Below are 57488 nucleotides of genomic sequence, written 5' to 3'. Positions count from 1 at the left end.
CAAACCCTGAACTGGCTCAAGCAGAGCGACGATGGCTTGGCTGTCGTGACCCCAGCCGGGATGCGTATCCTGTGCGTCGATAACTATGAATTGCGCTTAAGACTGGCGCTTCTGGATTACATTGAAGTGTTGCGGCCAGCATGGGTCCAGAATGCGGTCTTCGGCAGGTCGCGAGTGTTGAATTTCGCCGGGAAGAGCATCGCGCAGGTGTTCACAGAAGCTGGTCTCGCCTATGGACTGGATGACGACGTGGTCGAGTTTTGGGACACCATGGGAGCGCTGGCTCGCGGTCAAAGGTCGGCAGACGCCATGAAGACCGGCAGAGTCGGCGAACGCCTCACGCTGATGCATGAGCATCAACGCACCGGACGCATGCCCAAATGGGTGGCCATCTTACGCTAATTACATGTTTTAGTTATCTTTTGACTTTCATACATAAGGCCACCTCGTCAGCCCCCCCCTCCCCCCCTGCCCCCTCCCCCCACCAGTTGCGAACCGTGCCGCAAACCTGATACATGCCACACCGCGAGGAATCGTTCGGGCGGCATACGCCGCCACCCTCGCCCACACCTTCCGGCGGCCACCCTGGCCGTCGCCGCGCGGCGTCCGCCGCGCCTCTCCCAAGGAGCACACCACCTATGTGCGGCATCATCGGATACGCCGGTCATCGTCCCGCCGTTCCCCTCATCATAGAAGGCCTGCGCCGCCTCGAATACCGGGGCTACGACTCGGCGGGGGTCGCCTTCGTCCAGAACCGCGAGCTCATCACCGTGCGCGCCGAGGGCAAGCTGTCCGCCCTTGACGAAAAGCTGGCCTCCTGCCCCAACACCGTGGCCACCACGGGCATGGGCCACACCCGCTGGGCCACCCACGGCATTCCCGTGGAACGCAACGCCCACCCGCACAAGTCCAACGACGGCGGCCTCGCCATCGTGCACAACGGCATCATCGAGAACTACGCGGAACTGAAGGCCGACCTCGTGGCCAAGGGCTACGTCTTCCATTCCGAAACCGACACCGAGGTGCTGGCCAACCTCATTTCCGAGGGCCGCAAGCACAGCGCCACCATGCTCGACGCCTTCGCCTGGGCGCTGCGCCAGGCCCACGGGGCCTACGCCGTGGCCCTGACCACGCCGGAAGAGCCGGAAGTGCTCTACGCCGCGCGCCTGTCCGCCCCGCTGATCCTGGGCGTGGGCACCGGCGAGAACTTCGTGGCCTCCGACATCCCCGCCTTCCTGCCCTACACCCGCGACGTGGTGTTCCTGGAGGACGGCGAACTGGTGCGCATCGACGCCAACTCGTGGAAGGTCATGCGCATCGCCGACCTGTCGGCGGTGGACAAGGCCGTCAACCACATCCAGTGGGACATGCAGGCGGCCCAGAAGGGCGGCTACAAGCACTTCATGCTCAAGGAAATCTTCGAGCAGCCCAAGGTCATCACCGACTGCCTGGCCGGGCGCGTGGACTGGGGCCGCATGGAGGTGACCCTGCCGGAACTGGCCGCGCTGCCGGTGCCCAAGCGGTTGCACATCGTGGCCTGCGGCACCTCGTACCACGCGGGCATGTGGGGCAAGCACCTGCTGGAAAGCTGGGCCCGCGTGCCGGTGAACGTGGAAATCGCCTCCGAGTTCCGCTACCGCGACATCATCCTGGACCCGGCGGACATGGTGCTGGTCATCAGCCAGTCCGGGGAAACGGCGGACACCCTGGCCGCCCTGCGCATCGCGCGGGAGCATGGCGTGAAGGTGGCGGGCCTGTGCAACGTGGTGGGCTCGTCCATCGCGCGCGAGGCGGACGCGGTCATCTACACCCAGGCCGGGCCGGAAATCAGCGTGGCCTCCACCAAGGCCATGTGCAGCCAGATGGTGCTGCTGACCCTGATGGCCCTGCACTGGGGCCGCAACACCGGCGCGCTTTCCGACACCGTGCGCGCCAACGTGCTGCAAACCCTCAGGAAGCTGCCCGGCCAACTGGAAACCGTGCTGCCCGCCATGCGCGACGAGGCGCAGACGCTGGCCCGCACCTACTCCAAGGCCAAGAGCTTCTTCTACCTGGGGCGCGGCCACTGCTTCCCGCTGGCCCTGGAAGGCGCGCTGAAGCTGAAGGAAATCTCGTACATCCACGCCGAGGGCTACGCCTCGGGCGAGATGAAGCACGGCCCCATCGCGCTCATCGACCCGGACTTCCCCACCTTCGCCCTGGCGCTCAACGACGAGCTGTTCCCCAAGGTGAAGTCCAACATCGAGGAAGTGCAGGCCCGGCGCGGCAAGATCATCGCCCTGACCAACCCCGGCGTGGAACTGAAGGTGGACCATCCCTGGTCCATCCCCGACGCCTGGGGCCCCATGGCCGCCTTCCTGGTGCTGCCCGCCGTGCAGTTGTTCAGCTACGAGGCGGCCGACTACCTGGGCAAGGACGTGGACCAGCCGCGCAACCTCGCCAAGAGCGTGACCGTGGAATAACGGCGCGCCCTGCCCGCGCACGAAACGACAAAGGCCCCGCACCGGAGAAGGTGCGGGGCGTTTTTCATCATGCGCCGAACTGGCGGGCCTGCCGGGCTTACCGGGCCTACCGAACTGGCCCGCCGTCCTTGGGGGCCATCTCCGCCGCCACCTCGGCGTACATGGTCAGGGCCACCATGGCGAAGGTAAGCAGCAGCGGGCCGTACAACAGGCCCAGGATGCCGAACATGTTCAGGCCGCCCAGGATGGCCAGGAACAGGTAGACCATGGGAATGCCCGCGCCCTCCTTCATGAACCACGCCCGCAGCAGGCCGTCGGAACTGGAGACCAGCACCGCGCACCACCCCAGCAAAAACACCGCCCGCCACGTCTCGCCCGACAGGTACAGGTAGGCCGTGGCCGGCGCCCAGATCAGCGCGGTGCCCACCACGGGGATCATGGCCGCGAAGGACATGGCGAAGCCCCAGAACAGCGCGGGCAGGCCCACCAAAGCGAAGCCCACCGCGCCGATGACACCCTGGAACACGGCCACCAGCACCCCGCCCATGAACACCGAGCGGGCCACGCCGCGCAGGGCCGACAGCAGGCGGTCCTCCTGGGCGTGGGCCAGCGGCGAGACGCGCTTGACGAAGGCCATCATCTGCCGCCCGTCGCGCAGCAGAAAGTACAGGATGAACAGCATGAGCAGGAAATGGCCGAACAGGTACACCGCGTTGCCCACCCCGGCGGTGATGCCGTGCAGCACGGCCTCCCCGGCCTGCCGGGCCGCGCCCAGCAGGGTGCCGCGCAGACTGGCCGGGTCGAAGTCGATGAAGTCCGAGGCGTCGATGCCGAAGTCGGCCAGGGTCCGGGTGGCCCACACCGAAAGCTCGTGCAGCCGGGCCAGCCCCAGTTCCACCGGGGCGGGCAGGGAACCCGCCGCAGCGGCGGCGCCCGTGGCGGTACCGGCGGCTGCGGCTGCGTCGGGCGCGCCGTTGCCCGCGCCGTTACCGGACGCCGCGTAAAAGGCCATGGCCGCGCGGGCCAGGGCGCGGGCCTGGGGAATCAGCGCGGCCACGAACACGGCCAGCGGCGCGGCCACGCCCAGCAGCAGGGTGAGAATGGTGGACGCCGCCGCCAGGTCGGGCTGGCGCACCCGGCGGGCGATGCGTTCCTGCAACGGGGCGGCCAGCGCCGCCACCACGATGGCCACGGCCAGGGTATGGATGAACGGCCGGGCCAGCAGCCAGCCGATGCCCACGGCCACCACGGCCAGCAGGGCCAGCCAGACCCGCGTGGGCGCGGCGTGGCCAGGTGCTGACGGGACGCGGGGCTGCACGGGGGCGTCCCCCCCGACTGGAGTGATTGGGGTGACTGGGGCGCAGGTGGAGGGGCACCCCGCGCAGGGGGAAGGCCCGAAGGGGTCCGAAGCGCCCCGGAGGGCGTCACGCGGGCTGCCGGGGGAACCGTCGTCATCCGGACCGGCATGGCCATCGGATGCATCGGACGCGCCGGGGCAGCCGCCGCAGGGCGAGGTCAGCCGCGACGCGGCGCGGCGCAGAACCGGCCGGGCGGAACGGCGTTGGGAACGTACAGGGGTACTCATGGCGCGGTGCTAGCATGCGGTGTCCGCCGAAGCAACAGCGGCACGGCGACGTTGCGGTGTCTCATGCCGTACGGGGGGGGGGGACACGGGAAAGGCCGGCACCCCCTACAACTCCGCGCGCTCCAGCAGCCGCAACGGATGCACCACCACCACCTCGCGCCGGGTCACCCGCACCAGCCCTTCGTCCTGCATCTCGCGCAGAAAGTCGCTGACGGTCTGCTGGCACGAGCCGGTCATGGCGGCCATCTGCTCCTGGGTCAGGCGCACGGGAATCACGGCGGGCTCGTGCCAGGCAGCCTCGTCGCCCAGCACTTCGTAGGCCATGTACACCAGCAGCTTGGCCAGCCGGGTGCCCACGTCGCAGGTCATCAGGTTGCCCACCTGCTCGCCCAGATAGCGCACCCGGCCGCCCAGCGTGACGATGACCCTGCGCGCCGCGCCGAAGTGGCCGGACAGGAAGGTCTCGAACTCGTCCCGGCCCGCCTCGCGCAGCACGCACGGGGTCAGGGCCTGGGCATTGGCCTTGCGCGGCACCGAATCCAGCACTTCGGCCAGGCCGAACATCTCGCCCCGCCTGCGCAGAAAGAAGATGGGCTCCTTGCCCGAGGGCGCGATGCGGAAGATGCGCACGATGCCCTGCTCCACGTAGAAGCACGAATCGCCGGAGTCCTCCTCGAAGAACACCATGTCGTTCTTCGAAAGTTCCCTCCGGCGCGACAACGCCAGAAACGCCGCCCGCTCGTCCGGCAGGCCGGCGAAAAAATCCTCGGTCCAGAGATGCCAGTTGCGTTCCATGGGCCCCCCTGTCGGAGAACGTAGTGCTCCTGCGGCGTATGACAAGGGGGCACGCCGTTCCATTCACCGCCCGCGTACAGGGGACCCTGCTTTTCGGTGGCCACGAAGCCCGCGCCCTTGGCCGGGCCGGGACGGAAGGCGCGCCACAACATCCAGAACGCCGCGCCGAAGACCAGTACGGAAAAGTACATCTTCAGCTGTTCCGGGGTCATGCCCAGCGAGATGTACGCACCCGCGCCCGCGCCCAGAAAGCCGGTGGCCATCATGGGGAAGGCGATCTTCATGTTGGGGGTCTTCTTGGACAGGTGCACCATGGCCGCCATCAGGCCGATGACGGCCGAGGCAAGGCTGTTGGTGCCCAGGGCCACCTTGACCGGCAGGCCCAGCCACAGGGTGTACAGGGGCACGGAGAACAGGCTGATGAACGCCCCCACCATGCCGCCCAGGAACCCGGCCACCATGCCCACGCCGATGCCCAGCACCGGCACCACGTTGACGGTGCCCCAGCTGGGATGGCTCCAGGCCACGGTCCACGAGGGCGCAACCGATTCCTTGACCAGCGCCAGCAGCAGCACGGCGGTCAACGCCCACAGAAGCATGTTGCTGGGGGTGCGCTCGCCCAGCACCGCCCGGATGCCCGTCAGAAACGGGGAACAGACCATTTCGGCGTCTGCCGCTCCGTTTGCCGGGGCCGCGCCCGCCGCCACGCCCGTCTTGTTCGTATCCGCCATTCCCGCCTCCCTTGCTGGTTGAAGTGATTGCGTCGATCAAGTGTGCCCGCCGCCCGCGCGGCCACCGGTGAAGGCGGACGCGGGGCGCGCATCGTGAGCCACGGGAGTAGCGCGAAGGGGCCGCAGGGTTCTATCGCGGGGACGATAAACGGAGGAAACGTGACGGAAGAAGGCGAAAAAAGACGGAAGAACGGGTGACGGCAAGGGAAGGCTGACAAGCCGCGCGGGCCGGGGTATGAATGAAATATCCCCGTCCCTGCCGCACGGCCCGCCCCCGCGCATGGGGTGCGCAACGGGCACGCATACGGACGCGCGGCGCCGCACGGGGGGGAGGGTGCGCCGTGTTCGCCCTGCTGTTCCTGCAACGTCCCTGCGTGGGTTGCGGCTTCTGCTGCGCCAAGGCGCAGTGCCCGCCCGGCCGCGAGGCATACGGCCACCACCGCCGCTGCCCCGGCCTGTTCTGGGACGGGGCGCGCTACCGCTGCCGCCTGGTCATGACCGACGCGCAGGTCGCCGCCGTGCTGCAAGTGGGCGAAGGCTGCTGCCGTCCGCTGAACCGCTGGCGCAAGGATGTGCGGGAACGGGTGAAGCCGCTGTGACGGCGCTTCTGCGGCGCGCGCGGAAGCGACCTGCTCCGCGCACCGGCAGTGTCCCCGCCCTGCTCCGCGTGGTCGGCCTGCCGCCCGGCCCCGGCCATCTCACCCCGCCGCCCCCGTCCCCCGCCGATTCCCCCCAGTCCAAGCCCGCGCGCACGGCTTTGCTTCGGGCGCGGCCTGACGTATACCTTGTGCGCGGGTTGCCCGGCCCACACCCGGCCCGCGCCATCCCCTCACCTCCAACCGCCAACCGGAACCAGCATGTCGCTCACCCAACGCCTCGGCCTTCGCGGCGAGCCCCTGTGGCTCATGGACGGCTCGGCCTTCATCTTCCGGGGCTTCTACGCCTACCAGAGCATGCAGCGCTCCGACGGGTTTCCCACCAACGCGCTGTTCATCGTCACCCGCATCCTGCTGCGCATCCTGCGCGAGGAACGCCCGTCCAACTTCTGCTTCGTGCTGGACGGCAAGGGGCCGACCTTCCGGCACGAGCTGTTCCCGCCGTACAAGATGCAGCGCGCGGTGACGCCGGAACCGCTGGTGCAGCAACTGGACCCCATCAAGCGCATGGTAAGGGCACTTGGCCTCCCATTAGTCGTTTCCGACGGGTGCGAGGCCGACGACTGCATCGCCTCGCTGGCGGCGCGCCACCGCGCCGAGCGGCCCGTGGTCATCGTGGGCACGGACAAGGACCTCAAGCAGTGCCTGCACGACAACGTGGTGCTGTGGGACCCGGCGGCCAAGGAAGAAAAGCTGGTCACGCTCCGGGACTTCACGGCCGAGACGGGCCTGGAGCCCGCCCGCTGGCCGGACTTTCAGGCGGTCATCGGCGATTCGTCGGACAACATTCCCGGCATCCCCGGCGTGGGACCCAAGACGGCGGAAAAGATATTCAAGGACTTCGCCTCGCTGGAGGACATCCGCGACCGCGTGGGCGAGCTGCCCGAAAAGCTGCGCGCCAGGTTCGAACCGCACCTGGACACCATGTTCCTGTACCGTCGGCTGACCACGCTGACCACCGACGCCTGTCCGGAAGTGACCCTACCCGACTTGGCCGTGCACCCGCTGGACCCGGCCGAGGCCGGGGCCGTGCTGCGCGAGTTCGAGCTGCGCCAGCTGACCCGCGAACTGTCCGGCATGATCGAGAACGGCAGCGTCACCTCCGCCCCGCGCACCACCAGCCAGGTGCAGGCCAGCCTGTTCGGCGACGAGGGCCGCCGGGCCGACCCGGTGAACACCTGCAAGGATCCCGGCAAGCTGCCCGACTGCGAGGGCGTGGCCGCCGCCGTGGTGCCGCTGTTCGACAACGGCAACGTCATCGCCTACGCCGTGGCCGCCGGAGACTGCGAAAGCCGCTACTCCGGCCCGGTGGCCGCGCTGGCCCGCCATCTGTCCAAATCCGCCCAGGTCGCCGCGCCCGACGTGAAGCACCTGCTGCGCACCGACCCGGCGTGGGGCGACATCGACCCGGCCCGCTGGTTCGACCTGGGCCTGGCCGCCTACCTGCTGAACCCGGAAGAGCGCGACTACGGCTGGCCGCGCCTGGCCGCCCGCTGGGGCGACGAACTGGAGCGCTCGTCCGGCAACCCCGGCCTGCTGGCGCTGGAAATGGCGGGCGCCCTGTCCGGCCGTCTGGCCGGGGCGCAATTGTCGCGCCTGATGCGCACGTTGGAGATGCCGCTGATCCCCGTGCTGGCGGACATGGAGGCCACGGGCATCGCCGTGGACCTGAACGCCTTCGCCGCCTTCCTGCGCGAGGTGCAGGCCGAACTGGACCGCCTGACGCGCGACGTCTACAAGGCCGCCGGGGGCGAGTTCAACATCCGCTCCTCGCAGCAGCTGGCCGAACTGCTGTTCGGCACGCTGGGCCTGCCCACGGGCGGCAAGACCAAGGGCGGCCAGACCTCCACCGCGCAGGACGTGCTGGAAAAGCTGTCCGGACGCCACCCGGTGGTGGACGCCATCCTGGAGTTCCGCAAGCTGGAAAAGCTGCGCTCCACCTACCTCGAACCGCTGCCGCGTCTGGTGGACGCGGCCGGGCGCATCCACACCACCTTCAACCAGTTGGCCACGGCCACCGGGCGGCTGTCGTCCAGCAACCCGAATTTGCAGAACATTCCCGTGCGGGGCGACCTTGGCCGCCGCATGCGCACCTGCTTCACCGCCGCGCCGGGCCTGCGCCTGGTCTCGGCCGACTATTCGCAGGTGGAACTGCGCGTGCTGGCCCACATGTCGCAAGACCCCACGCTGCTGGCCGCCTTCCGCGAGGGGGCGGACATCCACAGCCGCACCGCCAGCCTGCTGTACGACGTGGCGCAGGACCAGGTGTCCACCGACCAGCGCCGTAACGCCAAGACCATCAACTTCGGGCTCATCTACGGCATGGGGCCGCAGAAGCTGGCGCAGGAACTGCGCATCCCGCTCACCGAGGCCAAGGCGTTCATCGAACGGTACTTCAGCAAGCTCCAGAAGCTGCGCGAATTCTACGACGCGGCCGAAGCATCCGCCCGCGAGCAGGGCTACGTGACCACCATGGCGGGCCGCCGCCGCCTGCTGCCGGAAATCCATTCCGAGAACACCCAGTTGAAGTCGCAGGCCCGCCGCCAGGCCATCAACACCCTGATCCAAGGCAGCGCCGCCGACATCATCAAGCTGGCCATGCTGGCCGCCCACGCCGACCCGGACCTGCGCGCCCTCAACGCCCGGCTCATCCTGCAAGTGCACGACGAACTGCTGCTGGAAGTTCCGGCGGACAACGCCTCCGCCGCAGGCCAACGCCTGGCCGCCATCATGTCCGGCGTGCGGCCTGGCGGCGTCGCGCTCGACGTGCCCCTCGCCGTGGATTGGGGGCAAGGGGAGAACTGGGGCGTTGCGCATTGACGAAATCTGTTGGAAGACATCGCGTGGGGGAGAGGCGGGAAACTTTTGAAAAAGTTTCCCGCCTCTCCCCCACACCCCCTCTCCACCCTTCCAAACTTTTCAAATGGGGCTGACGCCATGGCGCTTTTCCTCACTATCAAAAAGTTTGGGGGGATGGGGGTCCGGGGGAAGGAGACCCTTTGCCTCAGCCGTTAGGCGAGCGCACCGCGCGAGACTTACGGATGAGGACCGCAGAGCGCAAAGGGTCCCTTCCCCCGCAACGCTTTTCGTATTCCCATTGAAGGACCGCATGAAGACACTGATCCTGAAACGCGGGGAAGAGCGCCGCCTGCGCGTGGGGCACCTGTGGGTGTTCAGCAACGAGGTGGACGTGCAGCGCACGCCGCTCAAGGACTTTGCGCCGGGCGAGGCCGCGCTGGTCATGGACGGCGGGGGCCGCTGCCTGGGCACGGCCTACGTGAACCCGGCCTCGCTGATCTGCGCCCGGCTGGTGAGCCGCCGCGAGAACGACCCGCTGAACGCGGACCTGCTCAGGACGCGCATTGGCCGAGCCCTGGCCTTGCGGCAGGCGCTGTTCGACACGCCGCACTACCGGCTGTGCTTCGGCGAGGGCGACATGCTGCCCGGCCTGGTGGTGGACCGCTACGGCGACACGCTGGTGGCCCAGATCACCACGGCGGGCATGGACGCGCAGACGGACGCGGTGGTGGCGGCGCTGGTGGAGGCCATCGGTGACAGGGGGGCCACCGGGGTGCTGCTGCGCAACGACACGGCCTCGCGCGAACTGGAAGGGCTGGCGCGCGAGGTGCGCGTGGCCTACGGGTCCGTGCCCGACACCACGGAGATTTCCGAAAACGGCTGCGCCTTCACCGTGCCGCTCACCGCCGGACAGAAGACCGGGTGGTTCTACGACCAGCGGGACAACCGGGCCTTCGCCGCCCGCTTCGCCAAGGGGCAGAACGTGCTGGACGTGTTCTGCTACGTGGGCAGCTTCGGGGCCACGGCGGCGCGCGCGGGCGCGGCCTCGGTGACGCTGGTGGACGCCTCGCTTCCGGCCATCGAACTGGCGGTGGAGAACGTCAAGGCCAATGGCCGCGCGCACGGGATCAACGGCGTGGGCGGCGTGGACGACGCCGACGGCATCGAGGGCGACGCCTTCGAGGCCATGGCGGAACTGCGGCGCGAGGGCCGCAAGTTCGGCCTGGTGTGCCTGGACCCGCCCGCGTTCATCAAACGGAAGAAAGACGCCAAGCAGGGCCTGGCGGCCTACCAGCGGGCCAACGAACTGGCACTCGACCTGGTGGCCGATGGGGGTGTATTCGTCACCTGTTCCTGCTCGCAACACCTCGACAGGGAAGAACTGCGCCGCGTGCTCACCCATGCCGCGGCGAAACGCAAGATGCAGGCCCAGATCATCGCCCAGGGGCACCAGGGCGCGGACCATCCGGTGCATCCGGCCATGGCCGAGACCGACTACCTGAAATCCTTCACCGCGCGCATCTTCCGCGCCTGAACCGGAGACATTGCGGCATGCTCGACAAGCCCCGCCTGCTCACCCCCGGCCCCACCCCCATTCCCGAACGGGTGCGGCTGGCCATGGCCCAAGACATGATCCACCACCGCAAACCCGCCTTCAAGGCCATCATGGCGGCGGTGCAGCCCAAGCTGCGCACGCTGTTCGGCACGGCGCAGCCGGTGCTGCCCATGGCCTGTTCCGGCTCGGGCGTCATGACCGCCGCCGTGCACGGCCTGTTCAAGCCGGGCGAGAAGGTCATCGTGGTCGAGGGCGGCAAGTTCGGCCAGCGCTGGCGCGAGATCGCCGCCGTGCGCGGCCTTGACGTGGTGTCCGTGGTGGTGGACTGGGGCCGCCCGGTCACCCCGGCGGAAGTGGAAGCCGCCCTGAACGAACACCCCGACGCCGCGGGCGTGCTGGTGCAGTCGTCGGAAACCTCCACCGGCACCCTGCACCCGGTGCGCGAGATCGCCAGGCTCACCGCCACGCGCGACACCCTGCTGGTGGTGGACGGCATCTCCGCCGTGAGCATCTCGCCCTGCCCCATGGACCAATGGGGCATCGACTGCCTGCTCACCGGCTCGCAGAAGGGGCTGATGCTGCCGCCGGGCCTCGCGCTCATCGCGCTGTCCGAGCGGGCCTGGCGCAAGGCGGACACCGTGCCGCCCTCGTGCTTCTATTTCAATTTCCGGGGCGAACTGGCCAACCAAGAAAAACAGCAGACCCTGTTCACCACGCCGGTGAGCCTTGTCATCGGACTCAACGAAAGCCTGGACATGTTCCTGGAAGCCGGGCTGGACACCGTGTACCGCAAGCAGTGGGCGCTGACGCAGATGGCCCGGCGCGGGGTGACGGCCATGGGCCTTGAGCCGTTGGTGAAGGAAGGCTACACATGGGGCCTGACCAGCGTGCTGCTGCCCGAGGGCGTGCCCGCCACCGGCGTGCTGCGCGTGGCGGCGGAACGCTTCGGCGTGATCATGGCCGCCGGGCAGGACCACCTGAAGGAACGCATCATCCGCGTGGGCCACATGGGCTGGCTGGACTGGGCGGACCTGGCCGCCGGGCTGCATGCCCTGGCCGAGGGCTTCCGGGCCTGCGGCGGGTACATCGGCGCGCGCGACGTGCTGGAACAGGCGCTGGCCGCCTACCAGGCCGGGCTGGCGGTGACGCCGGGAACCGAAATCTAACCGCGAAGGATCAGGACATGGCCGACAACGAACGCACCGGCTGCGGCTGCGCGGCTGGCGGAGCCAAGGGTGAAGGCAAGGGCGGCGCGCAGGACGGCGCTCCCCAAATGCCTCAGGTGACCTTTTCCACCTTCATCCTGTCGCTGGCCTCGTCGGCGCTGGTGCAACTGGGCGAAGTGCCCGACCCCGACACCGGGCGCACCAGCGAAAACCTGCTGATGGCCAAGCACACCATCGACGTGCTGACCATGCTGCAAGAGAAGACGCGCGGCTGCGCCGACGCGGACGAGGCGCGCCTGCTGGAGGGCGTGCTGTACGAACTGCGCATGAAGTACGTGGTGCACAGGAAGTAACCGCCAGGTCACACAGTCCAAACAGATCAAACAGCGCAAGGACCACGGCATGACCATCATCCGCGCCGGGCTCGTGGGCGTTACCGGCTACACGGGCATGGAACTTACCCGCCTGCTGGCGGGCCATCCGGACATGCGCCTCGTGCGCGCCACCTCGCGCACCGAGGCGGGCCGCCCCCTGTCCGACATCTATCCCTTCCTGCGCGGGCTGCCCGGCGGCGATGTGGTCATGACCGCGCCCGACCCGGACGACCTGGCCGCCAACTGCGACGTGGCCTTCCTGGCCGTGCCCCACGGGGCGGCCATGGAAATGGGGGCCACCCTGCGCCAGCGCGGCCTGCGCGTGGTGGACCTTTCGGCGGATTTCCGCCTGCGCGACCCTGACGTGTACGAAGCCTGGTACAAGGTGCCGCACACCCGCCGGGCGGAACTGCCCCAGGCGGTGTACGGCCTGCCGGAACTGTACGGCGAGCAGGTGAAGAAGGCGGGCCTGGTGGCCAACCCCGGCTGCTACCCCACGGCCACCATCCTCGGGCTGTACGCGGCGCTCAGGCACGGACTGGTGGAAACCGGCGACATCGTCATCGACGCCAAGTCCGGCGCCACCGGCGCGGGCCGCAAGGCCGCCGTGGGCACCCTGTTCTGCGAGGTGTCCGACACCTTCCGGGCGTACAACATCGGCAAGCACCGCCACACCCCGGAAATCGAACAGGAACTGTCGGTCGTGGCGGGCGCGCCCATGACGGTTTCGTTCAACCCGCACCTGCTGCCCGTCAACCGGGGCATCCTGGCCACCATCTACGCGAAACTGGCAAAACCCGTCAGCCCGCAGGAGGTGCAGGCGGCCTTCGAACAGACCTGGAAGGGGTCGCGCTGGGTGCGCGTGCTGCCCGCCGGGCAGTTGCCGGAAACCCGCCACGTGCGCGGCACCATGTTCTGCGACGTGGGCGTGGTCACCGACCCGCGCACCAACCGCCTGGTCATCCTGTCCGCCATCGACAACCTGTGCCGGGGCGCCTCCGGCCAGGCCGTGGCCAACGCCAACCTGATGTTCGGCCTGCCCGTGGAAACCGGGCTGATGTTGGCCCCGCTCATGCCGTAGGGGCTGGCCCCCAAGCTGCACGGCGGCATGTCTCGTACACAACAGGAACCCACACACAACAGGGGCGCTCCGGCATGGAGCGCCCCCTGTGTTTCCTTCGCGTCGTGCACGCGGCGGCCCGCCTGCCGGTCCTCCCGGCGGCACGGGCGGTCAGGACACGCCCAGAACCTGGCCGGGGTCGATGCCCGCGTCGCGCGGGTCCAGGCAGGCCACCACCTTCACGGCGGTCTGGCCGGAAAGGTCCAGTCTGCGATGCGCGGCCGGGCGGCCCTTGGGGTCGCGCACCACGATCACTTCCGGCAGCAGCGGTTCGCGCGCGTTGGCCTTGCTGACCACGCCGCGCTGGCCGGTGTTCAGTTCCACCACGCTGCCCACGGGGTATATCCCGAGACACCGGATGAACCGCTCCACGAAGCCGGGGTGAAAATCCTGCCCGCGCAGCCGTACATCAGGCCCAGCGCCTTGTGCGGCAGCATGGCGGCCTTGTACACCCGGCGGCTGGTCAGGGCGTCGTACACGTCCACCACGGCCAGGATGCGGGCGATGATGCTGATCTCCTCGCCCTTGAGGCCGCGCGGATAGCCCAGGCCGTTGAACTTCTCGTGGTGCTCCAGCATGCCCGCCAGCACTTCGTCGTAGACCATGGGGTTGTCGCGCACCTGCTCCCACCCCAGTTCGGGGTGGCGCTTCATGACGCCGAATTCCGCAGGCGTCAGGCGGCGCGGACTGTTCAGGATGGCGTCGGGCACGCGGGCCTTGCCCAGGTCGTGGAACAGCCCGGCCAGGCCCACCCGGCTCAGGGTGATGTCGCCGAAGCCCAGGTGCCGCCCGAAGACCACGGCCAGCACGGCCACGTTGATGCAGTGGGTGTAGGTGTATTCGTCCACCGAGCGCAGCTTGGAAAGGCCCAGCAGCGCGTTGGCGTTGCGGGTGACGCTGGAAAGGATGCCCTCGACCATGGGCTGGGCGGACTGCACGTCCACGAAGCCGTCCTGGCGCATGGCCTCCATGGCCTTGCGCGCGAACCCCACGGATTCGTCGTACAGCGTGCGGGCCAGGGGCATTTCCTCGGCCAGCGGCACGGTGGGCGCCAGCGGGTCGTTGTCGTCCAGTTCGCGCGCCAGTTCGGCGGAAATGGCCTCTTCGTCGCTCAGGCCCTCGGTGCCGTCACCCCCCAGCGAGCGGCGCGTGTCCACGAAGACTTCCAGAAAGCCTTCGCGCTGGATGCGCAGCACGTCGCCTTCGGAGCCCACGAGCCCCACCTGGCTGTACAGGTACGGATTCTCGAGCCAGGACAGGCCCATGTCCACCACGTACATGCCGGGTTTGAGATCCCGCGTGGAGATCTTCTTGAGCACCGGTGCCTCCTCCCCTCCCCTGCGCGTCGCCGGTGCGGCGACCCTTTGCATCTACGTGTCTTCGCTGCAAAAAACAACTCCCCTTCCGGTTTCGCGCCATGGGGAAAGCGCCCGCACGGGGAACTCCGGCGGCACCCTCCGGCGCAATGCAGGACACCCCCACGGGACGGCGCTCCCTCCCCGCCGCTCTGGGGGTATCACCACCTTGTCCACTCCCCTCGCACCTGTCATACTGGAAAGCTCCACATCACACCGAACCACCGGACGGCGCGCCCGGTTCGCCGCCATCCGCACACCGCGCCCACGCGGGACGGAGCCCGCACCCATGCAGGCCCAGAATCCCCCACAGTCGCCCACCATCTTCATCGCCCGGCAGACCATCTTCGACGCCTCGGGCGCGTTGTGGGGGCATGAACTGCTGTTCCGCGACAGCCCCAGCGGCCCCGCGCGCATCGACGATCCCGACGCCGCCACCGCCTCGGTCATCGCCGACGGCTACGCCATCGCCAGCGAGACCATCCCCGGCGTCACCCCCTTCCTGATCAACTTTCCCGAAGGGCTGCTGCTGTCCGGCGCGGCGGAGGTGCTGCCCCCCGACCGGTGCATCCCCGAAATCCTCGAAACGGTGCAGCCCACGCCCGAACTGGTGGAAGCCCTGCATACCCTGAAGCGGGCGGGCTACCGGCTGGCCGTGGACGACTTCGTGGGGCAGGACCAGGCCGTGCCGCTGCTGGGGCTGGCGGACATCATCAAGGTGGACGTGCTGGGCGTGCCCCCGGCGGAACTGCCCGCGCTGACGGCCAACCTGCGCAAGCGCCACCACGCCGTGCTGCTGGCGGAAAAGGTGGAGAACGCGGCCATGTTCGGGCAGTGTCGCATGCTGGGGTACACCCTGTTCCAGGGCTACCACTTCGCCCGGCCGGTCATCGTGCCGGGGCGCACCCTGTCATCGGCCCAGACCTCGCGCCTGCACCTGATGCAGTCGCTGACCGGCGAGGCCGACCCGCACAAGCTGGTGCGCGCCGTCACCGTGGACCCCGGCCTGACCTACCGCCTGCTGCGCTACATCAACTCCGCGTGGTTCGCCCTGCTGAAGGAAGTGACCTCGGTCCAGCACGCCGCCTCGTTGCTGGGCTTCGAGACGTTGCGCAAGTGGCTGCTGGTGATCACCCTGGCCGACACGGCGGGCAGCGCCGCCCCGGCCGAGGTCATGCGCACGGCCGTGACCCGGGCGCGGTTCCTGGAACTGCTGTGCGGGCTTGTGCGCACCTGCACCCACGCGCCGGAATCCATGTTCCTGCTGGGCCTGCTGTCGCAACTGGACGCGCTGCTGGGCATCGCCATGCCCGTCCTGCTGGCCCACCTGCCCCTGGACGCGGACTTCCGCGCCGCCCTTTCCGGCGAGCCTTCGCCCATGAGCGACGAACTGAACCTGGCCCTGCTGCTGGAACGCGGCGCCTGGGACGAAGCCCTGCCGCTGATGGCGAAACTGGGCTTTTCGCCCATGGACGTGGCCCGCAGCAACATCGACGCGCAGGTGTGGACCAGCCGGATACTGAATTAGCGGGGCACCGGCAGACACACCGGACGGCCTGAACGGGAGAAAACGAGAGGGAACGCGGAAAGGGCACGCCGATGGCGTGCCCTTTTGCGCTGCAATGCTTTCCCCGACGTAGCGCGGCCCGAGCCGCCCAAGAGGCCCTACCCGTCGGCCATGCGCAGGTCGGTCACCCGCCTGGACTTGCCGAACGAACGCGGCAGCACGCCGGGGTCCACCACCTGCACGGCCACGCGGGCCATCAGCTTCTTGTGCAGACGGTCGCCCACCCCGCGCGCCAGGCCCGCGTCGGCGTCGGCGGTGGCGCCCTCCAGCCGTTCCACCTGCAACAGCATGGCGTCCCGGCCGTCGGTGCGGGTGAGCTGGATGTGGTACTCGGACCCCAGCACCGGGAATTCGTGCAGCACGTCGGCGATCTGGCCGGGGTAGATGTTCACCCCCCGGAAGATGATCATGTCGTCAGAGCGGCCCAGGATATGGTCGTGCCGGGGGATGCACCGCCCGCACGAACACTGGCCGGGCAGCATGCGCGTCAGGTCGCGGGTGCGGTAGCGGACCAGCGGCGAGGCCTCCTTGCGCAGCGAGGTGACCACCATCTCGCCCACCTCGCCGGGGGCCACGGGTTGCAGGGTGGCCGGGTCCAGGATTTCGATGACGAACAAATCCGCCCAGTAGTGCAGCCCTTCGCGCGCGTCGCATTCCAGCCCGGTGCCGGGGCCGTACATCTCGGTCATGCCCGCGATGTCGTAGCTGCCCGCAAGGCCCAGCTTCTGCTCGAAGGTGGCGCGCATGCGCGGGCTGTGCGTCTCCGCGCCAAAGATGACCTTGCGCAGCTTCACCTTGTCCAGCAGGCCGTTGCGCTCCACTTCCTCGGCCATCAGCAGGGCCATGGACGCCGTGGACCCCAGGCAGGTCACGCCCATGTCCACCAGCAACTGCAACTGCATCTCCAGGTTGCCCGGCCCCACCGGCACGGTGAGCGCGCCGAACTTCTCGGACCCCAGTTGGAACCCGGCCCCCGCCGTCCACAGGCCGTAGCCCACGGCGATCTGCACGCGGTCCTCGCGGGTAAGGCCCGCCAGTTCGTAGCAACGGGCCATTTGCAGGGCAAAAGTGTCCACGTCGTTCTGGGTGTAGGCCAGGATCTTGCGCTTGCCCGTGGTGCCCGACGAGGCGTGGATGCGCACCACGTCGCTCTCCGGCACGGACAGCAGTGGCAGGGGGTAGCCCTCGCGCAGGTCTTCCACGCTGGAGGTGGGCAGGCGCACGATGTCGTCCAGGGTGCGGATGTCGTCGGGGTGCACGCCCGCCGCGTCGAACTTGGCCTTGTAGGCCGGGCAGTTGGCGTAGGCGTGGCGCACGGTCCAGCGCAGGCCCTCGGTCTGCACGCGATGCAGGGTTTCGGGATCGAGATGGGGCAGGAAGCGGTGCTGCGACATGGAAGCGGACTCCTGGGGACGGCGGAATATGGGGGCGCGGCGCAACGACAGGGCGTGGCCGAGCGAAGCCGGACAGCGCGCCGGACGGTGTTCCGGGCAGTGTTCCGAACGGGCGCGCGGCTTGTGCGCGGGCGTAAAAGCCTGTATCTGAGGCCCACGCGACGCACCGGGCAGTCCCCCATCAAGGGGATCGGCAACCCGCCGGAAAGCCGCCGGTGAGTGCCGAAGGCCACGCCCCGCCGGGGCACGGCCGCCCGCGAAAGCCCGGCGCAATCGTTCCGGAAGGCGGCGTCGCGCAGCGCCCCGCACATTGTATACAATCCGGGGCGCACCAGAGAGCTACCACGAATCCTCGCGGGGGAAAACCCCGGCCCGGCCTGCCGCCGCGCGGCCCCCGCATCATCCCCTTGCCGCATCAGGAGGCCCACAGTGCGGATACTCATCGTCGGATCCGGCGGGCGCGAACACGCCCTGGCCTGGAAGCTGCGCCAGAGCCCCCTCGTCAAGGACATCTTCATCGCGCCCGGTAACGGCGGCACCGCCCTGGAAGGCGCCAACGTGTCCATTTCCGACGGCGACCTGCCCGCGCTGGTGCGCTTTGCGCTGGACGAAAAGATCGACCTCGTGGTGCCCGGCCCGGAACTGCCGCTGGTGCTGGGCATCAAGGACGCCATGGTGACGGCGGGCGTGCCCTGCTTCGGCCCCGACGCCTACGGCGCGCAGTTGGAAGGCAGCAAGTCCTTTGCGAAAGAGGTCATGCGCGCGGCGGGCGTGCCCACGGCGGCCTTCGGGGTGTTCGACGACGCCGATGCCGCCCGCGCCTACATCCGCGCCAACGGCGCGCCCGTGGTGGTCAAGGCCGACGGCCTGGCCGCTGGCAAGGGCGTCGTGGTGGCCCGCACCGTGGACGAAGCGCTGGAGGCCGTGGACGACATGATGGTCCGGCGCGCCTTTGGCGATGCGGGCGCGCGCGTGGTGGTGGAAAGCGCGCTGGCGGGCGAGGAGGCGTCCTTCCTGTGCCTGTGCGACGGCGAAACGGTCATCCCCCTGCCCTCGGCGCAGGACCACAAGGCCGTGTTCGACAACGACGAAGGCCCCAACACCGGCGGCATGGGCGCGTACAGCCCCGCGCCGGTGCTGCCCGAATCGCGCTACGAAGAGATGATCGACCTCGTGATCCGCCCCGTGCTGCGCGAACTGATCAGGCGCGGCCACCCCTTCACCGGGGTGCTCTACGCGGGCCTGATGATGACCGCCGAAGGCCCCATGGTGCTGGAATTTAACACCCGCTTCGGCGACCCGGAATGCCAGCCGCTGCTGATGCGCCTTGACGGCGACCTTGCCGCCATCATGCTGGCGGGCACCCAGGGCCGCCTGCACGAAACCACCCTGCCCCTGAAGCGCGAAACCGCGCTGGGCGTGGTCATGGCGGCCAGGGGCTACCCCGGCGATTACGCCAAGGGCATGGCCATTTCCGGCATCGAGGATGCCGAGGCGTTGGGCCCGGTCAAGGTGTTCCAGGCGGGCACCGAACGGCGCGACGGCGCCACTCTGTCGCGCGGCGGGCGCGTGCTGTGCGTGACCGCCCTGGGCGACAGCCTGGCCGACGCGCAGGCCCTGGCCTATCGTGCCGTTGCCAAGGTGCGCATGGACAATGCCCACTACCGCAGCGACATCGGCGCCAAGGGGTTGAAGCGCGCGGGGTAGCCCCACGCACGGGAGGGCGGGCCACCGGGCCGCGCCGCCCGACACCGGACGACGTTCACGGTACTGCCCTCACGTTCCCCCGCGCCGTCAGGCGGCACGTGACGCGGGTTACCGAACCCTTATCGACACCAGGAGACCAGCCATGACCACCATGACCACCACGGCCCGGGTTGCCGTTTTCATGGGCTCCGCCTCGGACGAGGACACCGTGCGCCCGTGCACCGAAGTGCTCGACAGCCTGGGCATTTCCTACCTGTTCACCGTCAGTTCCGCCCACCGCACCCCGGAACGCACCGAAACCCTGGTGACCAGGCTGGAAGCCGAAGGCTGCCAGGTATTCATCTGCGCGGCGGGCATGGCCGCCCACCTGGCCGGGGCCGTGGCCGCGCGCACCCAGAAGCCGGTCATCGGCATTCCGGTGGCGGCGTCCGCTCTTGGCGGCATGGACGCCCTGCTGGCCACGGTGCAGATGCCCCCCGGCTTTCCGGTGGCCACCGTGGCCCTGGACAAGGCGGGGGCGCGCAACGCCGCCTGGCTGGCCGCGCAAATCCTGGCCCTGGCCGACCCGGCCCTGTCCCAGCGCCTTGCCGCCGCCCGCGCCAAGATGAAGGCCGACGCGGAAAAGGCCGGGGAAGAACTGGAAGCGCGGTACCGGAAGTAGCTGCGCCCTCTTCGTTTTTTTCAGCCGGCATACCTGATCGGCATCGCACCAAAACGCAACGACGGCCGCGCCCCACCGGGACGCGGCCGTCATGCGTCTGGTCCGTTTCGGAAGGGTTCGGAAAGGAATCGTCCCTTGCCGCGGGGCAACCGGGAGGGGTTGCGAACCCGTCAAAACCTCTGGTGGCCGACACTCTGGTGTCCGGCCTGCTCGAATCCAGCGCTCTCGTGTCCGGTCATCCGGCGCTCCGGCTCACCCTCAGGCGTTGCCCATGGGCTCCCCGTCGCGCAACAGGTCGCGGTACACGATCTCGCTGATGCGGATGACCTTCAGCCGGTATTCGTCCTCTTCCGGGTGGCAGTGCGCGCAGCCGTCGGTGACGATCATGCAGTGCTCGTCAAGGTCGGCGGCGTGCACGCCCACGCCGTGCAGTACAACGGTTGCGCGGCCATGTTCCCACATCACCGGCCTGCCGCAACGGGCGCATTCCACAAACATCAATTCGGGATCATAGCCTTTCGGCTGCGATGGCACGTGGGGCTGCCGCTCAACAACGCGATCAATGCGGTCAATCTGGCGCATGGCGTTCCTCCCTGGCTTGTGCCCGGCTCGTGCCGAACCTTTGATGGTCGCGGAATCGTTGGTCGCTCGTCCTCCCGATTGTTCCCGTGAAGCGCTCCGTGGTGGCGTCCGGCGGTGTCCGTGACCGTCCGTAACCGTCCATCACTGGGGGCCGTCCGCCTGTTCCACGCGCTATGTCTTCAACAGTAAGTTATGCGCGCGTCCGAAGCAACGCCTGCGCACCAGATGCAGCACGATAAACGTCGCAAGCGCCGTTGACGCCACGATCATCAGCATGACCACGATCTGGTAGCGCACGGCGTCGGCCGGGTCCGCCCCGGCCATGATCTGGCCGGTCATCATGCCGGGTATGGACACCAGGCCCACGCCCATCATGGAATTGACGGACGGGATCATGCCCGCGCGCAGCGCCTCGCGGAAGATGTCCGCGCTGGCCTCGTCCCGGTCGGCGCCAAGGCACAGGCGCATTTCCACCTCTGCCCGGCGGCCGCGCAGGTCGGCAAACAGGCGGTCCAGCGCCACGGCCAGCGCGTTCATGGAATTGCCCGCCACCATGCCCCCGATGGGGATGAAGTACTGCGGCTCCCACCACGGTTTGGCCCCGATGATCAGCCCCGTGACCACGAAGGTCACCAGAAAGAAGGTCACCTGCACCGCCAGCAGGGTGGGCATGAAGTAGTCCACGCTCTTCTCGCGCACCCGCCCCTTGACGATGCGCGCCGCGAACCAGGTCATGACCATGTACACGCCCACCACCAGCAGCGCCGATTGCAGGCCGAACAGGATGCGCAGCAGGTAGCCCATGGCGAACAGCTGGACAAAGGTGCGCAGCGTGCCGATGGCCAGGTCGCGCTCCAGCTTCAGGTGGTGCGCCAGCGACAGCGCGCCCGCCAGCAGCACGAAGACCACGGCCACGGCCAGCTGCCACGGCCCGATCTGGATGTAGGCCATCCCCAGCGGATCGTTCATGCGGCGCCTCCGGTGACCATGCCGGCGGCGGTATCGTCCCCTGCGGGCGCCACCGCCAGTTCATGCACCCCGCCGTCCCGCACGCGCACGTCGCGCCAGGGGCGGCGCGCCGGGCGGTAGGCCCCGTGGGTGACCATGAGCACGGTCACCCCGTCCTCGTTCAATTCCTCGGTCAGGGCTTCCACCACCGCGCTGCTTTCCGGGTCCAGCGCACTGGTGGGCTCGTCCATCAGCAGGGCGGCCGGGCGCAGCAACATGGTGCGGATGATGCACACCCGCTGGCGCTGCCCCACGCTGAGCGCGGCGGCCGTGGCGTCCAGCCCCACCCCGGCCAGCCGGAAGCGGGCCAGCCACCCGGCCAGTTCCGCGCCGTCGGGGGGCGTCAGCCCCTTGTTGGCGGCAAAGGTGAACGGCAGCAGCAGGTTGTCGCGCACCGTGCCCGCGCCCACCGTGGGGGTTTGCTGCACGAATCCGAGGGTGCGGCGCAGCTCGGCCGGTGGAATGTCCGCCACCGGTCGGCCGCCACATCGGACCACCCCGGCGTCGGCCTCCTCCAGCCGTACGGCAAGCCGCAGCAGGGTGGACTTGCCCGCGCCCGACGGCCCGGTGAGCATGACGAAATCGCCGGGGCGCACCGCAAGGTTCACGTGGGCAAGGCCGGGGTGCCCCGGCTGGGCGGAATGGACGGATGAAGCGCTGGCGGGGGCAGGCGCGGCGGCCGGAACGGAAGGAACGGGCGAAGCGGACCCCGCCCCCGGCGAGGCCGCGCCATTCCCCGTCGTGCCGGACGGATACGCGAACGACACGTCGTCGAACTGAAGAAGTGGCTGCATGCCCCCAATCTACCGCCGGGCGCGCGGGGGTGTCATCAACTATCATCCGGGCCTATGGGGAGCGCGTCCCGTGCGGGCGGCCGCCAATGGCGGGTGCGATTGCCGCCGTCCTCCCCGCGCCCTGCCGCGCACCCTCCCCGCCCCCGCTTTACCTTGCCCGCCCGAGTGGCTACAGATGAACCATGCACACGCACGACCACGACACCGCCCGTTCCCCCGCCGACGCCAACGCCGAAGCCACCGCCACGGCCTCTGCATCCTCCGCGCGCGGCGCGCGCCGCCGCATCCAGGTGTTGCCCGCCGACCTGCGCAACCAGATCGCCGCGGGCGAGGTGGTGGAACGCCCGGCCAGCGTGGTCAAGGAACTGATCGAAAACAGCCTGGACGCCGGGGCCACCACCATCGAGGTGGCGCTGGACAACGGCGGGCAGTCGCTGATCATGGTGCGCGACGACGGCGGCGGCATCCCGGCCGAAGAACTGGAACTGGCCGTCACCCGCCACGCCACCAGCAAGGTGGCCAACCTGGCGGAACTGGCCCGCATCGGCAGCTTCGGCTTCCGGGGCGAGGCGCTGCCCTCCATCGCCTCGGTGTCGCGGTTCCGCATGACCTCGGCCCCCACGGCGCCCGACGGAGCGGGCGGAGCGGACGGCGCGCCCGGCGAGGCCACCTTCATCGAGGTGGCGCACGGCCACGTGGTGGCCTCCGGCCCGGCTGCGCTGCACCGGGGCACCATCGTCGAGGTGCGCGACCTGTTCGCCAACGTGCCCGCGCGCCTGAAATTCCTGAAGACCCAGGCCACGGAGTTGAAGCGCTGCCAGGAACTGTTCGCGCGGCTGGCCCTGACCCGGCCGGACGTGGCCTTCACCCTGTCCGCAGGCGGGCGCGAGGTGTTGCGCTTTCCCGCCGGGCAGACCCTGGCCCGGCGGCTGGCCGTGCTGTGGCCCCCGGCCGTGGTGGACACCCTGCACCCCTTCGACCGCATGACCGACGGCATCCGCGTGCACGGGCTGGCCGCCGACCCGCGCGGCGCGCAGCCCCGGCCCGACCGCATGCTGCTGTACGTCAACGGCCGCGCCGTCAACGACCGGCTGCTGCTGAAGGCCGTGCGCGAGGCGTACAAGGGCCGCCTGCTGGCCCGAGAATACCCGCAGCTTGCCCTGTTCCTGGACATCGACCCGGAAGAGGTGGACGTGAACGTGCACCCGGCCAAGAACGAGGTGCGCTTTCGCGACGAGCGCGCCGTGTTCGTGGCCGTGCTGCGCGCGCTGGGCGAATCGCTGGACCGCATGGCAGCCATGGGGGCACCCGGTGAAGATGTCGAGGCGACCGGGGCGCTGCCGGGGCAGGATCCGTTGGCAGGGATGGACCGGGGCGCGGGCCAGCCGGGCGGCTGGCGGGACGGTGATGCCGGGCAGGTCGGACAGGACAGGCAGAACAGGCAGAACGGGCAGGCCCACGCAACCCAGCCGGATTTCTCCGGCGCGCACGCCGCCGGGCCGCGCGTTTCCGACCCCGACGCCCCCCGGCGCGAGGCGCGTCCCCTGGGCTTCTGGGGGCAGGCCGACGCCCGCGACGTGATCATCGACAAGCGCCAGCGCGAGGACGGCCCGTATGCTCCCGGCGAGGCCAGCCACGCAGGCGACACCGGCCACCCCGACGCCCCCGATCCGCGCATCGATTTCCGTCCCGGCCTGCCCGGCGCGCGGCGCGACGGCCCGGCGCCCGCCCTGCTGGTGACCGAGGAATCCGGCCTTGCCGCCTCCCCCGGCCATCTGGCGGACGGAGCCCGTCCGTTCACCGACGCCGCCCCCCCCGCCGCGCATCCCTCCCCGGCCGATTTCGCCATGGAGGATACCCGCGAGGGCGGCGTGCGCATCGGCGAATACACCTACCTCGGCCAGATCGCGGACACCTATCTCGTGCTGCGCCGGGGCCGGGACACCCTGCTGCTGGTGGACCAGCACGCCGCCCACGAATGCGTGCTGCACGAACGCATCAAACGGCGCGGCACGGCGGGCGGCGGCCAGTTCCTGGCCCTGCCCGTGGAACTGCCCCTGCACCCGGCCGAGGCGGAACGGCTGCACGAGTTGCGGCCCGACCTGGAATCCCTGGGCTTCGCGCTGGAAACCTCCGGGTCCACGGTGCGCGCCCGGGCCGTGCCCGCCCTGCTGGACCGTTCCGAAGCGGCCGCCTTCCTGCGCGAGGCGGTGGCGGGCCGGACCAACGACCTGGGTGCCCTGTGGGCCATGATGGCCTGCAAGGGCGCCATCAAGGCCGGGCAGCGCCTGACCCCCGACGAGGCCGCCGGGCTGGTGGCCCAGTGGCTGGCCACGCCGGGGCGCGACTTCTGCCCGCACGGCCGCCCGGCGGTGCTCACCTTCACCCCCGGCGAGATGGAGCGGATGTTCAAGCGCCGGGCGTAGGGGCATTTTCCGCCTGCACACCCGGCTCCTCCCCCCCGCCCGGCTCCGCCACGCGGGCGGCTGCTCCCCGGCCCTTTCCCTCCTCTCCCGCTCAGCCCCTTTACCCGACGCCGCCACCGGAGTACTCTGCACAGGATACCCATGCGCAGCCGCCGACGCCTTGCGGTTCCGGCCCTGTCGCACGCCTTGAGCCCTTTGCCGCCGGACACCGCCCGTGTCCGCAACGCCAGCCCGCGCGTGTCCCGCCGCGCGGCCGCAAGGAGCCCGGCCCCCCATGTCCCCACAGTCTTCGCACCCCCCGCAGCCGCCCCAGTCCCCCCCGTTCGCCCCTCCCGGCGCCACCCCCTCGCACGGCCGCCCCACCTGCGTGCTGTCGGTGGAGGATGACCCGGTCATCCGCCAGTCCATCGCCGCGTGGCTTGCCGACGAGGGCTACGAAGTCATCGAGGCCGAGGACGGCATCGCGGCGTTGCGGGCCGTGCGCGAGCAGCGGCCCGACGTGGTGCTGCTGGACCTGGGCATTCCCGGCATCTCCGGCGACGCGGTGCTGGAGCGCATGGCCCAGGAATCGCCCGACGTGCCGGTGGTGGTGGTGTCCGGCCGGGCCGAGATCGGCGACGCCATCAACGCCTTCAAGCTGGGCGCGTGGGACTACATCACCAAGCCCATCCTGAACATGAACATGCTGGGGCTCACGGTGCGCAACTGCCTGGAACGCCGCCGCCTGCGCGAACGGCTGGCCGCCATGGAGTCACGCTACTCCGGGCTGGTGCGCAACCTGCCGGTGGTGGTCTTCAGCCTGGACGACGCGCTGGAACTCACCTTCGTCAACGAGGCCTGCCGCTCCGTGCTGGGCTGGACGCCGGAGCAGGCCCTGCTGGAGCCCGGCTGGTTCATGGACAACGTGTTTCCCGAGGACCGCGAACGGGTGCGCGCCGCGTTCTCCGGCGCGTTCGCGGCCAACACGTCCTTTTCGCTGGAATTCCGCATCATCACTCCGCGCGGGGTACCCCTGTTCGTGCAGGCGCGCTCCACCGCCGTGGCCTCGCCCGACCTCACGCGCGGCATGCCCGGCCGCATCGAGGGCGTGCTGATCGACCTTTCGCGCCGGGTGTTCCTGGAACGGCTGCTGGTGCAGCGCGAAAAGCTGAACACCCTGGGCGCGCTGGTGGACGAGATCGCCCACGAATTCCGCAACCCGGTCTTCGCCCTGGCGGGCTTTGCCCGCACGCTGCACCGCAAGTTTCCCGACGCCCGCGAGGCGGAAGTGGTGCTGGAGGAAGCCGCCCGGCTGGAAGCGCTGATCAACCGGGTGCAGCAGTACCTGGCTCCGGTGGACGTGGTGCCCCGGCCGTGCAGCCTGGCCGCGGTGCTGGACTTCGCGGCGGACCTGCTGCACGCCCCCCTGCAACGCAAGGGGGTGACGCTGCGCGTGGAGGCCGCGGCCGACCTTCCACCCGTGCAGTCGGACCCGGACCTGCTGACCCAGGTCGTGGTGGGCATGGCGGGCCTGGCCGTGGAACACGGCGTGCCCGGCAGCGAAACCGTGCTGCGCTGCCGCGACCTGGGCCGGGGTCAACTGGTGGAGGTGTTGCTGCGCACCGAATCGCCCCTGGCCCACGACGCGGAACTTTCGCTGATGCCCTTCGGCGACCAGCAAGGGCCGCAGCCGCTGGCCGTCAGCTACAAGCTGGCCCGCGACCTGAGTTGCCTGCTGCACGTGCGCCGCGAACCGGACGGCCTGCTGCTGATGCTGGCCGTGCCCGTGGACCCCAACGACGTGGCCGACCTGCTGGCCGAAGAGTAGCCCGCGCGCCGGGCGGCCCCCGCCCCTGCCCCTGCCGGACGCGGGATGGGGGATGCGCGATGCGAAAACGACGGGGCAAAAACAACGGGGCGGACCGCGCGGTTCGCACAGCTCGCGCAGTCCACCCCGTTTCGCATTCCTGAACAATACCGATTTGGGGCCGGTGTGGGGCCGGTTATCCGGCTTCGGCCTCGGCCCCGAGGTACGGATCGCCGGTGGCCAGATACCCGCGAATGTAGTCGTCCACGCCCTCTTCCAGCGACCGGAACCCCACGTCGCATCCGGCCCGGCGCAGCTTGTCCATGCTGGCCCGGGTGTAGTTCTGGTACTTGCCGGAAAGGTGCGCGGGCATGTCCACGTAGTCGATGACCGGCTCGCGGTCCATGGACGCGAACACGGCGCGGGCCAGGTCGTTCCAGGTGCGCGACGCGCCGGTGCCCACGTTGAACACGCCGCCCGTCTCGGGGTGTTCCAGCAGCCACCACATCACCTCCACGCAGTCCTTCACGTACACGAAGTCGCGCATCTGGCCGCCGTCGGCGTAGTCCGGGTGGTCGGAGCGGAACAGGGTGATGCGGCCCGCCTTGTTCACGTTGTGGAACGACTTGCAGACGACGCTGCGCATGTCGTCCTTGTGGTATTCGTTGGGGCCGTAGACGTTGAAGAATTTCAGGCTGGCGATGGAATCCAGCAGGCCTTCGCGCCGCGCCCACAGGTCGAACAGCTGCTTGGAGTAGCCGTACATGTTCAGGGGCTTCAGGCGGGGCATCAGGGCGTCGTCGTCGGAAAAGCCCAGCGAGCCGTCGCCGTAGGTGGCGGCGCTGCTGGCGTTGACGAAGCGCGCGCCGGTCTGCATGGCCAGCGTGCACAGCATGCGGCTGTAGCGGAAGTTGTTCTCCATCAGGAAGTCGGCGTCGCGCTCGGTGGTGGAGGAACACGCGCCCATGTGCACGATGGCCTCCACCTCCCACGGCAGGTCGCCGTGCAGGACCATGTCCATGAACCCGTCGCGGTGGATGTAGTCCGCGTAGCGCAGGTTCACGAGGTTCTTCCACTTTTCCGTGGAGGCCAGGTTGTCCACGACGATGATGTCGTCGATGCCCATGCGGTTCAGCTTCCAGACCATGGCGCTGCCGATGAACCCCGCGCCGCCGGTGACGATGTACATTTCAGGCTCCTTTGCGAAGGCTGCCCGGCAGGCGCGCCGGGCGTGCGGCATGATGCCGCGATGCGGGCCGCAGGGCAAGGGGGCGGCGGGAGGATGGCCGCCGCGCTGCCAACACCAACGTGCCTCGTAACCGGGGAAGCGGTCTCTCACGGCCCGTTTCCACTGTGGAAGCGGGCCTAGCCGGGAAGGACCACCAGTTCCGGGCCGTCGGAGATCATGCGCACGGCCACGCCGTACATGACGGCGGTGGCCGCCAGGGTGCGCCCCAGCAGGAAGTCCAACTCTTCCATGGCCACCCCGGCGCGCTCGCGCACGATGGACCGGAAGGCGAAATCGAAACGCACGGCCTCCAGGAATGCCTCGACGGCGTGGGCGGATTCGTCCGTTGCCGCCGGATCGCCCGGCTCTCCGGACAGGGGCACCGGGTGCACCATGCCGGGGGTACGGGCGCGCAGTTCGTCGGCGGCGCGCCGCAGGCCCGCGCCGACCGTACCTACGGGGGCCAGCACACCGTAGCCGCAGCGTTCCTCGTGCGCGGCCAGGATGTCCGCCCACGGCACGCCAGGGTCGGCGCAGCCGCCGGGGACGCCAGCGCGTTCCACCACGCCTTCCGCCCAGGCCGCCAGCACGTCCAGCCGGGTCACCCGGTCCACGGCGTGCAGGGTCCTGATGGCCCATGTGTCCCGGCACAGCAGGGCGCGGCATTCGGCGGGCCGGTGCGCGTAGATGGAGCAACGGTTGTCGGCCTGGTTCAGGAACAGGCAGCTCCAATCGCCGCCACGCGCGGATTGCCGTAAAATTTGGCGCGGGCGCAGCTTCACCAGTTCCCGCTCCAGCGGGCGCAGTTCGCCGTCCAGGTCGCGGGCCAGTTCGCCCGCGCGCAGGGTCAGACAGTGCTCCGGCGCCAGATGCCCGGCCCGGAACAGCTCCAGGTCCTGCGCGTGCAGGGCCGGGCCGCCCTTGCGGCAGCAGGTGCCGCAGCCCCGGCAGTCGGTGCCGTCCGTGCCGTCCGTACCGTAGGGGCCGTGGGAGGCGTCGTCCCGAGGGGCCAGGGCGGGCATGTCGTGTTCGTTGTGCATCCGGATTCCGTGAAGGTGAAAAAGCGTTGTGCGCAAGCCGGACGAGCGCGGCGTTCGGGACGCCGGGCCACACGGGCGGAACGGGAGGCAGAGGCGCGTGCGTTACGCCGGGGTGACGCGCCCGCCGTCCATTGCCTGAACCGTTCGGACTACCCGGACATGGAAGCGGCAGGTGTCGTCCTGCCAGCCCACGAAGCCCATGGACGCGCTGACGAACCAGCCCGCCGTGAACGACTTGCGGTCCGCCGTCCACAGCGGGTCGGGGGCCGGGTCCAGCACGGACGGCACGCAGTGGCCGCCCCCTTCCGGCGGAGGGGTCAGCAGGGTGCACAGTTCGTTCACGGTGGGCAGCCGCCAGCCGTCGAACCCGGCGAAGCGCGCCGCGTTGAGGGCGGCCACGTGGGCGCGGGCCTCGGCCAAGGTCAGGCCCCATTCGCTGCCGCCGCGCTGCCACAGCAGCCCCGTGGCCGGTTGGTACGCCACCAGCGCGGCAAGATCAATCGGGCTGGCCGGGTCGGCAGGGCTGGCAGGACCGGCCGGTCCTGCCAAATCGGGGGCGGCAGCGGCCTGCGCCGGCAGCCCCGGCACCAGGCGGCATGCAGCGCCATCGGTGCGGCCTTCGGCCGATGGCGCGGACATCCCGGCGGGCCGCCACAATTCGTCCAGCCCGAACAGATCGCGCGCATGGCGAGGCATGACCTTCGCCGGGACGGCGCGGACCCGTCCGGAACCGGGTACGGCGCCATCCGTATCTCCCACGCCTCCGGCATCTCCCGGCACGCCCGGCACGCCAACATCACCGGACACGCCGTTCTCTTCCGGCAGCAGGCACACCGCCTCCACCCGCTGGCGCCACGCGGCCACCAGCGCATCCAGTTCGGCGGCCATGATCCGGGCATCGGCAAACCGCTCGCCGGGGTCGTGAGCCATGGCCCGCGCGAAGAACCCGTCCCACGCCGCGTCCAGGTCCGCGCTGCGCTTGCTGGCGCGTGGGATGCGTCCGCCGAAGGACTCGTCCGTGGGCAGCACGCCGGTGAGCATGCGGAACAGCATCACCCCCACGGCGAACAGGTCGGCCCGGCCGTCCACTGCGTCCGGATCGCGTTCCTGCTCGGGCGCGGCGTAGTACGGCGAGCCCACCTTGACCCCGCGCGGCAGGCGCTGCGTTTCGCCGCCCAGGCGCGCCAGCGCACCCGTTTCTCCGCGCAGGCGCGAGAGGCCGAAGTCGATGAGCTTCACGTCGTCCTCGGCGGTGACCATGATGTTGAAGGGCTTCACGTCGCGGTGCACCACTCCGGCGTGATGCATGCGGGCCAGCGCGTCCAGGGTCTGCGCGGCGTAGCGGCAGGCGCGGAGCAGCGGCAGGCGGCGGGTGGGGGCCTCCACCCGGTAGCTTTCGCCGATAAGCAGTCCCAGATTCAGGCAGTAGTATTCCATGACGAAAAACGGCAGATCGCCGAAGCGGGCCACGCGGTCGACCCTCTGGCGTTCGGGGTCGCGCGCGGGGTCGCAGTCCGCCGTATCGGCGGCGCCCGCGCCCCCGTCCCATGCATCGGGCGAGGGGCAGACGTCGTCGCCGGACGGCAGGCGCAACGTGCCCGCCGGGGCCACGTCCACGTCCCACACCGCCGCCACGTGGGGGTGGTCCAGCGCGGCCATCACCCGCGCCTCGTGCAGGAAGCCGCGGCGCAGGTCGTCCATATCGGACAAGTCGGCCAGCGTGTCGGCGGGGCGCAGCAGCTTCAGCGCGGCGATGCGCCCGGTGACCGGCTGGCGCACCTTGTACACCGCGCCCATGCCGCCCCGGCCCAGCAGCCCGCACACCTCGTAACGTCCTATGCGCATGGGAAAAATCCTCGGGACGGGACGCGGGCGGCGCACGGGGGGTGGGCCATGGGGAAAGATGGCGTGGATGAATGGGTCATGACGGGATGGGGCCGGGCGTTATGAAGCATGGCGTCGGACAGTTCCTACAGCAGACGGAGCACATACCGCTCATTCACCCCCGCCTCGCGGAAACGCCGGGCGGCGTCCTGCACGTCGTAGGGCACGAAGCGCACCGTCAGGCGGCGCGGGCCGGGTTCCCACAGCAAGTACTTGGCGCGGTTGTCGCCGTCGCGCGGCTGGCCCACGCTGCCCGCGTTGATCAGGTAGCGCCCCCCGGCGGGCAGCACGCGCGCGCCCTCCGCCAGCGGTTCGCGGGCCACCACGCCGTCCGGGTCGCGCCGGACCAGCTCAAGGTCGTGGGTGTGCCCCACGAAGCAGATGGGCTCCGGGAACAGATCGAACACCGATCCCAGCCGCTTGCCGTGAAATTCGTACAGGTAGGTGAATGGCGAATCGGGCGGCATGCCGTGCACGAAGCGGCAGCCTTCGCGCACCAGCACGCGGGGCATGGCGCGGGCCAGTTCCACTTCCTCGTCGTCCAGCCAGTCCATGGTCATGCGCGCGGCCTCGCGCGACTGGCTGTTGAACTCGCGCAGCCAGCGGGCGTCGGCCACGGCCATCTCGTGGTTGCCCGCCACCGAGAGGATGCGACGGCTGGCCACAAGGCGCAACACCGGGCCGGGGTCCGGCCCGTAGCCCACGTTGTCGCCCAGGGACACGGCGCAGGTGGCCCCCTGCGCGTCCATGTCGGCCAGCACCGCCTTGAATGCGCCGAGGTTGCCGTGGATGTCGGAAATGACCGCCAGCTTCATGTGTATGGGGATAGCAGGCGCGGGGATGGATGGGAAGGGCGGGGGATGACGCGGCGCGGCGGAAAACGAAAGTCCCGGCGGGCACGGCACCCGCCGGGACTTCGGGGCGATATGCCCTACGGCAGATACGCCTTGGGCGTCACCGGCAGCATGGTGTCGGAAAAGGCGTCGCGCTCGTAGGACGGCGAATAGCCCGGCGACAGGGGCCGCCAGCCGTAGCGGGCATCGGCGCGGGCCTTGCGCCCGTTGGCCACGGCGGCCTCGGCAACGTAGGAACTGGCGGCCTGCGGGCCGAGGGTCAGATCCCCGGACATCAGCTGTTCCACGCGGGGGCGGATGGCCCGCACGATCTCGAAGCGGCTGCTGGTCCATTCCGACCACGCGGTGCGGGCGGCGGCTTCATCGCGGGCGGCAATGGCGGCGATGCCCGCCCAGAACCGCGCGTATTCGGCGGCTCGGCGGTTGGTCCACAGGGGCTTCAGGGCGTCCTGAGCCGCCTGGTAGTCTCCGGCCCGGTACAGCGCATAGCCGCGCCGCACGCCGGACTGCCAGTCGTCGGGATTCTCTCGCAGGGCGGCGGCGTAGGTTTCCGCCGCCTGACGGTACTGCCCCTCCTCCAACTGCGACGAGGCCCGCATGCTGGTGGTGGCGCACCCCGTAACGGCAAACGCCGCCAGCACGGCGACGAGGGTGAGCGTGCGAAGATGGACGTTCATGGCGTTCTCTCCTGCCCTGCCGGGGTGCATGACGGTTCCGGATGGGCAGCACAATCATAAGCACGGCCCTGCTGCGCGCAAGGTGTCCGCATCCTATCCGGCCATTATCACACATGATTACATCGAATATGCCATGTGCATTCGGAAAGGCACCCCCCTTCTCCGACGCAAAACGCCCCCGGAAGCAGGCCGCTTCCGGGGGCGTCGTCACTAATTCACACGGTTACCCGTTGCGCGCAACGCACTGCTCTAAATTAGGATTTTTGTTCGTTGGCGAGGAAAACAAGCCTGCCATGAGGGAGTATACTCTTATCGTATTCGACCGACATGGCAGGCGAAGTTTGACACAGCCAACGGGCAAAAAGACAATTTAGAGAATTCCTACAGGGCCTTCGCCACCAACTCCCCAAAGGCCACGGTGCCCACGGTGGTGGCCCCGGCCATCTGCGAGGCCAGGTCCACGGTGACGGTGCGCTTGCCGATGATGGCGTTGATGGCGTTGTAGATGCGGGTGGCCGCATCGTTCCAGCCCATGTGTTCCAGCATCAGCGCGCCGCACAGGATGAGGCTGCCGGGGTTGGCCTTGTCCTGCCCGGCGATGGTGGGCGCGGTGCCGTGGGTGGCCTCGAAGAAGGCCAGCGAGTCGGACATGTTCACGCCCGGCGCAAGGCCAAGGCCGCCCACCTGCGCGGCCAGCGCGTCGGACAGGTAGTCGCCGTTCAGGTTGGGGGTGGCGATGACGCTGTACTGGTCGGGGCGGATCAGCACTTCCTGGAACATGGCGTCGGCGATGCGGTCCTTGACCACCACCCTGTCCGCCGCGCCCCCGGCGTCGGCCTCCAGCACCGAGACGTCGGCGAACTCGTCGCGCACCACCTCGTAGCCCCATTCGCGGAAGCCCCCTTCCGTGAACTTCATGATATTGCCCTTGTGCACCAGCGTGAGGCTGGAACGCTTCTGGGCCACGGCGAAGTCCATGGCGCGGCGCACCAGCCGCTTGGAGCCGCGCGCGGTCATGGGCTTGATGCCCACGGCGCTTTCCGGGTCCACGTTGGCGCCCAGTTCGTTGCGCAGAAAGTCGATGAGCCGCCTGGCCTCGGGCGTGCCCGCCCTGTATTCGATGCCCGCGTACACGTCCTCGGTGTTTTCGCGGAACACCACCATGTCCACCAGGTCCGGCCGCTTTACGGGCGACATGATGCCCTCGAAGTAGCGGATGGGCCGGATGCAGGCGTACAGGTCCAGCGTCTGGCGCAGGGTGACGTTGAGGCTGCGGAAGCCCTTGCCCACCGGGGTGCCCAGCGGCCCCTTGATGGCCAGTTCCGCGCCGCGCAAGGCCTGCATGGTGGCCTCGGGCAGGTATTCGCCGGTGGCGGCGTAGGCCTTTTCACCGGCCAGCAGTTCCTTCCATTCGATGGAGCGCGCGTCGCCGTAGGTTTTCGCCACCGCCGCATCGATGACGGGACGGGCGGCCTTCCACACGTCGGGGCCGATGCCGTCGCCTTCAATCCAGTAGACCGTCTTCCGCATGGAGGCGCTCCTTTGCGCAGGCCCCGCCGGGGCGGGGCCGTACTGTCGTGCTGATATCGTGCTGCCGAAAAGCGGCCGGACGGCGCGCCGCCCGGCCTTGTATCACGTGCTTCCGGTGGGATCCGGGTACCCTTGGGGGTCAGTTCCGGTAGCCGGTCTGGCGGATTTTGTCAAAACGGACCGGGCGGGGTCGCGTCCCGCCCCGCCTACTTCCACGCGGCCAGGAACGATTCCGCGCTGCCGCCCGCGTCGATGTGGCGCAGCAGGGCGGAACCGAACACCACGGCGTCGGGCCGGTCGGGGAAGCCTTCCAACTGTTTCGGCTCCCTGATGCCGAATCCCAGGGCCAGCGGCAGGCGGAACGCCTTGCGCGCGCGGGCCAGGGTCTGCGGCACCTCCGGGGGCAGCCCTTCGCGCACGCCGGTGATGCCCAGCACCGACACCACGTACACGTAGCCGGACGCCACGGCCGCGTATTCGGCCATGCGCTCTTCCGTGGTGTTGGGGCCGACAAGGGCAATGAGGTCGATGCCCCGCGCGGCCAGCAGCGCGCGCATTTCCGCGTCTTCTTCCAGCGGCAGGTCGGGCACGATGAAGCCCGCAACCCCGGCCGCCGCCGCGTCCGCCGCCAGGTTTTCCAGCCCGTATTGCAGGAACGGGTTGTAGTAGCCCATCAGCACCAGTTCGGCGTCGTAGCGGCCCGCGCGGGCCTTCAGGCCGTCCAGTATCCAGCGCAGGGTCACGCCGTTCACCAGTGCCCGCAGCGACGCCGCCTCCACCACCGGACCGTCGGCCACCGGATCGGAGAACGGCACGCCGATCTCGATGACGTCCGCACCCCCGCGATCAAGGCCGTCCATTTCGTCCCAGAAGCGGTCCAGGGTGGGGAACCCAGCCGTCAGAAAGGGCACCAGGGCGGGCCGCCCCGCCGCGTTGGCGGCGGCCACGCGGGCTTCCAGCCGCGACTCCGGGGCCTCGGGCAGCATGTCGTTCATGTCGGTATGAATGGCCGCGCTCATGCCAGCTCTCCTTCGCGGAACAGCACTTCCCGCACGATTTCCATGTCCTTGTCGCCCCGGCCGGACAGGTTGACCACCACGTGCCCGTCCTCAGGCAGCTTCTGCCTGTTGCACAGCACCCACGCCAGCGCGTGCGACGATTCCAGCGCGGGGATGATGCCCTCGCGCCGGGTCAGGGCCTGGAAGGCGTCCAGCGCCTGCCCGTCGGTGGCCATGCCGTACTGCACGCGGCCGATGGCCCCCAGGTGGGCGTGCTCCGGCCCCACGCCGGGGTAGTCCAGCCCGGCGGACACCGAGTGCGAAGGCTCGATCTGTCCGTCCGCATCCTGCAGCAGCATGGTCTTCTGGCCGTGCAGCACGCCGGGGCGGCCCAGGTTGATGGGCGCGGAGTTGTAGCACCCCGGTTCCCCGGTGCCCGCCGCCTCCACGCCCACCATGCGCACCGTGGCGTCATCCACGAACGGGTGGAACATGCCGATGGCGTTGGAGCCGCCGCCCACGCAGGCCACCACCATGTCGGGCAGCCGGCCCGTGCGTTCCAGCATCTGGGCGCGGGTTTCCCGCCCGATGACGGATTGCAGGTCGCGTACCAGCGTGGGGAAGGGATGCGGCCCCGCCGCCGTGCCGAAGCAGTAGTGGGTGGTGCCCTGTTCCGCGATCCAGTAGCGCAGGGCCTCGTTGATGGCGTCCTTCAGGGTCTTGGTGCCGCTCTGCACGGGCACCACCTTCGCGCCCAGCAGCTTCATGCGCATCACGTTGGGGGCCTGGCGCACCACGTCGGTCGCCCCCATATAGATCACGCACTCCATGCCCAGCCGCGCGGCGGCAGCCGCCGTGGCCACGCCGTGCTGGCCCGCGCCCGTTTCCGCCACCAGCGCGGTCTTGCCCATGTATTTGGCCAGCAGCGCCTGGCCCAGGGTGTTGTTGACCTTGTGCGCGCCGGTGTGCAGCAGGTCTTCGCGCTTCAGCCACAGGTGCACGCCCAGTTCCGCCGACAGCGTGGGGCAGGCGGTGAGCGGGGTCTCGCGCCCCGCGAAGTTGCGCAGCAGGTCGTCCAGTTCCGCCCGGAACCGCTCCGAGGGCAGGATGTCGCGCATGGCGGCTTCCAGTTCCCGCAGCGGCGGCATGAGCAGTTCGGGCACGAACTGCCCGCCGAACTCGCCGAAATAGCCTTTTTTCATGGTGGTATCCTTTGGCGCCGGGGCGCCAGTTGGTATCGACTATGCCGCGCGCAGCGCCGCCAGGGCGGCGGCCACGCGGGGTGCATCCTTCTGGCCGGGGGCGCTTTCCACCCCGGAATTGAGATCGACGCCGATCATGGACCCGCCGCCGCATGCGGCTACGGCGCTGGCCACGTTGTCCGGGGTCAGCCCGCCCGCCAGCAGCCACGGCGCACCGGGGGCCAGGCCGCGCAGCCCGGCCCAGTCCATGGTTACGCCGTGGCCGCCGCCGCTTACGCCCGCATCCAGCAGGAAGCAGCGCACGTGCGGAGCAAGCCCGGCCAGTTCCGCTTCCAGCGCGGCGCGGCCGACATGACCTGCCGCATCAACGTGGCGTTGCGGCCATGCCACGCGGATGACCCGTTCCGGCCCCACCCGGTGGCAGAAGGCGGCGTCCTGCCCGCCGTGCAACTGGGCGAAATCCAGCCGGGCCGCGTCCATGACGGCCAGCACTTCGTCGGCGGACTGTTTCACGAACACCCCCACCCGCGCCATGCCGTGGCTGTGCAGCCCGGCGGCCACGGCGGGCGTCACCGCGCGCGGGCTGGCCGGATGGAAAATGAACCCGCACAGGTCCACCCCGGCATCCGCGCAGGCGTCCACGTCCCGCTGCCGGGTCAGGCCGCAGACCTTGACCAGCAGGCGGGAGGGGGTATCCGCCTTGCCATGCCCCCCCAAACATAAGTTTTGGGGGGATGGGGTGGGGGGTACGAGGGGCGGGGAAGGAGACCCTTTTGCGGCAGCCGTTTGGTGAGCGCGCAGCGCGAACCTTACGGATGGCGACCGCAGAGCGTCAAAAGGGTCCCTTCCCCGCCCCTCGGTTTCTCTTATTCTATCTGTCACGTTCCCCTCCCAACAGGCGACGCAACGCCCCCCCCAGGTCGCCTCCGTCCATCAGCGCGGTGCCCACCAATGCCGCGTCATATCCGGCATGGGCGGCCTCCGCCAGGTGGCGGTGCTCGGAGATGCCGCTGGCCGCTATCCACGCCTCGCCGGGGGCGCGCAGCGGCCCCAGGCGGAGGCAGGCGGTGCGGTCCACGGCCAAGGTTTCCAGGTCGCGGTTGTTGACCTGGATGATCCGCGCGCCCGACTCGCGGGCCAGGGCCAAGTCCGCCTCGTCGAAGATCTCCACCACGGCGTGCATGCCCTGCGCCTCGGCCTGCTCGCGCAGGTCGCGCAGGGTGCGCGCGTCCGGCGTCAGCCGCACGATGAGCAGCAGCGCCGCCGCCGGGGTGGCCGCCGTGGCCGCCACCTGCAACGGGTCCATGATGAAGTCCTTGCGCAGAAGGGGCACGTTCGGGACAACACCCGCCATGCGGCCAAGATAGGCAAGGTCGCCGCCGAAGTACGTCTCCTCGGTCAGCACCGAGATGGCCGTGGCCCCGGCGGTCATGTAGGCCGTGGCCGCGTCCTCGGGCGACACGCCCGTCTCGATGACCCCGCGCGAGGGCGAGGCGCGCTTGTATTCCGCGATGACCGCCACCGGCGCATCCGGGTACCCGGCGCGGTTCAGCAGCGCCCGCAGGAAGTCGGGGCGCTGCCCTGCACCTGCGGGCAGGGGCGCGGGCAGCCCGCCAGCGGCGGCCAACTGGCGCAGCCGGTCCAGTTCGGGCTGCTTGGCGATGCGGAAGCGATCAAGCATGCAGCACCTTCCCCCCGGCCCCGGCGGCCAGGGCCAGACGCGCGGCGGTCATGGCGTCGGACAGGGGCATGCCCGGTTCCAGCAGGTGCAGGGCCATGCCCACGTTGAGCACCAGCATGTCGCGCATGGGGGCCGGGCCGCCGCCGGACAGCAGGTCGCGCAGCACGCGCACGGCGGTGTCGCGGTCGGGCACGGCCAATTCCTCGGGAGTGCACGGCGCGATGCCGTAGTCCGCCGGGTCCACGCTGAGTTCCGTCAGCGTGCCGTGTCCTTCGCCGTCGCCGGAGAGCAGCAGCACGCGGGCCGGACCCAGCGGGGTCAACTCGTCATAGCCGCCCGCGCCGTGCACCACCGCCGCCCGGCGCACGCCGGTCAGCAGCAGGGTCCGGGCCATCAGGGGCAGCAGTTCCGCGCGGGCCACGCCCAGCAGCATGTGGCTGGGACGGGCCGGGTTGAGCAGCGGCCCCAGCAGGTTGAACAGGGTGCGCACGCCCAGTTCGCGCCGGATGGGCATGACGTTGCGGAACGCCGGGTGGAAGCGGGGCGCGAACAGGAAGGCGAAGTTGTGCCGCGCCACCAGCGCGCGCACGTCCTCCGGGTCCAGTTCCAGCGGCAGGCCCAGGCCCTCCACCGCGTCCGCCGCCCCGCACGAGGACGACACCGCGCGGTTGCCGTGCTTGACCACCCGGTGGCCCATGCCCGCCAGGGTCAGCGCCGTGGCCGTGGAGCAGTTGAACGACGAGCGGCCGTCGCCGCCGGTGCCCACGATGTCGATGGTGGGGCCGTCGATGCCGGTCACCCGCACGGCGCGGGCCAGCGCGGCGCGCACCGCCTCGGTAAGCTCCTGCGGGGTCTCGCCCTTCATGCGCAGGCCCATCAGGAACGAACCCGCCTGCGCGCTGGTCATCTCCCCGTCCATCAGGCGCGAGAACCCGGCCTCGGCCAGTTCCGGGGCAAGGTCCACGCCCGTGGCCAGCGTTTCCAGTATGGTGGATGTTGCGTTCTGCATGACGGTCTCCTACTGCTTCGCCTGCGCGGCGATCTGTTGCGGAAAGTTGGCGAGCAGGCGCACGCCGTCGGGGGTGAGCACGGATTCGGGGTGGAACTGCACGCCCACCCACGGGCGGTCGGTGTAGCGCAGGGCCATGACCTCGCCTTCGGGCGCGCGGGCGGTGACGGCCAGCAGGTCCGGCCGCTCCTCTGCGTGCACGACGAGCGAATGGTAACGGCCCACCTGCATGGGGCTGGGCACGCCGTGGAACAGGCCCGCGCCGTCATGGGCGATGTCCGAGGTCTTGCCGTGCATGATGCGCGGTCCCACATCCACGGTGGCCCCGGCGAACAGCCCCAGCACCTGATGGCCCAGGCACACGCCCAGCACGGGCACCGCGTGCGGCAGCCGGGCCAGGAAGTCGAGGCAGAACCCCGCGTTGCGCGGGTGGCTGGGTCCCGGAGAGATGCACACCATCTCCAGCGCCGGGTCTTCGGCCATGGCGGGCAGGGCGGCATCGTCGTTGCGGACCACCACCGGGTGCAGCCCAAGGCCGTAGAACGCCTGCACCAGATTGAAGGTGAACGAGTCGTAGTTATCGATTAACAGGAACATATTCCCCTCCGGTGACGGCGGCGCGGATGACGGCGGCCTTGTTGTTGCACTCCTTCCATTCCATCTCGGGCACGGAATCGAACACGATGCCCGCCCCCGCCTGCCAGTGCACCTGGCCGTCGCGCACCCACAGGGAGCGGATGGTGATGCCGGTGTCCAGGTTCACCGAGTCGCGGTCCAGCCCCAGCCAGCCGATGGCCCCGGCGTAGGGGCCGCGCGCAAGGCCCTCGGCCTCGGAGATGATCTCCATGGCCCGCACCTTGGGCGCGCCGCTGACGGTGCCCGCCGGGAAGGTGGCGGCCAGCACGTCCAGCGCGTCGCGGCCCGGCTCGATCCGGGCGGTGACGCGCGAGGTCAGGTGCATGACGTGCGAGAACTTTTCCACGTCCATGAACCGTTCCACCTGCACGGTGCCCGGCGCGGCGATGCGGCCAAGGTCGTTGCGGCCCAGGTCCACCAGCATGACGTGCTCGGCGCGTTCCTTGGGGTCTTCCAGCAATTCCTGGGCAAGGGCGGCGTCGTGGGCGGCGTCCGCGCCGCGCGGGCGGGTGCCCGCGATGGGGCTGACCTGCAACGTGTCGGCCCGGCAGCGCACCATGACCTCCGGCGAGGAACCCAGCAGCGAGACGCCGGGCAGGCGCATGAAGAACATGTACGGCGAGGGGTTGATGCGGCGCAGGCGGCGGTACAGGGTAAACGAGTCGCCGCTGAACGAGGCCTGGAACCGGGTGGACAGCACCACCTGGATGGCCTCGCCCTGGCGGATCATCTCCTTCACCCGGGCCACGGCGCGGGTGTACACGGCCTCTTCCGGCACGTTGACCACGGGGCCCACTTCCGGCGGCTCGGGGGCGCGGTCCACCTGGCTGCGGTCCACGCGCGCGCCGGGCAGGTCGGTGAGCGAAAGCTGGCACAGCCGGTTGTACAGGTGGTCGAACACCACCACGGTGCCGGGCAGGGCCAGGCAGGCCTCTGCGGAAGACGGCGGCAGCACGTTGGCCAGCTTGGGCTCGAACAGCCCGGACACGCCGTAGCCGAAGTAGCCGTACAGGGCGCGGGTGATGGGGGGCTGGTCGGCGAAGGCCTCGTCCGGCTCGATGCGCAGGGCGCGCATCACCGCGCGGGCGCCCTCGATGAAGCCCATGCCGTCGAACCGGCGCAGCGGGGCAAGGCGCGGGTCGCGCACGGCCACTTCCAGCCTGCCGTCGCGGCAGCCGAGGCGCAGCAGGAAGTTGAAGGCGATGACGCTGAACCGGCCCCAGCGGCCGTCCACCTCGGCGCTTTCCAGCAGGATGCCCTGCCCGGACCCCACCATGCCCAGGAACACACTGATGGGGGTGTCCACGTCGGCCTCCAGCCAGCGGCCGGTCTGGCGCAGCACGATCTCGCCGCCTGCGGGCAGGTCGGGGATGTCGTCCCCGGAACCGGTGGGGGCGCAGGCGCAGCCGTTCACGGGGGCGTGCGCGACCTCAGGAGTCTGGGGGGTCTTCGCCGTTGCGGGGACGTCCACCTGGTCAGACATTTCGGCCTGTGCGGGCAGTTCAGCCTGTGCGGGCAGTTCGGGCATTTCCATCCGGGTTCTCCTTCAAGTTCGGCGTGCCGTGAGTTGTGCTTCAAAAACAAAAAGCCGCGCTCCCGGGGAGGGAGCGCGGCCTACGATTGCCTTGTCCGTTACTCTACTACTCGCGTGCAGCTATGACGGACGCACTCCTCCCCTTTCGGTGTGCGAACGCCACCACCACTGGGCGCGGTCGACCAGCACGTCCACATCGCCGGCGGCGGCGAAGTTGAGGAACGACAGGTAGCTGCGGACAGCGGTCTGGCTGTGGGGATTGGCTTCGAACATGCCTTCGAAGAGGGATGCGTCCTCGGTGAGCATCTTGCGCGCCGCGTCGAGGCGGCGGCGGAACGAGGGGGTGATGAAGGGGGTCAGGTCGTCGCGGTGGGCCAGCGTGGCGAGATAGGCCACGCTGGTGATGAAGTTGAGGCCCTGGATGCAGGCGGCGGCCTCGTCGTGCTCGTCCGCCGTGGTGCGGAAGGGCACGCAGCCCATGTCGCGGAACACGCGCTCCACGAGCGCCACGTCCGCCTCGTGCGCCCCCTGGCCGGGGGTCACGGCCACGCGCAGGTTTTCGGCGGGGTCCTGACCAGATGCAGGGGCCGGGGGCACCGGGCCGAACAGGGGGTGGGTGCCCACCACGGGGCCCGCGTAGTGGCGCGCCATGACCTGCATGGGGCGCACCTTGACGGAGGTGATGTCCGCCAGCACCTGCATGCCGTCCAGCAGCGGGGCCACCTGACGCAACACCTCGTCCATGGCTTCCACGGGCACGCACAGCAGCACGGCGGCGGCCCCGTCCACGGCATGGCGCAGGGCTTCCTGCGTCAGCGGACGGTCCACGCCCCCCACCGCGTATCCGGCGGCGGAGAGCCTGTCGGCGAACAGGCGGCCCATGCGGCCCCCCGCGCCGAACAGCGCGATTTTCACTGCGTTCATGCGCGCACCTTTTCCCACTCGTTCCAGAAATGCGGGAACGACTTGGCCACGCAGGCCGGGTCGTCCAAGGCCACCTGTACCCCGGCGAACCCCAGAAGCGCAAGGCTCATGGCCATGCGATGGTCGCCGTATGACAAAAATGGCATCACTTTTTCGTCATTATCAGGAGCAGGCGCGGGCGCAGGGCCGCCGCTGCGCAGCGAACCGTGCACCACGAGGCCGTCGTCCAGTTCTTCCACCCGCACCCCGGCCTTGCGCAGTTCCGCCGCCGGGGCGGACAGCCGGTCGCATTCCTTGATGCGCAGGTGCGCCACGTTGCGGATGGTGGTCACGCCCTGGGCGAAGGCCGCCGTGACCGCCACCGTGGGCACCAGGTCCGGGCAGTGGCCCATGTCCACTTCCACGCCGGTCAGGCTGGAAGGCGCCACCAGCACGCCGTTGTCCGCCCGCTCGAAGCGTGCGCCCATGCGGCCCAGGATGTCCAGCATGGCCCGGTCGCCCTGCAACGAATCCACCCGCAAGCCCGCCACCCGCACCGGGCGCGGCCCCACGGCCCCCGCCGCCAGGAAGTACGAGGCGTTGGACCAGTCGCCCTCCACCCGGTAGGTGCCCGCGCGGTACACGCCCGGCGACACCACGAAGCGCACCAGCCCCGGCCGGACCTCGCGCAGGGTGCGCCAGTCGTCGGCCTGCCATGTGCCGCGCGGGGTCTCGCGCGTCTCCACGCGGAAGCCGATGCCGAAGTCCTCCAGGGCTTGCAGGGTCAGGGCCACGTAGGGCCACGACACCACCTTGTGGCCGGAAACCTCGATGGTCAGCCCGCTGGTGAGCGGCGCGGCCAGCAGCAGGCCCGACAGGTACTGGCTGGATTCGCCAAGGCCGATGGCCGTGGCCCCCCCGGACATGCCGTCGGAGTCGATGAGCAGCGGAGGGCAGCCCTCGCGGCCTTCGTAGGTCACGCGCACCCCGCGCCCGCGCAGCACGTCCACCAGTTCGCCGATGGGGCGTTCGTGCATGCGCGGCGCGCCGTGGATGCGGAACATCCCCTTGCCCGCCGCCAGCACCGCCGTCAGCAGGCGGCACGTGGTGCCCGATTCGTGCACGTCGCACGACACCGGCGCGTCGAACCCGCCCGCAGGGGTGCCCGCCACGCCCGACACCGCGAACCTGCCGTCGCCCAGCCGTTCGATGCGCGCGCCCGCAGCCCGCAGGATGTCCGCCGTGCGCTCGATGTCGCGGCTCTCCAGCACGTGCTCCACCACCGAATCGCCCGCCGCCAGCGCCGCGCCGATCAGCATGCGGTGCGACACCGACTTGGACGGCGGCGCCGCCACGGTCACGGTTTCCCGTTTGGTTTCCATCATGAATCCTTTTGGCAATCCGCCTGGAAGGAAGAGCCACCGGGGGAAAGGACCCTTTGGGAAAGCGTCTCCTTCGCCCGGACCCCCAGCTTTGCTGTCACCATCCGTAAGGCTCGCGCGTTGCGCTCACCTAACGGCTGCCGCTCCCCCCAAACTTTTTATTTGGGGTCAAGTCTACCTGATTCCCTATACCCCGGCGGGACGCGCGCAGCGCGGCTCGACGGCAAAAGGGGTCAAGGGGACGCGGTCCCCTTGCGGGGCGCGGGGCGGAGCCCCGCTTTCCGAAAGGAATCAACCTCCATTCATGTCCAGTTGCGGCCCCGCCGGATAACTGCCCAGAATGCGCAACGTATGGCACAGCCTGCGCAGTTCGTGCACCACCCGGCCGTAGTCCTCGTTGCCGAGGTCGCATTCCACGTCCACGAAGAACACGTATTTCCACTTTTCGCCGCGCAGGGGCCGCGACTCCAGCTTCTTCATGTTGATGCCCTCGCGGGCCAGCAAGTTCAACACTTCCGCCAGCGCGCCGGGCCTGTCCGGCACCGAGAACAGCATGGAGGTCTTGTCCGTGCCGGGCTGGCCCGCCGGGGCGGGGCCGATGACCACGAAGCGCGTCCAGTTGTCCGGCTGGTCCTCTATGCCGCGCGCCAGGATGTTCAGCCCCAGCAGCGAGGCCAGACTGCGGTGCCCGATGGCCGCCGCGCCCTTCTCGCCCACCACCCGGCGCGCGGCCGAGGCGGTGGAGTCCGCCGGGATGATCCGCGCCCCCGGCAGGGCCTGGCGCAGCCAGCCGCCGCACTGGGCCAGCGGCTGCGGGTGCGAGTACACCGTGGTCACGTCGGCCAGGCTGGTCTCCGTGGTCAGCAGGCAGTGGCTGATGCGGCAGAACAACTCGGACTGGATGAACACCTCGTGCGTCAGGAACAGGTCCAGGCTCTGCCCCACGGTGCCGTGCAGCGAATTTTCCAGCGGCACCACGCCAAGCTCGCACTGCCGGTCGTGCACGGTGCGGAACACCCCGTCCAGGTCCTTCTGCGGCATGTACTCCACGGACTTGCCCAGAAATTCCACGCCCGCGAAGTACGAAAAGGTGCCCTCCGGCCCGAGGTAGGCCACCTTCTGCGGCCGTTGCAGGCTGCGCGAGGACGAAAGTATCTCGCGCCAGATGGAGCGCAGGTGTTCGTTGGGCAGCGGCCCGCCGTTGGCGGCCATGAGATTTTCCAACACCTCGCGCTCGCGGAAGGGCTTGAACACGATGCCCGCGTCGTCCGCCTTGATGCGCCCCACCTCCAGGCTCAGGGAAGCGCGGCGGTTCAGCAGGTGCAGCAGATCGGAATCCAGCCCGTCGATCTCGTGACGGATCTGGCCCAGCCGCCCGGCCAGCGCCGCTTCCGGGTCGGCTTCGTCCACAAGCGGGGGAGCGGGGGCCGCCTGCCCGGTCGCGCCGTCATCGGCGGCGGTTCCGGAAACGCCGTCTCCTCGCCGGTGGGGGTCCCTGTCGTCGGTGAGGCTCATGGGCGCGTCCTCCCAAGGTGCGTGGCGGTGCGCATCAGCATTCCTTGATGTCCTCCTTGATGCGCATGCCGAAGTGGCGGCCCGCGCAATCGGTGCGGCACAGGATCTGGTCGCCTTCCTTCAGGGTCACCACGCTCACCGGGGCGCCGTCCGGCCGGGTCAGGCGGATGGTTTCCGCGTTCTGCAGGAACACCGCGCCCTCCACGTCGCCCACTTTGGCGCGCACCAGCAGCATGGGCCGCGCCTCCACCTTCAGCCTGCCCACGGTGGCCACGGTGGTGGAACCATCGGCGCCGACGATGAGCACCTCGTCGCCCGCGCGCAGTTCTTCGAGATAGGTGGTGCGGTCGCCGGGCATCTGGGCGTAGGCGTGTACGGCCCCGGCATTGACCCGGAACGGCCGCGCGGCCACGTATTCGTTATGCTCGGTCTCGGCGTGGACCAGAAAGGTGAACGCGCTGGAATTGCCCACCAGCATGCCCTGCCCCCGGCGCAACATGGACATGGTGTCCACGCACACCCGGTGGCCAAGGCCCACGTTCTCCACCGCCGTGACCACGCCGGGCACAAGGTCGATGCAGCCCTGCGACAGCTTGAGGTCGGCCACGATGGACTTCAGCTCGCCTGCGCCCTCGGGCAGCACCACCACGGTGGCCACGCCCCGCTCCAGGATGCCCGCCGCAAGGCGCGCCTCGGCAAGGTCCGCCACTTCCACGGCCACGTCATCCGACTGCGCCAGAAGATTCTCCACCGGAATGATCTCCCACCCGCGCGCCAGCACCACGGTTTCGCCCCGCGCCAGACGCGCGGCGGCGTCCTCTTCGTCGGCCTTGGCCGACAGCGCGACGGTCGCCACGTCCTCGTCGGCCAGCACCCGGCACCGGGCCAGCGCCGCCACCGACTCCACCTGCGCGCGCGGCACGATGACGCCGTCCACGCCCGATTCCAGCGCCAGGGTCACCAGCACCTTGTCGAAAGGCACGCTCTTGAAAAGAATGGTCCGCATCGGCCCCTCACATTTTTGTCATGGCGGCGAACCGCTCTTTGTCCTGCGTGCCGCGCCGGAAGCAAACTCAAGGAGTCTTCCTCCGATTGCCTTTCACGGCGCATCACTTCACATGCCTTCAGGAGTGTCGGGATTCAGAGCAATTTCGTTCTCTGGCAAGGAAGGCAAGCCTTTTACGAAGGGAGCGTACTCTTCTCGTACGTGACCGGAGTAAAAGGCGCGGCCTGACAGCCAGCTCTCGATGTCCGTAAGGCTCGCAAGCTCGCCTAACGGCCACGCTTCGCGCCCTTCGGGTCGGTCCGCCAGAGGGCGAAAGTGCCTGAATCCCGGCACTCCTCATTCGCCGACAAGGGCGATCGCCTGCTCCACATCCCAATCCTCATGCACCAGGCCGCGCAGGGCCTTGACGAGGACGGGGGTGCGCTCGTGCTGAAAGATGTTGCGGCCCACGGAAAGACCGGCCGCGCCCGCGCGCACGGCGTCGTGCACCATTTGCAGGAAGGACCGGGTGGAATCCAGCTTGGGACCGCCCGCGATGACCACGGGCACGCAACAGGAGGCCACCACGTGGGCGAAGCTGTCCATGTCGCCGGTGTAGGCCACCTTGACCACGTCGGCGCCCAGTTCCACGCCCACGCGGGCGGCGTGGGCCACCACTTCGGGGTCGTACTCGTTCTTGATGCGGGGGCCGCGGGCGTACATCATGGCCAGCAGCGGCATGCCCCAGTCGTTGGCCACGGTGGCCACGCGGCCAAGGTCGGCCAGCATGTCGCGTTCGGTCTCGTCGCCCAGGTTCACGTGCACGGACACGCCGTCGGCGCCGTGCTTCAGGGCGTCTTCCACGGTGGCGACCAGGGTCTTGGCGTTGGGGCGGGGGGAAAGGGAGGTGGAGGCGGAAAGATGCACGATGAGGCCCACGTCGCGGCCGCCCTCGCGGTGGCCGCAGCGCACCAGGCCCTTGTGCATGAGCACCGCGTCCGCGCCGCCTTCGGCCACCTGATTCACGGTCTCGCGCATGTCCACGAGGCCGTAGATGGGCCCCACGCTGACGCCGTGATCCAGCGGCACGATGACGGCGCGCCCGGTTTTTCGGTTGAAAATGCGCTCCATCCTGATTCTTTTGCCGATGTGCATCGTATGTTCCCCTGTTCTTTCGGAAAGGTTGCGGCGCAACTGGCCGTGGTCGTGTGTCCTTACCTTGCGGCCCGGGCGGGTCGCCACGGGCTTCGGGGGCATGCCCCCGCGTACCGGGTACTGCTGATGCGGCAGCGTCGGGTCCGGGGACGGGGCAACCGCAAGGGCTGCCCGCCCTGGTCACACACTTCCGGGGTGCGCCGCGCGTAACGCGCCGCCGGAAAAACTGAAAGGGGCCGCCGGCTATTCGCCCGCGGCCCCTTGAGTCTTCGTGTGTTTACACCTTCGTCAGATGCTTACGCACGCTCCATGCGGCCACGGGCTTCTCCATAGCTAAAAAAGTACCAAAAGTAATAGTTGGTACGGAAAGCGGTGGTGAAGGTGGCGGAGGTGGAAAGCATTTGTCTTGGTGTCCCGACGTTATCCGTTTTCAGGTGTTTCGGGATACCTACGCCCGCCCCGCGAAACCTGTCAAGCGGAATGTTCGGAAAAACCCCGGCTTTTTCGACACGCCGTGCCGTGTGTAATTTACGTTTTTGTTTCTTTGAACACTCACGACATACTCAAATTTGTAATTATACTTTCTGTCGGGCGGGTTCCCGTTCCTACCACGCCGCCGCCACGCCTTGAAATTCGCCGGGTTGCAGCCATTGGCCCCCGTTTTGCTATCGTCCCGGCGTGGGCGGCATGGCGCCGCCCGCACCGCCCCACTCCGCCCCACCCCGGCTGTCACCGGAAGGGGCGCCTGACAACAGCAGCAACAGATCATGCGGGCCAACGCCGCCCGGACACGGAACGACATCATGCACGCCACAGGACTCCATACGCCAGCCAGCCACGCACCCCGCCGCCACGGCGCGGGCCGCGCCACGGCCATGGCTGCCGGCGCCCACGCGGGCGTGCCGTCCTTGGCGTGTTCCGGACCGGCCGACGGCTCCGCCATGCCAGCGCCGCCCGCGGGCGCCGGACGTGCCTGCGACACGCCCGGCCACACCTCTCGCGGCCTTGCGCCGGGGCTCTCGTGCCTTCTGGCGGCCGGGCTGGGCGTGATTGCCGCCGCCCTGCCCGGCGACCCGGCCCGCATCGCCTGCGCGGCCCTGGTCTGCGTCTGGCTGATGTTCACCATGCACGTGGCCGCCGCCTCGCTGCGCAGCCTGCTGCGCCTGCCCACGGACCCCACGGACCCCACGGACGGCGACGACGCCCTTTTCGACGACCATGCCTCATTGTTTGCCCGTGCGCACGGGGCCTCTCACGGGGGAGGCCACACCGGCGCCACGGGTGACGGCTTTCCGCCGGAAGCCCATGGCGCAGACCCTGCGCCCGGCTTCTCGGTTCCTTCCGTGCACCGGTCCGCCGGGGGGAGCACCCTGCCGCTCCACCTGCAACCCGACAAGACCACGCACGGTTCCTCGCCTCGGCGAAGGAACTGACAACGGCGTGAACGGGCGGCGACACCCCAGCAACCCCCGCCGCCCGCACCCTCCGCCGGACCGGGGCACCCTTCCCCCGCCCGCCGCCCCGGTCCGGCCCTTTTTCTGCCCGCGCGCCGCCGCGCCGACGAGACGACCATGATCGCCACGACCACGGCGCGCGCAGGCTCCCCCTCGCCCGCCGAACCGCATAACCACACCCCCTCCGCCGCGCGTCACCCGGCGCACGGCGGCACGCCCGCCGCCGGGACGTCCGATGGCGGCCACGCGCATGGCTCCGCCATGCCGTTTCCCGTGCCGGGCGTGGCCATCGCCGACGTGTTCATCCTGTTCCAGCCGCTGGTTTCGGTGCGCCGCCACGCCGTGGTGGGCATGGAAGCCCTGAGCCGGGGCCGGGTGCCCGGCGGCGCGGTGATGCCGCCCGACATCATGTTCTCCACCGCCGCCGCCAGCGGCAGCGCGCTGGAACTGGACCGCCTGTGCCGCGAGCGGGCCTTTGCCGCCTTCGCCCCGCTGGTGCGCCGCAGGCCGGAACTGCTGCTGTTCGTGAACATCGACACCGCCGTGCTGCGGCGCGGGGTGGTGGGTTCCGGGCACATCCAGCGGCTGGCCGAGGCCACCGGGGTCAGCCCCAACAACGTGGTGCTGGAAATCGTGGAATCGCAGGTGGACGACACCGACGCGCTGATGGATTTCGCCGCCCGCCACCGCAGGCTGGGCTTCCTGGTGGCCCTGGACGACGTGGGGGCCGGGCATTCCAACCTGGAACGCATCGCCGCGCTGAAGCCCGACGTACTCAAGCTGGACCGTTCGCTGGTGTCCGGCCTGCCCGATTCGTTCCACCGCCAGGAGGTGGTGCGGGCGCTGGTGGGCCTGGCCCGGCGCATCGGGGCCATGACCGTGGCCGAAGGCGTGGAGCACGAGGCCGAGGCCGCGCTGCTCATGGACCTGGGGGCCGACGTGATGCAGGGCTTCCTGTTCGCGCATCCCTCGCCCGAAGGAGCCGTGGCCGCGGGCGGCACGGCCCTGCACGACGTGGCCCGCGCCTATGCCGCGCTCACCCTGGCCCAGGTGGAGGAAGAGGAGCGCCGCGTGTCCACCCTGCGCAGCGCCGTGCACCGCCTGCGCGAGGACCTGCACCGCGCCTTCCCCGGCGGCTTCGACAGGATGCTGGCCCGCTACCTGAACGCGGAATCGGCCCTGGAATGCCTGTACGTGCTCGACGCCGCGGGCCGCCAGGTATCGGACACGGTGTGCAACCCCTACCGGCTTTCGGCCAGCAGGCGGTTCATCTACCAGCCCGCGCGGCGCGGCGCCGACCATTCGCTGAAGGAATATTTCCTGCCCATGCGCAGCGGCATAGAGGAATGCCTGACCGCCCCGTACATCTCGCGGGCCTCCGGCAACCTGTGCGTGACGCTGGCCATGCGCTTCACCGACGCCACGGGCACGCCCCACGTGCTGTGCGCCGACGCGGGCCGCCCGGACCGCAGGCGGCGCGGCGCGTAGCCGCACCCCGCACGCCTGCCCCGCCGCGGCATCGTTCCTGTCCCTTCCCTCCACGCGCAAGGCCGCCCCCCGGAACACCGGAGGGCGGCCTTGCCATATGCGGAAAAGGAGGAAAGGAAACGGTACCCGACGCGCTACTTGCCGCCCGTGGGCACGGGCGCGGATGCGACCGCCGCCGGGGTCTTCACCGGCGCGACGGGCGCGACGGGCGCAACGGCAGGCAGGGCCTTGGCCGGGGCCTTCCGTCCCGGTTGCGGTTCCGGCTTCTGCCCGGCCTTCTGGGCGGCTCCGGCCTCCGCCTTGGCCGTCTGCCCGCCCTCGGCCCTGGCGTCGGGCTTCGGCTCGGCCCTCACCCGGGCCTTCTTGCGAGGGGCCAGCAGCCGCTTGTAGATGAAGAATTCCACGTTGCGGCCCTCGGCGGCGGACAGGGGAATCTCGGCCCGGGCCATGGCCCGGTGCCCCCCGGCGGAACCCACGTCGCCGAACTGAAGGCTGGCGTAGCGGCCAAGGTCGCGCCCCATGCCGTCGCCGCGCAGGATGACCACGATGGTGTCGCGGTACACCCCGCACACCGCCGCCCAGCGGATTTCGTGCACCCGCATGAAGAAGTCGGCGATGACCACCAGGATGTCCGGGTTTTCCACCTCGCCCACGTACACGTACTGGCCGGTGCCCAGCTTGTGCATGCTGATGAACGCGCGAGAGAAGTAGTCCAGCCAGTGCAGCCGGAATTCGCTGCGCACGATGCGCGAGAGCAGGGCGTGGTCCGCGAACTTGGTCAGGTAGCGGTAGGCGCGCATGTCCACGTCGTGGAAGGCGCGCTCGAAGCTGGCGGTGTCGGTCTTGATGCCGAACTGCAATGCCGTGGCCAGCAGCTTTCCGGGCCGGATGCCGAGGTTGTACAGGTACTCGGTCATGATGGTGGCGGTGGCGCCGTACTCGTTGCGGATTTCCTTGAAGTCGGCCACCACCGGGTGCTCCTCGACGAGCGGATGGTGGTCGATGACCAGCGAGAAGTTCAGGTCCCTGAACGAGGGGTGGTGGTGGGGCTGCGAATCGACCACCGCGAAGCGGTCGAACTGGGCGGACAGCGTGGGGGTGAGCTTGACCATGGGGATGCGCAGGTAGCGGGCCATGGCCAGGTTGTCCGGCCGGGTGATCTCGTTGACGCGGGCGATGGCCACGTCGTCCACGCGGTGGATCATGATGCGCTTCAGCGCCAGGGCCGAGGCCATGGCGTCGGGGTCGGCGTTGATCACGATGAGCCAGCGCTCGGCGCGGTCGAACAGCTCCTGCAGGTGGGTGAGCTTTGTCTCCAGCTTCCTGAAGTAACTCATGATCTCCTCTCGGCCCCGGCTCGTGAAACACTGCGGCGGGACACTTGTCCCTCCGGCTGCCCGTCGGATTGCCCGCCCGGCTGTCCGCCCGCCTCTCCGCCCAGCAGGCGGTCCAGCACCGGCAGCGACGCCCGCACCCCGTCCCAGGCGAACACCTCTACCGTCAGCACCGCGTCCGGCGGCAGGGCGGGCAGCACCCGCGCCGCCCATGCGGCTTCTTCCGCCGTCAGTTCGGTGAGGGGACGGTGGCGGTCCATGCCGCCGGGGGCGTGCACGTGCGCCATGCGCACCCGCCGCAGCAGACCGGCGGATGCGGGCAGCCTATGCTGACCGTAGGTCAGGACATGGCCCATGTCCAGACACACATTGCAGTTTCCGTCGGCGATGGCCGGAAGCAGGTCCGCCAGGTCCTGCCCGGCGATGTTTTCCAGCAGCAGGCAGGCCGGGTCGCGGCCCTGGCGGGTCCATTCATTCAGAAACGCGCCCAGCAGCCGGGCCGGGCCGTCCGTACCGGCAAAACCCGCCGCGCGGGCCTGCTCCGGCGTCGGCGGGTGCAGCACCGCGCGCCGTGCGCCCAGAAAGGCCACCCGGTCCATCAGCAGGCCGCACACCCGCGCCGCGCCCGCGCCGGGCGCGCCGTGCGGGCCGGCCCCCCATTCCAGGTCCACCGGCAGGTGGGCGTGCCAGGACAGGGACAGCCCGGCCAGCGCCGGGGGCAGGTCCGCGTCGGTATAGGCAAGGCAGGCTTCGGCCTCGAACAGGCACAGCCCCACCTCGTGCACTTTTCCTGAAAGAAATGCGCAATTATCATGGACGTTGCCCGCGATAACCCACGACGGGGCCGCCACGGTTCTGGACAGAAGCCGAGGCGATGCGGTAAGGGCCTGCAAGACGTGCATGACGTTCCGGTTACGGGCTTTCCGCCCGCCGGGCAAGCGCGGCCCGGCAGAAATGTGCCGCCCGCGCGCCCCGGAACGCCGGTTTTCCGCCCGCCCGGACATGCGCCCCCTCGCAACGGGCCGTCACCATGGACCACGGGCCGCGGCGGCATGGGGCATGCACGGCGTACGACGTTCCCCCGTCAGGCCATAACGGGGAGCAACGGGCCACGACGGGGAACAGGAGACCTTGATGCGCCACGTGAAACACTTTCTGCAACACCGTTTCAACCCCCTGCACGTCTACTGTCGCCTGCGCGACGTGGGCCTGAGCCCCCGTACGGCGGGCAGGGTGTCCGGCCTGTACGAACGCTACGTGTACCGGATGTGCTGCCCCCTGTAGCACCGCCCGCCACCGGCATGTTCCGCACGACGGGACGGCTTGCGCCAGGGCGCACCGTCCCCGGCGCCTTCCCCATCCCCGAAAAACACCACGGCCCGGCATGACCGGGCCGTTTTCATTGGCGAAAGGGCGCGCCGGAGAAACCGGCGGACGCTACATCAGCGACAGTTGGCGCTCCTTGCGCTTCTGGTGCTGCACCAGCATGGAGCGGCGCAGCCCTTCCAGCGGCACGTCGTCCAGGAAGCGCGAGGACTTCAGGCGCAGTTCGCGTCCGTACAGTTGGCGGCGCGCGGCGCAGCTCAGGAACAACCCCTCGGAGGCGCGGGTCATGCCCACGTAGAGCAGGCGGCGCTCCTCGTCCACGTCGGTGCGCGCCTCGGGGTCGGGCTTGCCGGTCAGGGTGCCCGCCCCGGCGAAAGGCATGATGCCGTCCTCCAGCGCGGGCAGGAACACCGCGCGGAATTCCAGGCCCTTGGCCGCGTGCAGGCTCATGATCTGCACCTTCTCGCTCCCGCGGCGCACCAGTTCCAGTTCGCTTTGCAGGCTGATCCAGTTCATCAGCCCGGACCAGCCGCCGTGGGTGTCGTAGGCGCGGGACAGCGCCCGGAAGGCCGAGGACTGCCAGAACAGATCGTCGAAGGGCGGGGTTTCGCGCAGGTAGGCGGCCACCCCCAGCGGTCCCTTGGCCAGCACCTTGGGGGGGCAGTCCACCTCGGACGGCACGCCGCGCGCCGGGATTTCCGCGTCGGGGCGCAGGGGGGCCTCGCCGCTGTCCGCAAGGCCGGGGGCGGTGGAGCCGGAGGCTTGGGCGCCGTCGCCGTGCGGGCCGGAGGCATCGGCCGGGTCGGGCGAACCGGGTGAATCGGGCGAGTCGGGCGCATCGGCAGTCGCGTCCCCGTCCCGCTGGACGTGGAACGGCGAAGAACCCAGCCCCAGCCGGTCGGCCAGCGAGGGGTGCACCCCTTCCGCCACCAGGCGGCGGTGGCTGAGCCCGGCGGGCAGCGCCGGGCCGGTGGGGGATGCGGTGGACCCGATGCCCAGCATGCGCCCGGCCGCGCCCAGGATGAGCGCCACGCGCTGGTCGGTCCAGAAGGCTTCGGCCTCGGGCACGGCGCAGGGCACGCCGAAGCGGGTCAGGGTGCGCTGCAACTGGGGGATCAGCGACTTCACGCGGACCAGCACCGCGATGTCGCCGGGGCTGAACCCGCCCTCGTCCAGCACCGTGCCCCGGCGCGAGCGGCCGTGCCCGGCGTCGAGCAGCGAATGGCTGGTGGACCCGATGAGCCCGCGAATCTGCTCGCCGATCCAGGCCGCCTCGCCTTCCGCCGTGGGGGCCTCGAACAGGTGCAGTTCGCCGGGCAGGTCGCGCGCGGCGCGCAGCGGGCCGCAGGCCGAGCGGCCCTGCATCAGGCCGCCCGCGAAATCGAGGATGCGCGCCGAGGAGCGGTAGTTCTCCTCCAGCGCCACCACGGAAAGGTCGGGCCACGCCTCGCGCAGGAAGGCGGCCACGTCGCCGTGCGCGCCCCGGAAGCCATAGATGGACTGGTCCGGGTCGCCGATGCCGAAGAAGCCCGCCCCGCCGCGCGGGGCCAGCGCGCGCACCAGCGTCAGTTGCAGCGGCGAAAGGTCCTGGATTTCGTCCACCAGCACGTGCCGCCACGGGCTGGCGTAGATGTTGTTCTGGATCTGGTCCAGCCAGAACTCCAGCAGGTCGGTGTAGTCGGCCAGGTTCCACGCCGCCTTCTGCTCGGTGTAGCGGGCCAGCAGCGGGGCGTGCTCCACCAGGCACGAACGCATCTTCTCGCGGCACACCCCGATGGCTTCCCACGCCTCGCGCAACCGCTGGGCGGGCTCGTCGGGGTTGGCCTCGGCGAACACGCGGCGGGCCGCCTCTTCCGAAAGCAGCACCGGCGGGGTGGGCGTGGCCCGGTGCCAGTACTCGAAGGCCAGGGCGTGCAGGGTGTCGGTGCGCGGCAGGGGCGCGCCCTCGCCAAGGGCGGCGGCCAGGCGCTCGTCCATTTCCGCCGCCGCGCGGCGGGTGAAGGTGACGGCCAGGATGCGCCGGGCGTCGATGCCCGTCTCCACAAGGTGCAGCACCCGGCCCACCAGCGTGCGGGTCTTGCCCGTGCCGGGACCGGCCAGCACCAGCACCGGCTGCGGACCGGCGGTCAGGGCGCGGCGCTGGGCGGGGTTGAAGCGCATGGCCGCGCCCTCGGGCGGGCGGGGCGCGCTGAGCGCGGCAAAGGCGGGCGGCGGGGGGCCGTCGTCGCCGTCTGCAAGATCGGGGGCACCGGGGGCGCCGGATGTGCCAGATGCGCCGGACGCGAAAGGCTCCGGGGAAAATTCGAAGTCCGGTTCGGGCGTGGCGGCTCCGGGCCGCCCCGCCTTGGCGGGCTGTCCCGGCTTGCCTGCCAGGCCGGATGCGCTTGACGGGACGGATGCGCCTGACGGGCCAGACCGGTCAGGCGGCCCGGACAGCGCATCCAGCAGCGAGGGGCGGTTCGTGCCCTTGCCCTTCTTCCCCCTGCCGGTGGCACGGGGCGCGCCGTCGCCGTCTCCCGCGCCGCGCGGGGCGGCGGGCACGCCCATGCCTTCCAGCAGCGGCAGGCCGCCCACCACCGAGCGGCGCTGGATGGAGGCGCGTTCCTTGTCCGTGAACACGCGCACCACGCCGTACTCGCCATCGTAGCCCGACTGGCGCAACACCTCGCGCCGCCGCATACGGGCGATGCCTTCGCCCAGTGGTTCCCAGAACCGGGAAAGTTCGGCCTCGGGCACGTCCTGCAAGATGTTCAGTTCCGAGCCGAACCGGGCCACGCACCGGGCGTGCTGCTCGGCCACCCTGCGGCTCTTGGGCCCCACCCCCAGCAGTTCGGACAGGATTTCCGGCAGCGGGATGAGCGAAAGGTAGCCCTGCTGCCCCGGCGACTGGATGGGCGTCTCGCGGTCGGCCAGTTCCACCACCCGGTGCAGCACGCCCACGGTCACCGGCTTGCCGCACACCGGGCACAGGCCGCCACGGGCGCGGGTTTCGCGCGGCTCCATGACCACGCCGCACTTGCGGTGGCCGTCCAGGTGGTACTTGCCTTCCTCCGGGAAGAATTCCAGCGTGCCCAGGAACCGCCCGCCGATGCCCTGCCCCTTCAGGCTGCGCAGGATGCTTTCGTAGCCGATCTCGCCGGAGAACAGGTTGGCCTCGCGCCCCAGGTTGTCGCCGGAGTGGGCGTCGGAGTTGGAGATGAGCGCGAAGCGGTCCAGTTCGCTCCACAGCCAGTTCATCTCCGGGTCGGACGACAGGCCCGTCTCCATGGCGAAGATTTCCAACGACAGGTCGCCGAAGCATTCCGCCACCGAGTTGAAGCCCGACTTGGACCCGAACAGGGCGAACCACGGCGTCCAGATGTGCGCGGGCACCAGAAACGCCTGCGGGTGCGTTTCCAGCACCATTTCCAGCAAATTACGAGAATCAAGGCCAAGGATGGGCCGCCCGTCGGACTCGATGTTGCCCACCTCGGCCAGGCGGCGTGACAGGCGGTCGGCGGCGTCCATGTCGGGCACGTAGACAAGGTTGTGCACCTTGCGCACCTGGCCGCCGCGCTTGTAGATGCTGCTGATTTCGGCCTGGAGCATGAACAGGGTGCGCCCGGCCAGCGGCTTGCCCGCGTAGTCCGGCAGTTCGGCGTCCAGCCCGCGCGGGTCGCGCAGGCGGTACAGGCCGCTGGCTTCGTCGAGCACCAACTGTTCGGCCAGTTCCGCCCGCCACTTGGGGTGCGTGAAGTCGCCGGTGCCGAGCACGTCCAGCCCCTTCACCCGCGCCCACGCGGCCAGATGGCGGGCGTTGAGCCGCCCGCTGGTGGCGCGCGAAAAGCGGGAGTGGATATGCAGGTCGGCCCGGAACTGCTGCATCGGGCGTGCTCCTGTGGGACTGGGCGGACGGGGTGCGGCGGCTCGCGCGGGGCGGAAGCGGCTGCCAAGTCCTGGTTCCCATGTCCGGCTGGGTGTGTGCGGGGCGGGCTGCGCCGGGGTGGAGCCCCGGCCCGCAGGCGATGATCCGCGTGCGGTGGACCGCCAGGCGGCGGAAGATGCGGAGCGGACACCACCGTGCGAATCTGCCGCCCGTGTCCTTGTCTATCAAAATCATCCGGGATGGCAAATGGGTTCGGGATGGCAAACGGGCTGGCGCACAGGCGGGCAATCCACGCCGGTTGCCAACCCCGCATCGCCCGGATAGCGTGTGCCCATGAGTCGCCACATCCCGGACACGCCATCCCGCGCCATGCCGGACGCCCTGTCCGGCACTTGTCCCGAGGCCGCCCTTCAGGCCCGCGCCCGGTTTCCGCGCGGCCTCGTCCAGCCGGACGGCAGCTTCCGCTTTTCCGTGGACGCCCTGCTGCTGGCGGCGTTCGCGGGGGAAGCGCTAGCGGGGACGAAAAAAAGGATGACGCACGCGGGTGGCGGGAACGCCGCCGCACCGGAAACGACGGACATGCCGGGTGCGCCGGGCCACGGCAAGCCGGTGGCCTTCGCGGACCTGGGCGCCGGCTGCGGCGTGGTGGGGCTGGCCCTGCTGCTGGCGCATCCGCGCCTGACGGGCACGGGCATCGACATCGACGAAGAACTGGCGGACGCCGCGCGTCGGAACGCGGCGCGACTGGGGCTGACGGAACGTTTCCGGGTGCTGCGGGCCGACCTTGCCGCGCCCGGCGATGCCGCATCCCCCGAAGCTCCCGCCTTCGACGCCCTGCCCCCGGCCGGGTCCATGGACCTGGTGGCGGCCAATCCGCCCTACCGCCTGCCCGGCTCCGGCCGCCTGTCGCCCAGCCGCCAACGCACCCGCGCCCTGTTTGAAACGCACGGCACGCTGCCCGCCTTCGCGGAGGCGGCCGCCCGCCTGCTGCGCGCGGGGGGCCGCAGTTGCTGGGTGTACGGACCGGACCGCCTGCCCGACCTGCTGCTGGCGCTGCGCGCCACGGGACAGGAGCCCAAGCGGCTGCGCTGCGTCCATTCCCGCGCCCACGGCCCGGCCACGCTGGTGCTGGTGGAGGCCCGCCGCGCGGGCAGGCCCGGCCTGGTCGTGGAACCGCCGCTGATCCTCTGCGCGGGCGAAGGAGCGGCCACGGCGCTTACCGGCGAAGCCCTGGCCTTCTGCCCCCTGCTGGCCTGCAACGCCGGGGCGGGCGGTAAGGGCGCAC

At 69.9% G+C, this 57488-nt stretch carries 45 protein-coding genes and 2 pseudogenes (2 of these 47 cut by a window edge); 17 read left to right on the top strand and 30 right to left on the bottom strand.

Annotation, left to right across the window (positions count from 1 at the left end):
• Both V6B97_RS00675 and glmS read left to right on the top strand, forming a co-directional pair.
• A protein-coding gene (locus V6B97_RS00675) for a hypothetical protein (RefSeq protein ID WP_333504568.1) crosses the window boundary here: on the top strand, positions 1-402 show its 3' portion. Its footprint begins 144 nt before the window's first position; the window shows 402 of its 546 coding nt (coding positions 145-546); its start codon lies off the left edge, out of view; it ends in the stop codon at positions 400-402.
• A 236-nt stretch (positions 403-638) separates the two neighbouring features.
• Positions 639-2462, top strand: a complete 1824-nt coding sequence (gene glmS / locus V6B97_RS00670) for a glutamine--fructose-6-phosphate transaminase (isomerizing) (protein WP_333504567.1) — start codon at positions 639-641, stop codon at positions 2460-2462.
• A 106-nt stretch (positions 2463-2568) separates the two neighbouring features.
• Here the strand turns inward: glmS and V6B97_RS00665 are convergent, their stop codons facing one another.
• The 3 genes and pseudogenes from V6B97_RS00665 to V6B97_RS00655 form a co-directional block, all read right to left on the bottom strand.
• Positions 2569-3780, bottom strand: a complete 1212-nt coding sequence (locus V6B97_RS00665; RefSeq protein WP_333504566.1) for an AI-2E family transporter — start codon at positions 3778-3780, stop codon at positions 2569-2571.
• A gap of 372 nt (positions 3781-4152) precedes the next feature.
• A complete protein-coding gene (locus V6B97_RS00660; protein ID WP_333504565.1) occupies positions 4153-4842 on the bottom strand; it encodes a Crp/Fnr family transcriptional regulator in 690 nt (229 codons plus the stop codon).
• A 182-nt stretch (positions 4843-5024) separates the two neighbouring features.
• Positions 5025-5279 (bottom strand): annotated as a pseudogene (locus tag V6B97_RS00655) (TSUP family transporter); the annotation flags it as partial.
• A 635-nt stretch (positions 5280-5914) separates the two neighbouring features.
• Between V6B97_RS00655 and V6B97_RS00650 the strand changes: the two are divergent.
• The 6 genes from V6B97_RS00650 to argC all read left to right on the top strand — a co-directional run bounded on the left by V6B97_RS00650 (position 5915) and on the right by argC (position 13204).
• On the top strand, positions 5915-6172 hold the full coding sequence (locus tag V6B97_RS00650; RefSeq protein ID WP_333504564.1) for a hypothetical protein: 258 nt from the start codon (positions 5915-5917) through the stop codon (positions 6170-6172).
• Positions 6173-6430: 258 nt separating this feature from the next.
• Complete coding sequence (gene polA, locus V6B97_RS00645) at positions 6431-9049, top strand: DNA polymerase I (RefSeq protein ID WP_333504563.1); 2619 nt, start codon at positions 6431-6433, stop codon at positions 9047-9049.
• Between the two features lie 289 nt (positions 9050-9338).
• Entirely contained in the window at positions 9339-10562 is a 1224-nt protein-coding gene (locus V6B97_RS00640) for a class I SAM-dependent rRNA methyltransferase (protein WP_333504562.1), read from the top strand.
• 17 nt (positions 10563-10579) lie between these two features.
• Positions 10580-11749, top strand: a complete 1170-nt coding sequence (locus V6B97_RS00635; protein WP_333504561.1) for a pyridoxal-phosphate-dependent aminotransferase family protein — start codon at positions 10580-10582, stop codon at positions 11747-11749.
• A gap of 17 nt (positions 11750-11766) precedes the next feature.
• Entirely contained in the window at positions 11767-12102 is a 336-nt protein-coding gene (locus tag V6B97_RS00630; RefSeq protein WP_333504560.1) for a DUF1844 domain-containing protein, read from the top strand.
• 49 nt (positions 12103-12151) lie between these two features.
• The gene (argC, locus tag V6B97_RS00625) at positions 12152-13204 is read left to right on the top strand and encodes an N-acetyl-gamma-glutamyl-phosphate reductase (RefSeq protein ID WP_333504559.1); all 1053 of its coding nucleotides are present in this window, start codon (positions 12152-12154) and stop codon (positions 13202-13204) included.
• A 150-nt stretch (positions 13205-13354) separates the two neighbouring features.
• On the opposite strand, the gene V6B97_RS00620 is transcribed toward argC, so the two are convergent.
• Together V6B97_RS00620 and V6B97_RS00615 are read right to left on the bottom strand one after the other, a co-directional pair.
• Positions 13355-13579 (bottom strand): hypothetical protein, encoded by a 225-nt coding sequence (locus V6B97_RS00620; RefSeq protein WP_333504558.1) that lies wholly within the window; start codon positions 13577-13579, stop codon positions 13355-13357.
• Positions 13558-14562 carry an HD-GYP domain-containing protein gene (locus tag V6B97_RS00615; RefSeq protein WP_333504557.1) on the bottom strand — a complete coding sequence of 335 codons (1005 nt, stop codon included), beginning with the start codon at positions 14560-14562 and terminating at the stop codon, positions 13558-13560. Before V6B97_RS00615 ends, V6B97_RS00620 begins: the two co-directional genes overlap by 22 nt.
• 325 nt (positions 14563-14887) lie before the next feature.
• On the opposite strand from V6B97_RS00615, the gene V6B97_RS00610 reads away from it, so the two are divergent.
• Complete coding sequence (locus tag V6B97_RS00610; protein ID WP_333504556.1) at positions 14888-16126, top strand: EAL and HDOD domain-containing protein; 1239 nt, start codon at positions 14888-14890, stop codon at positions 16124-16126.
• Between the two features lie 137 nt (positions 16127-16263).
• Here V6B97_RS00610 and V6B97_RS00605 read toward each other — a convergent pair whose 3' ends face one another.
• Complete coding sequence (locus V6B97_RS00605) at positions 16264-17559, bottom strand: phenylacetate--CoA ligase (protein WP_333504555.1); 1296 nt, start codon at positions 17557-17559, stop codon at positions 16264-16266.
• A gap of 429 nt (positions 17560-17988) precedes the next feature.
• Between V6B97_RS00605 and purD the strand changes: the two genes are divergently transcribed.
• Together purD and purE are read left to right on the top strand one after the other, a co-directional pair.
• Positions 17989-19266 carry a phosphoribosylamine--glycine ligase gene (purD, locus tag V6B97_RS00600; protein ID WP_333504554.1) on the top strand — a complete coding sequence of 426 codons (1278 nt, stop codon included), beginning with the start codon at positions 17989-17991 and terminating at the stop codon, positions 19264-19266.
• A 142-nt stretch (positions 19267-19408) separates the two neighbouring features.
• Positions 19409-19927: a 5-(carboxyamino)imidazole ribonucleotide mutase gene (gene purE / locus V6B97_RS00595; RefSeq protein WP_333504553.1), complete on the top strand. Its 519-nt coding sequence runs from the start codon at positions 19409-19411 to the stop codon at positions 19925-19927.
• 258 nt (positions 19928-20185) lie between these two features.
• Here the strand turns inward: purE and V6B97_RS00590 are convergent, their stop codons facing one another.
• From V6B97_RS00590 to V6B97_RS00580, 3 genes are all read right to left on the bottom strand, one after another.
• A complete protein-coding gene (locus V6B97_RS00590; RefSeq protein ID WP_333504551.1) occupies positions 20186-20425 on the bottom strand; it encodes a hypothetical protein in 240 nt (79 codons plus the stop codon).
• Positions 20426-20680: 255 nt separating this feature from the next.
• Positions 20681-21478, bottom strand: coding sequence for an ABC transporter permease (locus V6B97_RS00585; protein WP_333504550.1), 798 nt, complete (start codon positions 21476-21478; stop codon positions 20681-20683).
• On the bottom strand, positions 21475-22311 hold the full coding sequence (locus tag V6B97_RS00580; protein ID WP_333504549.1) for an ABC transporter ATP-binding protein: 837 nt from the start codon (positions 22309-22311) through the stop codon (positions 21475-21477). The genes V6B97_RS00585 and V6B97_RS00580 overlap by 4 nt, the downstream gene beginning before the upstream one ends.
• A 182-nt stretch (positions 22312-22493) precedes the next feature.
• On the opposite strand from V6B97_RS00580, the gene mutL reads away from it, so the two are divergent.
• Together mutL and V6B97_RS00570 are read left to right on the top strand one after the other, a co-directional pair.
• A complete protein-coding gene (mutL, locus tag V6B97_RS00575) occupies positions 22494-24737 on the top strand; it encodes a DNA mismatch repair endonuclease MutL (protein ID WP_333504548.1) in 2244 nt (747 codons plus the stop codon).
• A 274-nt stretch (positions 24738-25011) separates the two neighbouring features.
• Positions 25012-26544 carry a response regulator gene (locus V6B97_RS00570; protein ID WP_333504547.1) on the top strand — a complete coding sequence of 511 codons (1533 nt, stop codon included), beginning with the start codon at positions 25012-25014 and terminating at the stop codon, positions 26542-26544.
• A gap of 175 nt (positions 26545-26719) precedes the next feature.
• On the opposite strand, the gene rfaD is transcribed toward V6B97_RS00570, so the two are convergent.
• From rfaD to V6B97_RS00480, 18 genes are all read right to left on the bottom strand, one after another.
• Positions 26720-27712: an ADP-glyceromanno-heptose 6-epimerase gene (gene rfaD, locus V6B97_RS00565; RefSeq protein ID WP_333504546.1), complete on the bottom strand. Its 993-nt coding sequence runs from the start codon at positions 27710-27712 to the stop codon at positions 26720-26722.
• A 176-nt stretch (positions 27713-27888) separates the two neighbouring features.
• Positions 27889-28791, bottom strand: a complete 903-nt coding sequence (locus V6B97_RS00560; protein WP_333504545.1) for a YkgJ family cysteine cluster protein — start codon at positions 28789-28791, stop codon at positions 27889-27891.
• A 102-nt stretch (positions 28792-28893) separates the two neighbouring features.
• Positions 28894-30636 (bottom strand): protein kinase domain-containing protein, encoded by a 1743-nt coding sequence (locus tag V6B97_RS00555; RefSeq protein WP_333504544.1) that lies wholly within the window; start codon positions 30634-30636, stop codon positions 28894-28896.
• A gap of 125 nt (positions 30637-30761) precedes the next feature.
• Complete coding sequence (locus V6B97_RS00550; protein WP_333504543.1) at positions 30762-31490, bottom strand: metallophosphoesterase family protein; 729 nt, start codon at positions 31488-31490, stop codon at positions 30762-30764.
• A 116-nt stretch (positions 31491-31606) separates the two neighbouring features.
• Entirely contained in the window at positions 31607-32206 is a 600-nt protein-coding gene (locus V6B97_RS00545; RefSeq protein WP_333504542.1) for a tetratricopeptide repeat protein, read from the bottom strand.
• Between the two features lie 381 nt (positions 32207-32587).
• Positions 32588-33736: an NADP-dependent isocitrate dehydrogenase gene (icd, locus tag V6B97_RS00540; RefSeq protein WP_333504541.1), complete on the bottom strand. Its 1149-nt coding sequence runs from the start codon at positions 33734-33736 to the stop codon at positions 32588-32590.
• A gap of 206 nt (positions 33737-33942) precedes the next feature.
• Positions 33943-34722: a tryptophan synthase subunit alpha gene (trpA, locus tag V6B97_RS00535; RefSeq protein ID WP_333504736.1), complete on the bottom strand. Its 780-nt coding sequence runs from the start codon at positions 34720-34722 to the stop codon at positions 33943-33945.
• Positions 34723-34751: 29 nt separating this feature from the next.
• The gene (trpB, locus tag V6B97_RS00530) at positions 34752-35936 is read right to left on the bottom strand and encodes a tryptophan synthase subunit beta (protein WP_333504540.1); all 1185 of its coding nucleotides are present in this window, start codon (positions 35934-35936) and stop codon (positions 34752-34754) included.
• A 39-nt stretch (positions 35937-35975) separates the two neighbouring features.
• Positions 35976-36653 carry a phosphoribosylanthranilate isomerase gene (locus V6B97_RS00525; protein WP_333504539.1) on the bottom strand — a complete coding sequence of 226 codons (678 nt, stop codon included), beginning with the start codon at positions 36651-36653 and terminating at the stop codon, positions 35976-35978.
• Positions 36654-36807: 154 nt separating this feature from the next.
• On the bottom strand, positions 36808-37617 hold the full coding sequence (locus tag V6B97_RS00520) for an indole-3-glycerol-phosphate synthase (RefSeq protein ID WP_333504538.1): 810 nt from the start codon (positions 37615-37617) through the stop codon (positions 36808-36810).
• Positions 37610-38626, bottom strand: coding sequence for an anthranilate phosphoribosyltransferase (gene trpD / locus V6B97_RS00515; protein WP_333504537.1), 1017 nt, complete (start codon positions 38624-38626; stop codon positions 37610-37612). Before trpD ends, V6B97_RS00520 begins: the two co-directional genes overlap by 8 nt.
• 9 nt (positions 38627-38635) lie before the next feature.
• Positions 38636-39223, bottom strand: a complete 588-nt coding sequence (locus V6B97_RS00510; RefSeq protein WP_333504536.1) for an anthranilate synthase component II — start codon at positions 39221-39223, stop codon at positions 38636-38638.
• Positions 39204-40796: an anthranilate synthase component I family protein gene (locus V6B97_RS00505; protein WP_333504535.1), complete on the bottom strand. Its 1593-nt coding sequence runs from the start codon at positions 40794-40796 to the stop codon at positions 39204-39206. The genes V6B97_RS00510 and V6B97_RS00505 overlap by 20 nt, the downstream gene beginning before the upstream one ends.
• A gap of 120 nt (positions 40797-40916) precedes the next feature.
• Positions 40917-41720 carry a prephenate dehydrogenase gene (locus V6B97_RS00500; RefSeq protein WP_333504534.1) on the bottom strand — a complete coding sequence of 268 codons (804 nt, stop codon included), beginning with the start codon at positions 41718-41720 and terminating at the stop codon, positions 40917-40919.
• A complete protein-coding gene (locus V6B97_RS00495) occupies positions 41717-43081 on the bottom strand; it encodes a 3-phosphoshikimate 1-carboxyvinyltransferase (RefSeq protein WP_333504533.1) in 1365 nt (454 codons plus the stop codon). The genes V6B97_RS00500 and V6B97_RS00495 overlap by 4 nt, the downstream gene beginning before the upstream one ends.
• A 291-nt stretch (positions 43082-43372) precedes the next feature.
• Positions 43373-44596: a prephenate dehydratase gene (gene pheA / locus V6B97_RS00490; protein WP_333504532.1), complete on the bottom strand. Its 1224-nt coding sequence runs from the start codon at positions 44594-44596 to the stop codon at positions 43373-43375.
• Between the two features lie 34 nt (positions 44597-44630).
• Positions 44631-45602 (bottom strand): 3-dehydroquinate synthase II family protein, encoded by a 972-nt coding sequence (locus V6B97_RS00485; RefSeq protein ID WP_333504531.1) that lies wholly within the window; start codon positions 45600-45602, stop codon positions 44631-44633.
• A 336-nt stretch (positions 45603-45938) separates the two neighbouring features.
• Entirely contained in the window at positions 45939-46736 is a 798-nt protein-coding gene (locus tag V6B97_RS00480) for a 2-amino-3,7-dideoxy-D-threo-hept-6-ulosonate synthase (RefSeq protein WP_333504530.1), read from the bottom strand.
• Between the two features lie 941 nt (positions 46737-47677).
• Here V6B97_RS00480 and V6B97_RS00475 point away from each other — a divergent pair.
• Together V6B97_RS00475 and V6B97_RS00470 are read left to right on the top strand one after the other, a co-directional pair.
• Complete coding sequence (locus V6B97_RS00475; protein WP_333504529.1) at positions 47678-48169, top strand: hypothetical protein; 492 nt, start codon at positions 47678-47680, stop codon at positions 48167-48169.
• Positions 48170-48307: 138 nt separating this feature from the next.
• The gene (locus tag V6B97_RS00470) at positions 48308-49678 is read left to right on the top strand and encodes an EAL domain-containing protein (RefSeq protein WP_333504528.1); all 1371 of its coding nucleotides are present in this window, start codon (positions 48308-48310) and stop codon (positions 49676-49678) included.
• Between the two features lie 332 nt (positions 49679-50010).
• Here V6B97_RS00470 and V6B97_RS00465 read toward each other — a convergent pair.
• Both V6B97_RS00465 and cbiR read right to left on the bottom strand, forming a co-directional pair.
• A pseudogene (locus tag V6B97_RS00465) lies at positions 50011-51015 on the bottom strand (DHH family phosphoesterase); the annotation flags it as partial.
• Positions 51012-51914, bottom strand: coding sequence for a cobamide remodeling phosphodiesterase CbiR (gene cbiR, locus V6B97_RS00460; RefSeq protein WP_333504527.1), 903 nt, complete (start codon positions 51912-51914; stop codon positions 51012-51014). The gene cbiR and the pseudogene V6B97_RS00465, both read right to left, overlap by 4 nt.
• A 232-nt stretch (positions 51915-52146) precedes the next feature.
• On the opposite strand from cbiR, the gene V6B97_RS00455 reads away from it, so the two are divergent.
• Positions 52147-52296 carry a hypothetical protein gene (locus tag V6B97_RS00455; protein ID WP_333504526.1) on the top strand — a complete coding sequence of 50 codons (150 nt, stop codon included), beginning with the start codon at positions 52147-52149 and terminating at the stop codon, positions 52294-52296.
• Between the two features lie 153 nt (positions 52297-52449).
• Here the strand turns inward: V6B97_RS00455 and V6B97_RS00450 are convergent, their stop codons facing one another.
• Complete coding sequence (locus tag V6B97_RS00450) at positions 52450-56202, bottom strand: UvrD-helicase domain-containing protein (RefSeq protein WP_333504525.1); 3753 nt, start codon at positions 56200-56202, stop codon at positions 52450-52452.
• 334 nt (positions 56203-56536) lie between these two features.
• Between V6B97_RS00450 and V6B97_RS00445 the strand changes: the two genes are divergently transcribed.
• Positions 56537-57488, top strand: the 5' portion of a protein-coding gene (locus V6B97_RS00445; RefSeq protein WP_333504524.1) for a tRNA1(Val) (adenine(37)-N6)-methyltransferase. Its footprint extends 29 nt past the window's final position; 952 of the gene's 981 nt are visible here — the first part of the coding sequence; it begins with the start codon at positions 56537-56539; its stop codon lies beyond the right edge, outside the window.

Source organism: Nitratidesulfovibrio sp. 1201_IL3209, from assembly GCF_036763125.1.
GTDB lineage: Bacteria > Desulfobacterota > Desulfovibrionia > Desulfovibrionales > Desulfovibrionaceae > Cupidesulfovibrio.
The sequence above is the reverse complement of the archived record's forward strand: the minus strand, read 5'-3'. Positions and strand labels throughout refer to the sequence as shown.

What these genes read in the sequence shown, in the direction of transcription:
- V6B97_RS00590 (WP_333504551.1), bottom strand. Translation starts at nt 20,425, where the DNA reads ATGTTTGTGGAATGCGCCCGTTGCGGCAGGCCGGTGATGTGGGAACAT.
- polA (WP_333504563.1), top strand. Translation starts at nt 6,431, where the DNA reads ATGTCGCTCACCCAACGCCTCGGCCTTCGCGGCGAGCCCCTGTGGCTC.
- mutL (WP_333504548.1), top strand. Translation starts at nt 22,494, where the DNA reads ATGCACACGCACGACCACGACACCGCCCGTTCCCCCGCCGACGCCAAC.
- V6B97_RS00555 (WP_333504544.1), bottom strand. Translation starts at nt 30,636, where the DNA reads ATGCGCATAGGACGTTACGAGGTGTGCGGGCTGCTGGGCCGGGGCGGC.
- V6B97_RS00570 (WP_333504547.1), top strand. Translation starts at nt 25,012, where the DNA reads ATGTCCCCACAGTCTTCGCACCCCCCGCAGCCGCCCCAGTCCCCCCCG.
- V6B97_RS00550 (WP_333504543.1), bottom strand. Translation starts at nt 31,490, where the DNA reads ATGAAGCTGGCGGTCATTTCCGACATCCACGGCAACCTCGGCGCATTC.
- V6B97_RS00630 (WP_333504560.1), top strand. Translation starts at nt 11,767, where the DNA reads ATGGCCGACAACGAACGCACCGGCTGCGGCTGCGCGGCTGGCGGAGCC.
- V6B97_RS00485 (WP_333504531.1), bottom strand. Translation starts at nt 45,602, where the DNA reads ATGCGGACCATTCTTTTCAAGAGCGTGCCTTTCGACAAGGTGCTGGTG.
- V6B97_RS00605 (WP_333504555.1), bottom strand. Translation starts at nt 17,559, where the DNA reads ATGTCGCAGCACCGCTTCCTGCCCCATCTCGATCCCGAAACCCTGCAT.
- icd (WP_333504541.1), bottom strand. Translation starts at nt 33,736, where the DNA reads ATGCGGAAGACGGTCTACTGGATTGAAGGCGACGGCATCGGCCCCGAC.
- V6B97_RS00500 (WP_333504534.1), bottom strand. Translation starts at nt 41,720, where the DNA reads ATGAACGCAGTGAAAATCGCGCTGTTCGGCGCGGGGGGCCGCATGGGC.
- V6B97_RS00580 (WP_333504549.1), bottom strand. Translation starts at nt 22,311, where the DNA reads ATGCAGCCACTTCTTCAGTTCGACGACGTGTCGTTCGCGTATCCGTCC.
- V6B97_RS00495 (WP_333504533.1), bottom strand. Translation starts at nt 43,081, where the DNA reads ATGGAAACCAAACGGGAAACCGTGACCGTGGCGGCGCCGCCGTCCAAG.
- V6B97_RS00505 (WP_333504535.1), bottom strand. Translation starts at nt 40,796, where the DNA reads ATGGAAATGCCCGAACTGCCCGCACAGGCTGAACTGCCCGCACAGGCC.
- V6B97_RS00560 (WP_333504545.1), bottom strand. Translation starts at nt 28,791, where the DNA reads ATGCACAACGAACACGACATGCCCGCCCTGGCCCCTCGGGACGACGCC.
- V6B97_RS00450 (WP_333504525.1), bottom strand. Translation starts at nt 56,202, where the DNA reads ATGCAGCAGTTCCGGGCCGACCTGCATATCCACTCCCGCTTTTCGCGC.
- argC (WP_333504559.1), top strand. Translation starts at nt 12,152, where the DNA reads ATGACCATCATCCGCGCCGGGCTCGTGGGCGTTACCGGCTACACGGGC.
- V6B97_RS00635 (WP_333504561.1), top strand. Translation starts at nt 10,580, where the DNA reads ATGCTCGACAAGCCCCGCCTGCTCACCCCCGGCCCCACCCCCATTCCC.
- purE (WP_333504553.1), top strand. Translation starts at nt 19,409, where the DNA reads ATGACCACCATGACCACCACGGCCCGGGTTGCCGTTTTCATGGGCTCC.
- trpD (WP_333504537.1), bottom strand. Translation starts at nt 38,626, where the DNA reads ATGCAGAACGCAACATCCACCATACTGGAAACGCTGGCCACGGGCGTG.
- trpB (WP_333504540.1), bottom strand. Translation starts at nt 35,936, where the DNA reads ATGAAAAAAGGCTATTTCGGCGAGTTCGGCGGGCAGTTCGTGCCCGAA.
- V6B97_RS00510 (WP_333504536.1), bottom strand. Translation starts at nt 39,223, where the DNA reads ATGTTCCTGTTAATCGATAACTACGACTCGTTCACCTTCAATCTGGTG.
- V6B97_RS00545 (WP_333504542.1), bottom strand. Translation starts at nt 32,206, where the DNA reads ATGAACGTCCATCTTCGCACGCTCACCCTCGTCGCCGTGCTGGCGGCG.
- V6B97_RS00610 (WP_333504556.1), top strand. Translation starts at nt 14,888, where the DNA reads ATGCAGGCCCAGAATCCCCCACAGTCGCCCACCATCTTCATCGCCCGG.
- rfaD (WP_333504546.1), bottom strand. Translation starts at nt 27,712, where the DNA reads ATGTACATCGTCACCGGCGGCGCGGGGTTCATCGGCAGCGCCATGGTC.
- V6B97_RS00480 (WP_333504530.1), bottom strand. Translation starts at nt 46,736, where the DNA reads ATGCACATCGGCAAAAGAATCAGGATGGAGCGCATTTTCAACCGAAAA.
- V6B97_RS00475 (WP_333504529.1), top strand. Translation starts at nt 47,678, where the DNA reads ATGCCAGCGCCGCCCGCGGGCGCCGGACGTGCCTGCGACACGCCCGGC.
- pheA (WP_333504532.1), bottom strand. Translation starts at nt 44,596, where the DNA reads ATGAGCCTCACCGACGACAGGGACCCCCACCGGCGAGGAGACGGCGTT.
- V6B97_RS00520 (WP_333504538.1), bottom strand. Translation starts at nt 37,617, where the DNA reads ATGCTTGATCGCTTCCGCATCGCCAAGCAGCCCGAACTGGACCGGCTG.
- V6B97_RS00640 (WP_333504562.1), top strand. Translation starts at nt 9,339, where the DNA reads ATGAAGACACTGATCCTGAAACGCGGGGAAGAGCGCCGCCTGCGCGTG.
- V6B97_RS00455 (WP_333504526.1), top strand. Translation starts at nt 52,147, where the DNA reads ATGCGCCACGTGAAACACTTTCTGCAACACCGTTTCAACCCCCTGCAC.
- V6B97_RS00660 (WP_333504565.1), bottom strand. Translation starts at nt 4,842, where the DNA reads ATGGAACGCAACTGGCATCTCTGGACCGAGGATTTTTTCGCCGGCCTG.
- V6B97_RS00585 (WP_333504550.1), bottom strand. Translation starts at nt 21,478, where the DNA reads ATGAACGATCCGCTGGGGATGGCCTACATCCAGATCGGGCCGTGGCAG.
- trpA (WP_333504736.1), bottom strand. Translation starts at nt 34,722, where the DNA reads ATGCTGCCCGAGGCCCCGGAGTCGCGGCTGGAAGCCCGCGTGGCCGCC.
- glmS (WP_333504567.1), top strand. Translation starts at nt 639, where the DNA reads ATGTGCGGCATCATCGGATACGCCGGTCATCGTCCCGCCGTTCCCCTC.
- cbiR (WP_333504527.1), bottom strand. Translation starts at nt 51,914, where the DNA reads ATGCACGTCTTGCAGGCCCTTACCGCATCGCCTCGGCTTCTGTCCAGA.
- V6B97_RS00470 (WP_333504528.1), top strand. Translation starts at nt 48,308, where the DNA reads ATGATCGCCACGACCACGGCGCGCGCAGGCTCCCCCTCGCCCGCCGAA.